Raw genomic sequence first — 54,049 nt, forward strand, 5'->3', positions numbered from 1 at the left:
GGGCCGGGGCGGCGCGGTGCGTTTTCGTGCGTTTGCAGACCTTCGCCGCGCCGCTGCCCTGCCCCGCCGCAGCAAACGAATTTTTGCTATCAAAAGACTTGGCAAGCGGCGGAGCGTCCGCTATATAGCCGCCCACGCCGGTCGCTGCACCTCGCAAGACCGGCCAGACTGATCCCGGTTAGCTCAGTCGGTAGAGCAGCGGACTGTTAATCCGCGTGTCGCTGGTTCGAGTCCAGCACCGGGAGCCACTTCAAGAAAAGGCCGAGTCCTCCAAGGGCTCGGCCTTTTCTCATATCGGCTCTCCACCCCACCGCTTCCGGCATCACCCGAAGGAATGCGCGTTCCGACCAAAGGTCCGATGCCGCCTCCGCGATCCCGGCGCTAGAGTTCCAGAGCATCTCTTGCGAGTCGGGATTGCGCCTGTTAAGCGGTGGAGGCGGCCAATGGCCATGCAGCCCATACCCAATCAGGAAGACCCGTCGCGGTCCGATGGGCCGGAGAGGGGCGGCGGTTGGCTCGGGGCCTTGGCGGTCATCGCCCTGTCCATGGCGCTGGCGGTCGCGCTGCTGGGCATCGACTGGCACCGGATGCTTGTCCGGGGGGACGTGGCGCTGCCGGAAAACCAGCGGTCCATGGTGGTCACTCCGATGCCGCGATGACCACGCGGCCCCTCTTCAACGGCTCCTAACGGGCCTCTGGATCGTCGTAGATCAGGCGGTTGTCCGCCGCTTCGACGGCGGGGTCGCCGATGTCGCGTTTCCATTCGCCGCACCAGTCCGTGGAAAGGGTGATGGGAAAGCGCCCCTCCGTGTCGCGCGGAGTCACCTGCGGCGGATAGCGGCGGCACACGCCCTTCGGTCCCCTCTGGCGGATGCCCTGCCCTTCCCAGAACAGGCAGGTGTAGCAGTTGTCGATTCGCTTCATCGTGGGGACGCGCTCCTTCCTTCAACGGCAGCGTCCCGGGACGGAGACCCGGCCCGGGAGCGGCGGCAGTGTCGGTCAGGCGCCCCCTCCGCGTCGATGAAGAAATGCGCGGCCGTCGGTGCGCTTCCGCCGGATCACTCGTGGCGCGGCTTGCCCTTGCGCATGTCGTCGGAGTGCTGGACGTAGAAGGCCTTGATCTCCGCGTCCAGTTCGAGCTTCCGGCGCTCCTCGGACGAGCCCGCGGGCGCCTCCGCGAGGCGCTGGAACTCCGCCACCGCCTGTTCGAGTTCGCGTTCGCTGTTGATCGGCATCGTTCCCGTTCCTTGTGGTGTCGTTGACCCGGGTAACGCTGCCCGGCGGGCGGAGGTTTCACGCCGCCGACACGCCGCCGGTCGTCGAATCGCGAAGCCCCCTTGATGGCGGCCCTTGATGGCGGCGCGCCGGCGCTCATGTTTACTTCCGGGAATCGAGCGATGCGGCATCCGGCCCGGCCCGATTCCGGCAAGGGAGGGAAGCATGACGGGTCGCTGGCGCCGCATCCCCTGGACCATGGCTTTCCTCGCCCTCTTTATCCCGCTTACGGGCTCGCGCGCGGACCAGCTCGACGCGGCCAAACTGGCGGGCGCCCTGGTCCGCATCTCGGCCACCGTCCTTCCGGACAGTCAGAGCGCCCGCTCGCTCGGCACGGAGCGCGAGGGGACCGGGGTCGTCATCGACGGGTCGGGCCTGATCCTGACCATCGGCTACACGATTCTGGAAGCGTCGCAGCTTCAGGTCACCACCGGCGAAGGGCGCGGCTACCCTGCGGAGTTCGTGGCCTACGATCAGGCCAGCGGTTTCGGCCTGTTGCGCGCGGGCATGGGGTTCAGCGCCGACCCGGTCCGGCTCGGCGACTCCGATTCCCTGAAGGAAGGGGAGCGCGCCATGGTGCTCACCCGGCACGGCTCCACCGGCGTGCAGCCGGTGCTGATCGCCGCGAAGCGCGAGTTCGCCGGCTATTGGGAGTATCTGCTGGACGAGGCGATCTTCACCACGCCGCCGATCACCGGGTTCAACGGCGCCGCCCTGATCGACCGCAAGGGCGAGCTGGTCGGGATCGGCTCGCTGATCGTGCGCGACGCGGTGCCGGCCCACGGCGGCATTCCCGGCAACATGTTCGTTCCGGTGTCCGCCCTGAAGCCGATCCTGGCCGACCTGCTGGCCTTCGGGCGGCGGCAGGAGCCGGCGCGCCCCTGGCTGGGCGTCACGCTGCGCGAGGAGCAGGGCCGCCTGCTGGTCGAGCGGGTCACCCCGCAGGGTCCCGCCGCGGGCGCCGGCATACGGCCGGGGGACATGATCGTCGGAGTCGGCGGCCAGAGGCTGAAGGGGCTGGCGGATTTCTACCGGAAGGTCTGGGACCTCGGCCCCGCGGGCGTCACCGTGCCCTTGGAACTTCTGCGCGGCCCGAAACTGGAGCCGGTGGCCGTCCCGTCCGCCGACCGCTACAGCACGCTGAAGCTGAACCCGACCTTCTGATGCGCTACATCCTTGGTCCGTGCATCCCCGCAAGCCAAGGAGCCGCGCCGTGGAACACCCGGACATCGAGGTTCAAGACAGGAAGACCGCCTACGACGGCTATCTGAAGGTCGACGTCTACCGCCTGCGCCACAAGAAGTTCGACGGCTCCTGGACCGGCGTGCTGCCGCCGCGCGAGGTCTGCGTGCGCGGACAGGCCGTGGGGGTGCTGCTCTACGATCCCGACCGGGACAGCGTCGTTCTGATCGAGCAGTTCCGGGTGGGCTCCGCCTCCGCGGGTGGCCCGGCCTGGCTGACGGAAATCGTCGCCGGTCTGCTGGACGACGGCGAGACCCCCGAGCAGGTGGCGCGGCGCGAGGCCGGGGAGGAGGCTGGCTGCACCATCCAGGAGATCGAAACGATCTGCGACTACTACCCCAGCCCCGGCGCCTACGACGAGCACGTCACCGTCTTCTGCGGCCGGGTGGACAGCCAGGGACTCGCCGCGACCGGCGGCTGCGCGGACGAGCACGAGGACATCCGCATCATGACCGTCCCGTCCGACGAGGCCATCCGGCTGCTGGACGAGAATCGGCTGAACAATTCCATCGCCATCATTGCGCTGGGCTGGTTCGCGCGGAACCGCGAGCGGCTGCGGACCCAATGGAGCCGGACCTAAAGAACATTCAGAAAATGTTCAATACTGAATTTCACAAGCCCGCCTTGAATTCCCTGGTGCGGACCCCGATAGTGTTGCCCGGTTCATCAATCGTTTCGGGAGACACTCCGTGGACATCCGCACCGGCTTCATCGGCTCCATCGGCAACACGCCGCTGATTCGGCTGGAAGGGCCTTCGAAGGCCACGGGATGCGAGATCCTGGGCAAGGCGGAGTTCCTGAACCCCGGCGGATCGGTGAAGGACCGCGCGGCGCTGGCCATCGTCCGCGACGCCGAGCGCCGGGGGCTGCTGCGTCCCGGCGGGACCATCGTGGAAGGCACGGCGGGCAACACCGGCATCGGGCTGGCTCTGGTCGGCAACGCGCTCGGCTACCGCACCGTGATCGTGATGCCGGAGACGCAGAGCCAGGAGAAGAAGGACATGCTGCGCCTGATCGGCGCCGACCTTCGCCTCGTCCCGGCGGTGCCCTACTCCAACCCCGACAATTATGTCCGCTACTCGGGCCGTCTGGCGGAGGAACTTGCGAAGACCGAGCCGAACGGCGCCGTCTGGGCCAACCAGTTCGACAATGTGGCGAACCGCGAAGGCCACCGCCTGACCACCGGGCCGGAAATCTGGGACCAGACCGAGGGGCGGATCGACGCCTTCACCTGCGCGGTGGGCAGCGGCGGCACGTTGGCCGGCGTCGGGCTGGCGCTGAAGGAGCGGAACCCGGACGTCCGCATCGTGCTGGCCGACCCGATGGGCGCCGCGCTCTACCACCACTACGCCCATGGGACGTTGAAGGCGGAGGGCAGCTCCATCACCGAAGGCATCGGCCAGGGCCGGATCACCGCCAACCTGGAAGGCGCTCCCGTCGATCAGGCGATGCAGATCCCCGACGAGGAAGCCCTGCCGATCATCTTCGACCTCATCAAGACTCAGGGGTTGGTGTTGGGCGGCTCAAGCGGAATCAACGTGGCGGCGGCCATCCGAATCGCGAAGGAGATGGGGCCGGGGCACACCATCGTGACGATTCTCTGCGACGGAGGGCAGCGGTACCAATCGAAGCTCTTTAATCCCGAGTTCCTGCGTGAGAAGAATCTGCCTGTGCCCGACTGGCTGGATTCGTAAACGCACCCGAGGTTCCATGGAACTGATCTTCCGCGAGGACGCCTACGCCGTCTCCTGCACCGCCACCGTGACCGCCGTGGACGAGCGGGGCATCCGGCTGGACCGGACGGTCTTCTACCCCAACGGCGGCGGTCAGCCGGGCGACACCGGCCTGTTGCGCTTCGATGGCGCAACGCTGCGCATCGTGGACACGGTGAAGGGCGACGGGCCGGACGACGTGGTCCATGTGCCCGAATCCGGCGCCCGCCTGCCCGCTCCCGGCACGCCGGTGGAGGCGGAGATCGATTGGGATCGGCGGCACCGCCACATGCGGATGCACACGGCGCTTCACCTCGTCTGCGCGGTCCTGCCCGGGGCGTCGATCACCGGCGCCCAGGTGGGGGCGGAGCGCAGCCGCGTGGACTTCAACGTTCCGACCGAAGGGCTGGACAAGGAGGCCATCGCGGCGGCTCTGAACCGGCTCGTCGCCGCGGACACGCCCGTCGGCTCCCTCTGGATCACCGACGAGGAGCTTGACGCCAACCCCGACCTGATCCGCACCCTGACGGTGAAGCCGCCGCGCGGCCATGGCCGCGTCCGGCTGGTGGACATCGCCGGGGTGGACCGTCAGCCTTGCGGCGGCACCCATGTGAAGCGGCTGGGCGAGATCGGCGGCTTGGACGTCGTGAAGATCGAGAACAAGGGCAAGCAGAACCGGCGCGTGATCGTCGCGCTCCGGGATTGAACGGGGAGGACAGTCCATGACCGAATCGCAGAACACCCTCACCCTCCCCGGCCCCATCGTCCCGACGGGATGGCTGGCGGAGCGCCTGAACCAGCCGGGCCTGCGCGTCCTTGACGCTTCATGGTTCATGCCCGGCTCGGACCGCGACCCGGACGCCGAGTTCCTGGAGCGGCACATCCCCGGCGCGGTGCGCATCGACATCGACGACGTGGCGCAGCCGGACACGCACCCGCTTCCGCACATGGTGCCGGACGAGGCGACCTTCGCCGCCAAGGTGGGGGCGCTGGGGGTCGGCAGCGGGGATACGGTGGTCGTCTACGACAGCGCCGGCATGGCGACCGCCGCGGCGCGCGTCTGGTGGATGTTCCGCCTGTTCGGGCACAACCGCGTCGCCGTCCTGGACGGCGGTCTGCCGAAATGGATCGCGGAGGGGCGGCCCAACGAATCCGGACCGGCCAGTCCCGCCCCGGCGGACTTCACGGCGTCGCTGCAACCCGGCCTGCTGCGCCGGGCCGACGATGTGCTCACCAACATCGACTCGCATGCGGATCAGGTGGTGGATGCCCGCGCCGCCAACCGGTACGAGGGCGCCGTCGCCGAACCCTGGCCGGGCCGCCGCAGCGGACGCATCCCCGGCAGCTTCAACCTGCCCTTCACCGACCTGATCGATCCGGAGAGCAAGACCTTGCTGCCGCCCGAAACCATCGCGGAGCGGGCGAAGGGGGCCGGTCTCGATCTGGAGCGTCCCGTCGTCGCCTCCTGCGGCAGCGGCGTGACCGCCTGCGTCATCGCGCTCGGGCTGGCCGCCGCCGGCAAGGAGGACGTGGCCGTCTATGACGGGTCTTGGGCGGAGTGGGGCCTGCGCGCCGACCTGCCTCTGGAAGCTGGACCGGTGACGCGGTGAGCGGCGCGCTGAGCATCCGCTCCTATGAGGCGGCGGACCGCGACGACGTGGTGGCGCTGTGGACCGCCTGCAACCTCGTGGTGCCGTGGAACGACCCGGTGGCCGACATCGCGCTCGCCGTGTCGAAGCCGAACGCGACGATCCTGATCGGCAGCGAGGAAGGCCGGACCGTCGCGTCCGTCATGGTGGGGCACGACGGGCACCGGGGCTGGTTCTACTATCTGGCGGTCGACCCCGCCCGACGCGGCTGCGGGTACGGGCGGGCGCTCGTCGCGGCGGCGGAGGGCTGGCTGCGCGAGGCAGGTATGCCCAAGGCGCAACTCATGGTACGCGCGACGAACCACGCCGTGGTGGCGTTCTATGAGCGGCTGGGCTATGCCACCGGTCCCGTTACCGTGATGCAGAAATGGCTGAAGACCGATTCTCCCTGACGCCGCCCCTCCGGTCGTCCCCGTCATCGTCCCTGCCGTCCTCCCGGAGCGCGGCGCCGGTTCCGCCCGGCTGCCTGTCCGTCATCGTCACCTATCTGGAGATGACGGCGCCGCCGGCCCATGCGCCCCTGCCCCGCCCGGCGGGCGACGTGGCGGTGGTGCGGGCCAACCCGCCGACCGCCTCCTATTACCGCTATCTCTACGACACGGTGGGCGAGCCCTGGTTGTGGCATGAGCGGCGGCGCATGCCGATGCCGGAATTGGGACGCATCGTCACCGACCCGCGGGTGGAGATCTGGGTCCTCCATGTGAACGGCACGCCTGCCGGCTATGCCGAGATCGACCGGCGGGACGAGGACACCGATCTGGCCTATTTCGGGCTGATCCCGGACTTCATCGGTCTGCGCCTCGGCCCCTGGCTGCTCGACACCGCGATCCGGCTGGCTTGGCAGGGCGGGACGGCCCGGCTTCTCGTCAACACCTGCACCTTCGACCATCCGAAGGCGCTGCCGCTCTACCAGTCCATGGGGTTCGTGCCCTACCGCCATGTGACCCGCGAGATCCGCGATCCCCGTGTCCAGGGATGGCTGCCGCGGACCTCGGCGCCGCACATTCCGATCATCGAGTAGGCCGATCATCGAGTAGGCCGATCATCGAATAATCCCCCTCACGGGTCCTCCCACGGCCAGGAATCCGACGCCATGATGAAGGGCATCCTGTTCGCGTTCCTGGCCTTCGCCTTCTTCGCCTGGGGCGATGCGCTGGTGAAGGCAATCGGGCATGGGCTGGACCCGTTCGAAGTCACCTTCTTCGCCTACATTTTGCCGCTGCTGCTCTCCCCCGTCTTCATGACGAAGGGGGACCGGATCGGCGACCTGCTGCGCTGGAACCGGCCCTGGCTGATGACGGTGCGGCTGATCTTCGTGGCGGCCTCCACCCCGCTCAGCGTCATGTCGTTCCGAAGCCTTCCCTTCGCGGAAGCCTTCGCGATGATCTTCCTGATGCCCAGCCTCGTCACGCTTCTGTCGATCCTGGTGCTGAAGGAGCCGGTGCGCTGGCGCCGCCGGCTGGCCATCGGAGCGGCCTTCATCGGCGTGCTGATCGTCGCCCGCCCCGGCTTCCGCGAGCTTCTGCCCGGCCATTTCGCGGCGCTGGGCTGCGCCCTCAGCTCCGCCGTGGTGGTGGTCACCGGACGCATGATCGGGCATTCGGAGAAGCGCTTCACCCTGATCGGGACGGTCTTCCTGTCCACTGCCCTGGCATCCGGCCTCCTGATGATCCCCGGCTTCGAATGGCCGACGCGCGATCAATGGATTCTGACCATCGGCTTCGCGACGACGACGTTCGCCGCCCAGGCGCTGTTCACCCTGGCCGCCGCCTACGCTCCCGCCGACCGCGTGGGGGCGGCCCAATACAGCCAGATCCTCTGGGCGCTGGCCATCGGGGCGATCTTCTTCGACGAGTGGCCGGACCTGCTCTCTCTGCTCGGCATCGTCATCGTCGTCGGCTCCGGGCTGTTCATCTTCGCCCGCGAACACGCCCGGCACCCGGACCCGGTTCCCGAGCCCCCGGAGGACGAGGTCAGCTCAGAATCTCTCCCAGAGCGGCCACCAGAGCCCGGTTTTCCTCCTCCAGCCCAACGGTGATCCGCAGGCAGTCGGCCAATCCGTAATCCTGGGTCGGCTTCACCAGGATGCCCCGGCGGGCCAGATGGTCCAGCACCGCCTGCACGCCCAGCGACGGGTCGGTCGGGATGCGCGCCAGGATGAAGTTGCAGACGCTGGGATAGACGCGCACGCCGAGTTGCTCCAGCTCGTGGCTCAGCCAGGGCAACCACGCGCTGTTGTGGGCGAAGGTCGCCTCCTCATGCTCGGTGTCCCCGATGGCGGCTTCCGCCGCGGCCTGGGCGGCGATGCCGACGTTGAAGGGGCCGCGCGTCTGGTTGATCGCCTCGATCACGCCCGCCGGACCATAGGCCCAGCCGACGCGCAGCCCGGCCAGCCCGTGCAGCTTGGAAAAGGTGCGCACCATCAGCACGTTGTCGGAGTGCTCGACGATCTCCGTCCCGTCGCTGTAGTTGTCGCGGCGGCAATAGTCGGCGTAGGCGGAATCCAGAACCAGAAGCGTGTGCGGCGGCAGGCCGGCGCGCAGCCGGTGAACCAGATCGGACGGGATGTAGGTGCCGGTGGGGTTGTTCGGGTTGGCGAGGAAACAGAGCTTCGTCCTCTCGTTGGCCCGGTCGATCATGGCCTCCACATCCACGACCAGATCCCGCTCCGCCGTGACCACCGGGGTCGCGCCCGCCGCGCGGATGGCCTTCATGAAGCCACGGTAGCCATGCTCGTGGCACAGAACCTCGTCCCCCGGCCCGGCGAAGGCCTGGGTCACGAGATGGATCATCTCGTCGGAGCCGCTGGAGCAGGTGATGTGGTTGGCGTCCAGATCGTAGCGGCGCGCGATGGCGTGGCGCAGCCGGTCCTGCGACCAGTCCGGATAGCGGTGGATCTGCGTCGCCATGTGGCGGTAGGCGGTGAGCGCCTTCCGCCCCGGCCCCAGCGGGTTGACCGTCAGCGACAGATCGACCCAGGCGCCGCCATCCTCGGGAGGACGGTTGGGCCGGTAGGGCTTGATCTGACCGATTCCGGGACGGGGACTCAGCAGCTCCATCAGGCAGACTCCGTTGTGCAGGATGGCAACAGCACGAACGGGCAGCATTGAACCTGAAACCGGCACAACCCGCCAGCGTCGCGTGGGGGTTGCGTTGGTTTACCGCGCCGGAACAATCCATTCCGGCCCATTCCGGCGCGGTGACGACGCGTCAGTGGTTCAGGATCTGGCTGAGGAACAGCCGCGTCCGTTCCGACTGCGGGTTGTTGAAGAACTCGTTGGGCGTGTTCTGCTCGACGATCTCACCGCGGTCCATGAAGATCACGCGGTCGGCGACCGACTTGGCGAAGCCCATCTCGTGCGTGACGCAGAGCATGGTCATGCCGTCCTCGGCCAGCCCGATCATGACGTCCAGCACCTCCTTCACCATCTCGGGGTCGAGGGCGGAGGTCGGCTCGTCGAACAGCATCACCTTCGGGCTCATGCACAGCGAGCGGGCGATAGCGACGCGCTGCTGCTGCCCACCGGACAACTGGCCGGGATACTTGTGCGCCTGCTCCGCGATGCGCACCCGGTTCAGGTAACGCATCGCCAGCTCTTCCGCCTCGGCCTTCGGCTTCTTGCGGACCCAGATGGGGGCGAGCGTGCAATTCTCCAGCACCGTCAGGTGCGGGAACAGGTTGAAGTGCTGGAACACCATGCCGACTTCGCGGCGGACCAGCTCGATGTTCTTCAGGTTGCCGGTCAGCTCGATGCCGTCGACGACGATGGAGCCTTTCTGATGCTCCTCAAGCCGGTTCAGGCAGCGGATCATGGTCGATTTGCCGGAGCCGGAGGGACCGCAGATCACGATCCGCTCCCCCTTGGACACCGACAGGTCGATGTTCTTCAGGACGTGGAACTCGCCGTACCACTTGTGCACGCCGCGGCACTGGATGATTTCGTCGCCCTTGGCGAAGCTGCGTGCGGCGCCGGCGGTCTGGGCCATGGTCATCTCTTTTCCCCTTTCCCTCAACGACGGTGTCCGCGACGCAGGTCGCGTTCGAGCTTTTGGCTGTATTTGGACATCGAGTAGCAGAACACCCAGTAGATGACGCCGATGAACAGGTACGCCTCGCGGTAGAAGCCGCGCCACGCCGGGTCGGACAGCGCCGCCTTGGCGGTGCCCAGCAGGTCGTAGAGGCCGATGATGATGACCAGCGACGTGTCCTTGAAGAAGCTGATGAAGGTGTTCACCAGCGGCGGGATGGAAATGGCGAGCGCCTGCGGCAGGATGATCTTGCGCATCGCCTGCCAATAGTTCAGGCCCAGCGCGTCCGCCGCCTCGTACTGGCCCTTGGGAATCGCCTGGAGACCGCCGCGGATCGCTTCCGCCATATAGGCGGCGGCGAACATGATGAAGGCGATCTGGGCGCGCAGCAGCTTGTCGAAGTTCACGCCGGTCGGCAGGAACAGCGGGAACATCACCGACGCCATGAAAAGCAGGCTGATCAGCGGCACGCCGCGGATCAGCTCGATGTAGGTCACCGAGATCACGCGGATCGCCGGAAGCTGCGACCGCCGCCCCAGCGCCAGCAGGACCGACACCGGGAAGGCCACGGACAGGCCGATCACCGACAGCATCAGCGTCAGCGGCAGGCCGCCCCACAGCGTGTTCTCGACGTAGGTCAGCCCCAGCACGCCGCCCCACATCAGGACGCCGACCGCGGTCAGGCCGGCGACCCACAGAAGGCCCAGCCAGGGCTTCCAGAAGCGCCGGTCACAACTGACCAGCACCAGCGCGATGATGATCACGATGGTGACCAGGGGCCGCCACTGCTCGTCGTACGGGAAGGTTCCGAACATGACGAAGCGCAGCTTCTCGCTGACGAAGGTCCAGCAGGCGCCGCCCTCCTGCCGGCACACCTGCGGCGGCGTGCCGAAGCTGTTGGCGCTGAAGATCAGCCAGTCGAGAAGCGGCGGGATCGCCTTGAACAGCAGCCAGGCGATCAGGATCGTCAGGAGAGCGTTGTACCAGGTGTTGAACAGGTTGTTGCGAAGCCACGCCACGGGACCGACGGTGTTGGCCGGCGGACGCTCGTCGGGGATGCTTCCGGTATGGACGTTGCCGGTATGGACGTTGTCTGTCATGTCCGTCAGCGCTCCACCAGCGCGATGCGCTTGTTGTACCAGTTCATGAAGAGCGAGATGCCCAGGCTGATGACCAGATAGGTGCCCATGATCATCGCCACGCCCTCGATCGCCTGACCGGTCTGGTTCAGCGTCGTGTTGGCGATCGACACCAGATCCGGGTAGCCGATGGCGAGCGCCAGAGAACTGTTCTTGGTCAGGTTCAGATACTGGCTGGTCAGCGGCGGCACGATCACCCGCAGCGCCTGCGGCAGCACGACCAGCCGCAGCGTCTTGCCGCTGTCGAGCCCGAGAGCGCGCGATGCCTCCGTCTGGCCCCAGTTGACCGCCAGGATGCCGCTGCGCACCACCTCGGCGATGAAGGCGGAGGTGTAGACGACCAGACCGACCAGGATCGCGAAGAACTCCGGCGTGATGACCACGCCGCCAACGAAGTTGAAGCCCTGCAGTTTCGGAACGTCCATCGCCGTCGGTGCGCCGCCGGCGATGTAGGCGATCAGCGGAAGCCCGACCAGAAGGCCGAGCGTCGCCCAGCCGGTCGGGAAGGGCTGGCCCGTCCGCTCCTGCCGGGTCTTGGCCCAACGCCGCAGGAAGATCACGGCGATCACCGCGATGGCGAGCGCGAAGCCCATGTGCGCCCACACCGGGTCGGCGGCGGGCACCGGCATGAACAGGCCGCGTTGCGACAGGAAGACGCCGGGGATCGGGTTCAGCGCCTGCCGCACCGGCGGCATGCTCTCCGAGACCAGCGCGTACCAGAAGAAGAGCTGGAGCAGCGGCGGGATGTTTCGGACGATCTCCACGTAGGTGGAGGCCAGCTTGGCGATCAGCCAGTTGCTCGACAGGCGGGCGACGCCGATCAGCGTGCCCAGCACGGTTGCCAGGACGACGCCGATGATCGACACCTTCAGCGTGTTCAGAACGCCGACCAGGAAGGCCCGGCCATAGCTGTCCCGCGGGTGGTAGTCGATCAGGCTCTCACCGATGCCGAATGAGGCCTCGCGCTCCAGGAATCCAAATCCCGTCGCGATGGACCGCTTCGACAGGTTGTCGAGCGTGTTGTGAATCAGGAACCAGCCGACCGCGACGACGATGCCGACCACCAGAATCTGGTAGAACACGGCACGGACCGTCGGGTCGCTGAGGGAAAATGAAACACCGCCGTGCGCGCTTGGGCGCGCGGTGTCCCGGGTCTTGCTGGCCACGGTTCTCTCCCCTCACCAGCATGGCATAAGGGCGCCGGCCGCCTCCCGAACGTCCGCCGCACGCTTGCGCCACGTAAATCGTCTCCCAAACGGGCCTGCGGCACGGGCCTTGATTCTTGTCGCCCTGGAGCCGCCTTGCCCGCCGTCATGAAGCCGTAAAAAGGAAGGACCGCGGGCCTCCCTGTGGTCCGCGGTCCCCCTTTCCCGCCTTAGCGGATCGGCATCGAGTACTGCAGACCGCCGTTGGTCCACAGGGCGTTCAGACCGCGCTCGAGTTTCAGCGGGGTCTTGAGGCCGACGTTGCGCTCGAAGATCTCGCCGTAGTTGCCCACGGTCTTGATGATGTTGTAGGCCCACTTCTCATCGAGGCCGAGCGCCTTGCCCATGCCCGGCGAGCTGCCCAGGAGACGCTGGATCTCCGGGTTCTTGCTGTTCACGAACTCGTCGACGTTCTTGGAGGTGATGCCCATCTCCTCCGCCTGGATGGTGGCGTAGACGGTCCACTTCACCACGTCGAACCACTGGTCGTCACCGTGGCGGACGGCGGGGGCCAGCGGCTCCTTGGAGATGATTTCCGGCAGGATGACGTGGTCGTCCGGAACCGGCGCCACGCCGGCGCGGGTGCCGGCCAGGCCGGAGGCGTCGGTCGTCAGCACGTCGCAGCGGCCGGCGAAGTAGGCGGCGTTCACCTCGTCGTTCGACTCGATGACGACCGGGTTGTAGGACATGTTGTTGGTGCGGAAATAGTCCGCCAGATTCAGCTCGGTCGTGGTCCCGGCCTGGACGCAGACGGTGGCGCCGTTCAGCTCCTTGGCGCTCTTCACGCCGAGCTTCTTGTTCACCATGAAGCCCTGGCCGTCATAGTAAGTGACCGGGGCGAAGTTCAGGCCGACCGAGGTGTCGCGGGTCAGGGTCACGGTGGTGTTGCGCGACAGCAGATCGACTTCGCCCGACTGGATGGCGGGGAAGCGCTGCTGGGCCGACAGCGGGGTGAACTTGACCTTGTTCGGATCGTTGAACAGCGCAACCGCGACCGCGCGGCAGTAATCAACGTCGAGGCCGGTCCAGTTGCCCGCGCTGTCGGGGTTGCCGAAGCCCGGAAGCCCGGCGTTCACGCCGCACTGAACGAAGCCGCGGCCCTTGACGGCGTCCAGAGTCGGACCAGCCTGGGCACCGCTGGCGGCGCCGAACACCACGGCTGCGACGGCAGCGGCGAGGATTCCCGATTTCATCTTATGCTCCACCCTGTTCTTGCGTTTTTACGCTTAGGTTCATGCAATGCACGCTCCGCATGGCGGCCACGCGCATGTGACAAGAGTGCACCAACAGCATCCGGCTTGTCGAATCATCCTTAAGCCGTGCATTTGGATTGGTTATCCCTTACAGAGGCTTAGGTAAAAGAATCTTCCTTGGCCGGGACAATCTCGGACTGTCAGGATACGGCCAACGTCGCTGTTGTTGCGGAAAGACCCATGAAAGACGCACGAAAAGATACGGTCCTCGGTCACACCGGGCGCAGCCCGCGCGACAATCACGGAATCGTGAATCCGCCGGTCTACCACTGCTCGACCGTGCTGTTCCCGACTCTGGCGGCGCTTGAGGCGAGCGACCGGACGCCCTTCGACACCGTCAACTACGGGCGCGTCGGAACCCCCACGACGGCGGCTTTCGAACAGGCGGTGGCGGAACTCGAAGGCGCCTATCGGGCGGTCAACACGGGGTCCGGCCTGAACGCCATCGCCACCGCTCTGCTGGCCTTCACCAAGGCCGGCGACCATGTGCTGATCACCGACAGCGCCTATGGTCCGACCCGCCGGTTCGCCAACGACACGCTGGTCCCCTACGGCGTGGAGGTCGAGTATTTCGACCCCACCGTCGGTGCCGGAATCGCCGCCCTTCTCAGGCCGAACACCAGCGTCGTGTTCCTCGAATCGCCGGGCTCCCTGACCTTCGAGGTGCAGGACGTTCCGGCCATCGCCGCCGCTGCCAAGGCCGGGGGCGCCACGGTGATGATCGACAACACCTGGGCGACCCCCCTCTTCTTCCAGCCGTTGCGGCATGGGGTGGACATCTCCATCCACGCGGCCACCAAATACATGGTCGGCCACGCCGACGCGATGCTGGGCGTGATCGCCTGCGCCGACGAGGGAAGCTGGCTGGCCGTGAAGAAGGCCGCCACCCGCACGGGCACCTGCGCCGGACCCGACGACCTCTATCTGGGGTTGCGCGGCCTGCGCACCCTGTCCGTCCGCCTGAAACGGCACGAGGAAAGCGCGCTCGCCCTGGCCGACTGGCTGTCGAAGCGGCCCGAGGTGACGCGCGTCCTGCATCCGGCCTTCCCGGACTGCCCGGGCCACGACATCTGGAAGCGGGACATCGGGCGCAGTTCCGGCCTGTTTTCCGTGGTCATGAACCCGGTGCCCAAGCCGGCCCTGTCGGCGATGCTGGATTCCATGGAGCTGTTCGGTTTGGGCTATAGCTGGGGCGGGTTCGAAAGCCTGATCCTGCCGGTACGCCCCGCCGCCGTCCGCACCGCCACCCGCTGGACCGATCCCGGCACCGTGCTGCGCCTCCATGCCGGGTTGGAGGATGTGGACGATCTCATCAGGGATCTCGATGGCGCCTTCACCCGCCTGAACAACGCCCTGTGACGGGCTTCCCGGCGATACGCCGCACAAGCACGAGGATCGGACCATGACGGACGCCACCGCGTTCGAGGATGTGATCGCCGCCATCTCTTTCAACACCGATGGGTTGGTTCCGGCCATTGCCCAGGCGGACGGAACCGGCGAAATCCTGATGATGGCCTGGATGAACCGCGAAGCCGTTCTGGAGACCTTGCGCACGGGCCGCGTCTGCTATTGGTCGCGGTCGCGCAAGGGGCTGTGGCGCAAAGGCGAAACCTCCGGCCAGATGCAACGGCTGAAGGATTTCCGGGTCGATTGCGACGGCGATACCCTGCTGCTGATCGTGGAGCAGGACGGCGTGGCTTGTCACACCGGTCGGCGCAGTTGTTTCTACCGAGCGGTGCGTGACGGAAAACTTGAAGTTATTCAGGATGTTGAAACCGACCCTTCCATTCTCTACGGGCATGGACATCGGTAAGACGCTAAACCTTCGCTGCAATGCGAAAAGCTTTTGATCTATGTCAACGTGCAGGGGGGCGGGAAGAGGTACAACGCTCTTGTCTCTAACCCTCCCTGTATTCGCCTATGCCGGGGGTTCCATTGGAACCCTCGGCTATTTTTTTGTGCGCAGATAAATCGTGTCCTGTACAAGCCGCATCCGGTTGAAGCGAATCGAGAAAATTAGCGTAGGTTGATGTAGATCAACGAAGCGGATATGCCGAACGGATAAACACTCCTTGTCTCTAACCCTCCCTGTATTCACTTAGCCGGAGATTCGATGGAATCTCCGGTTTTTTCTTGTCCGGGTAGAGAAGCGAACCGCCTGTTTCATGGGCGGTGCCGCGTGCGCGTCCAGCGCATGACCGCCGCCAGTATGGACAGCGGCACGACGATCACCGCACCGATGAGAATGTAGGGCAGCGCCCAATGGAACAGATCCGCGGCCAGCCGCGCGATCTCCTGGATGGTGCTCCAACTGTTGGTCAGGATATTTGCGGGATCGATGTCCAGGAAGGACAGGACCAACCCGACCACGAAGCACAGCAACAGCGTTTTGACGACCCAACCCACCAAGACATCACCTCGCACGTTCGGCGGACGGCATGGGACTGCCGAAGCGTTCCATGAAACGCAGTCGACGAGGACGCGGTTCCTTGCGCCGCCAATGCAATGGAGGAGCGGAAAGGAACGTCTTTGGATGGCCTGTCGCCGCCGCTTTCGGGCTATCCCCAAAATCTGTGGATAACTTTGTGAATGAGTCTGAAAGCCAATTGGAGAGGCAGTGCTGAAATTGCATACCCCCGATTTGAGCGTGCCCGCCGTGCGGGGAAGCCGTTGGATGTTCAGGACATCCAATCCATAAGGCTGTGATGGCAGCCTTTTGACGACATTGAATACGCCAAAAGAGATATGGGGATAACTTTGTTGAACATTTGGGTGTACGAACGCATCCCGATGCCGGAAGCGATCGGAACGCCGCAACACGCGTGAGCGGAATTTCACCCCATGAGAGCGGCGCGGACGCGTGCGCGGCTCGAGGCAAATGCCGGATTGGGAGGTGGCGACCCCAGCAGGATTCGAACCTGCGACCTATCGCTTAGAAGGCGATTGCTCTATCCAACTGAGCTATGGGGCCTCGGTCCGGCTCAGAAGCGCGGACGGTCCATGCGGAAGTTGTCGGCGTAGTTGCGCGGGCGGACGCGGCGCACCGGCGCATCCTGCACCGTGTATTCCCACCCCTTGCGCTTGGCGAAGGCGACGGCCTCCTCCGAGGTTTCGAAGCCGATGCGCACCTGGTTCAGGGTGTCGCCGGAGCTGATCCAGCCCATCAGCGGCTCCGGACGGCGCGGGGTTTCGATTTCGTACTCGAGCAGCCAACGATGCGTCTTGGCACGCCCGGACTGAGTGGCCGCTTTGCTCGGCTGGTAGATCCGGACTTTCATGACGCGGCATCTCCTCTGATACGTGCGTGTTGCATCGTTCTGATTTCGTTGGTCGGGGCGCCCGGATTCGAACCGGGGGCCTCCAGTACCCAAAACTGGCGCGCTGACCAGACTGCGCTACGCCCCGACGTCGCGGAGTGAAATACACGAACCCCGCGCGGACGGCAAGGAGCAGGAGCATCTATCCCGCAGGGTGGACCTTCCGTATGATGCGCCCCCTTTCGACCGTGCCGAACGCCGCCCCCGTGAACGCTCCCGCCCCACCGGAATCCCGCATCGCCGTCTTCGTTTCCGGACTGGACGACATCCCCTCCGGGCGCGCCGCCGTCGCCCTGGCGAACGCGCTGCATCGGCGGGGCCATGGACTCGACGTCGTGGCGCCGATGGGGGGTGGGCCGCTGCGAACGGCGCTGCTTCCCGGCATCGGGCAGATCGACCTTGCCAGGCGTCACACCGCCACCTCCGTCCTGGCGCTGGCCCGGATCGTCGCGGAGCGGCGTCCCCTAGGGCTGATCGGATCGGGGTCGGACGCCGGTCTGGTCGCTCTGGCCGCCGCCCGTCTGTCCTGCTGCGGCACGCCCGTGGCGGTGCTGGAGGATGCGCCTTCGCCGTTGGAGCAAAGGCTGCGGCGCTTCCTGCGGAGCCGGCTGCAACCCTGCGCCGCCGTGCCGGCGAGAAGCGTCGATGATGATCCGGAGGAGGCCGCTCGGATCGTCCTGACCGCCTTCGGCCTCCCGGACGTGGCCTAACGCCGCAGGGGCGTCACTTCGCGGTGCCGAAGGCCGAATGCACCACGCGGTCGCCCGGACGGATGCCCAGACGCGCGCTCATCCCTCCGTTGATCTCCAGAATGCCCTTCACCGGCCCGGTGGAGTTCACGGCGTCCAACGAATGGGGCACGGCGTTGGCATGGATGTTCACGATGCGCCCGTCCGCCCCGATGAAGATCATGTCCAGCGGGATCAGCGTGTTCTTCATCCAGAAGCTGGCCGGCTGCGGGCGATCGTAGGTGAACAGCATTCCGGCATCGGCGGCCATTCTCTCGCGGTGCATCAGCCCCTGCGCCTGCTGGGCCGGCGTTTCCGCCAGTTCGACGTCGAAGCGGTACTTGCCGCCGCCCGCCGTCTCGATGGTCAGTGTGGACCGCGCGAAGCTCTCCAGTGCCGCCGCCGGCAGGGCGGACAGCAGAATCATCACACCCAGCAGAATCCCGCCCAGAATCCCACCACGCACAGCCCGTCCGATCATCGCGTTCAACCCATTCCTTTGACGTTCCGGGCCGGACGATGCCGTTGGAGGGGGCGCCTGTCCAGCGGCGTTACGCGGCCGTCCGGTCGGTCGAGGTGCTGTAGATGTCCTTGGTCACCGGCTTGACCTCCTTGATCTGATAGCCCGGCCGGGCGCTGAAGCGGCGGTTGGCCCGCTCGGCGGCTTCCCGTTCGCTCTCGGCCCAGACCAGATAGTCGCGCCCGCGCGCCCATTCGACGGCCAGAGGGTGCAGGGCGTCGATCTCGCCGATCTGCTGGTTGACGACGGTGACCAACCATTCCTTGTCGTTCGGGTTCCGCCGGTCGGTAAGGATCAGCAACTGGGGGCGCTGTCTGGCCTGCGCCTCGGACAGGCGGCGTTGGATGTCGGACTGCTTGCGGCGCGCCTCGACCGTGTCGGCCAAACACTCCTCGATCTCCTTGGCGACGTTCTCCTCCTCGTGCTGGAGCCGGCGGATCGTCGCTTCCAGCTTGCCGACGGTGTCCTTGGCCGCGCGCATCCGGCTGCGGCTCTGCGCCACCTCCGAATCGACCGCCAGCAGCACGTTGCCGAGCCACGCCCCGATGGCGATGATCCCAAGGATGATGAGGAAGTTGACCATCATGACGGGGGCGCCTTGGCCTTGATCCGGACGGGGTTGGGGCGCCCTTGCGTCTTCTGGAAGTTCTTGGTGAAGCCCATCTTGAAGGGAAAGGCCAGTTCGACGAGTTGCCTGGCCTCCTCCATTCCGGATGCCCAGACCTCGGCCACGTTGGCGCAGCGCCAAATCGGGTTGACCTGGGACTTGTCGCCGCTGTTCCTTGATGTCGAGGACGCCTTCTCCTGGGCGATGTTCACCAGGAACTTCGACATGCCGGCCTGGGGATCGCCCACCTCGTGCACGAACAGGGGCGGTTGCAGCGCGATCTCTGCGATGGCCCGCTCCATCTTCCGGTTCTCGGACTCGATGCGGTGCTTGTCGGCGGACACCTGGTTGCGCCGTTGAACCTTCACGTTGACCCGGTCCTGAAGCTCGTGAATCTCCGAATGCAGGACGTAGATGCGGTTCTCAAGCTGACTGATTCCCGCCGCACGGTGCAGGTATTCGGGCAGGAACCGCTTGAGCATCATGGCGACGGGGATCGCGGCCAGCATCATCGCGGCGATGGTCAGCAGGAGCAAGGTCGTGTTGGACATCGGCGGCCTGCCCCTCTCCCTCTTCTCCGGCACGGCGTGCAATCGCGGAACGGTCTGCAGACGGCGCGAGTCGCGCGAATCAGGCTGGCCGATTCGCATCGCTCCGTCAACAGAGTGTCATTCCATCTGGAAAACCTTTCCAAAGATTATCCAAAGAGTTCCATCTTCGTTTTTGCCGCAGCGGCAACCCGACGCACCTCCTCCCGGACAGGACCGGGACGCGGGGCATCTACCAAGGTGGTGAACCAATGCTCGGGCGGGTTCCGTCCGGCGGCGCGCGACCAGGACAGCGCCCGCAGCACGCCTTCGGCCTCCGGCGTGGGCGGCACCGCCGGGTCGATCCCGTTCAGAACCGCCCAGATTCCGGCCCAGCAGCGACCGACGGACCAGGGATTGTATCCCCCTCCCCCAACCACCAGCACGCGCGGCGCAAGCCCCATCAGGGCACGCACCGCCCGCCACAACGCGCCGTTCGACAGTTCCAGACGGCTCAAGGGGTCTTCGGCCAGCGCGTCGGCGCCGGTCTGGATCACCAGCGCCTGCGGTCGGAACGCCAGTCCCAGCGGCAGGATCACCGTCTCCAGAAGATAGTCCATCTCCGTATCGTTGAACTCCGGCGGCACCGGCAGATTGCAAGCCAGTGCACCGGGCCGGTCCTCTGCCTTTCCCGTGAAAGGCCAGCGCCCGTCCTCGTGGACGGAGAGGGTCAGGACCCGGTCGTCGTCGGCGAAGGCGTCCTCCACCCCGTCGCCGTGATGGGCGTCCAGATCGACATAGAGGACCCGTTCGACTCCCGAATCGAGCAACGCCAGGATGCCCAGCACCGGCGCGTTGAAATAGCAGAAGCCGCTGGCCCGCCCCGGACGGGCGTGGTGGGTGCCGCTGGCCGGGCTGTAGACGATGCCGGCGGGCGCCCCGGCCAGCAGGCGCCCAGCCAGGATGGCCGCCCCCGTGCTGATGGCGGGGCGCCGGTACATCTCCGGAAAGACGGGGTTCTCCAACCGGCCCAGATTGTAGCGCTCTCCGGTCCCGGCATCCACGCGCTGCTCCGCCTCCGCGCGGTGTAGGGCGGCGATGTAGTCCGGGGCGTGAAAGCGGGCCAGTTCGTGAGGAGTCGCCATCGGGCTGTCGCGATAGACCGTGTCGGGCAGCCACCCCATGGCACGGCTGAGGTCGATGGCGGTCGATACCCGCGGGATGGCCAGCGGATGCTTCGCACCGTAGCTGGAGCCCCGGTAGATCTCGCTGCCCAGGAACAGCGGGCGGATGGTGACGTCGCTCGGACAATCGGCGGTCGGAACATCGGCGGTCGGAAAATCGGTCGGCATGGGGTGGAGAGGTGGCGCGGGGAAGCCCGTCCGTCAACGCCTCGCGCAGAACGCCCCTTGTCCCGGCGCCGCGGCGACCTCTTTTCTTGAGTGGGCTTGGGGAGACATCCGCGGGGGAGGCACGGCATGGACGGTGCGTGGCGTCTGGCGGGGGTGGCCGTCGCGGTCTTGCTGGCGGGAGGAGCGGACGAGGCGGCCAAGGCCGACACGCCGGTCGATCTGGAATTGGTGCTGGCGGTGGACGTGTCCGGCAGCGTGGACGCGGAGGAAGGCCGCCTCCAGCGGGAGGGCTATGTCGCCGCCCTTACCGACCCGAAGGTCCAGGCGGCGATCCGCGGCGGCCCCTATGGGCGCATCGCCGTCACCTATGTGGAGTGGGCCGGGGACGGCTTCCAGCGGGTCACGGTGCCCTGGACCCTGCTGAGCGACCGGAACAGCGTCGAGTCCTTCGCCTCCTCCATCGCCGAGTCGCCCTACCTCACCGCGCAATGGACCTCGATCAGCGCCGCCATCGACTTCAGCGCCCGCCTGTTCAACGACAACGGGTTCGAAGGGGTGCGGCGGGTGATCGACGTCTCGGGCGACGGGGTCAACAACCGTGGGCGCCCGGTGCAATGGGCGCGCGACGAGGCGGTCGCCGCGGGGATCACCATCAACGGCCTGCCGATCCTGAACGACCGCCCAAATCCCTGGGGCGGGGCGGCGCCGACCAACCTGGACGGCTATTACCAGGACCATGTGATCGGCGGTCCCGGCGCCTTCCTGGTCCCCGCCGTCAGCTTCGAAGCCTTTGCCGACGCGATCCTCAGCAAGCTGCTTCTGGAGATTTCAGGCCTGCCGCCGGACCCCGGTACGGGCGCCCCAACCGGGTTGGCCAGCCGCTAGCCGGGCCGTTGCCAGACCGGCCCGTCAGACGTTACCTATTGTACGTTGGGTCAACCGGTTCGAAACCTGCGAGCGAGACCATGCCGATCAAGACAATCCTGCTTCATATGTCGAACGACGACCGCCATGCCCAGCGGTTGGAGGTCGCGGTCGGTCTCGCCAAGCGCTTCTCGGCCTTCGTGGAGGTGCTGTTCGTCGCCTCGCCGGTGTCCATGCCCGCCGCGGTGACCGGACGCGCCGCCTCATACGCCTACATCGCGGAGGCCACGGCCATCGCCCACGAGAAGGCCGAGCGGATCGAACAGGTGGTGCGGCAGGCGCTGAAGGACTGTTCCTATTCCTGGACGATCGAGGAAGGCGACCATGTGGAGCTGCTGGCGGCCCGCGCCGCCTACGCCGACCTCGCCATCGTGACGCAGAGCCATGGCGACGATCTCGACGACCGGGTGATGCTGCATCTTCCGGACCGGCTGCCGCTGGTGAGCCCCTGCCCCACGCTGGTGCTGCCTTACGGCGTCCCCGCGCCGGCGGTGATCGGCCGTCATGTGGTGGTGGCCTGGAAGAACACGCGGGAGGCCGGGCGGGCGGTGCGCAACGCCATGCCCTTCCTCAAGGCGGCGGAAAAGGTGACCGTGCTGACCGTCGACCCGCCGGGGCACAGCCTGGACCGCGGGCGCGACCTGATGATCTGGCTCGAACGCCACGGCGTCCGCAGCGGCCACCAGTCGAACATCCACCAGGGCGGCGACGTGGGCGACGTCGTCATCGCCAGCAACCGCGATCTGGGCGGCGATCTGCTGGTGATGGGGTCCTACGGCCACTCCCGCCTGCGGGAACTGGTCCTGGGCGGGACGACCCGCACGATCCTCTCGGATCTCGAAGTCCCGGTGCTGATGTCGCACTGATCTACAGGAAGAACACCCAGGTCACGACGACGAACAGCGGAACCAGGAAGCCGAAGGACCACAGCATGTAGCCGAAGAAGCTCGGCATCGCCACGCCGCGCTCCTCCGCGATGGCCTTGACCATGAAATTCGGGGCGTTGCCGATGTAGGTGACGGCCCCCATGAACACCGCGCCCGCCGAGATGGCCGCCAGCGTCAGCGCCAGATCGGTCATCAGCACCTGCGCGTCGCCCCCCGCGGTGTTGAAGAAGATCAGATAGGTCGGGGCGTTGTCGAGGAAGCTGGACAGCACGCCCGTCGCCCAGAAATAGGCCGCCGGAACCGGTTCCCCACCCTGGTTCACCGCGGCGATGATGGCGCCCAGCGCCCCGTCCGTGCCCGCGCGCAGGATGGCGATGGCCGGGATGATGGTCAGGAAGATCGCGGCGAACAGCTTCGCCACCTCCAGGATCGGCCCCCAGGTGAAGGCGTTGAGGCGGCGGCTGTGCGCGCTGGTCAGCTTCAGCGACAGGCCGGTGATCGCCAGCAGCAGCAGGTTGCTGACGATGGTCTCCAGCGGTACGTGGATGTGATAGATATCCACCCCAACCCCCGGATGCCAGACGCCGCTGAGCAGGACGGCGCCGACGATGGCGACGAGCAGGAGCAGATTCACCGCCCCCTCGATCCGCACCGGCTCCCGCTCATGCACGCCCTCGATCAGCGGGTGCTTGCCGGGGTCCTTGGTGTGGAGATAGAGGTCCAGCACGAAATAGATCGCCAGCAGGCTGCCGGACACCAGCATCATCGGCCAGAACAGATGCACCGTCGGCCAGAAGAAGCCGACCCCCTTCAGGAAGCCCAGGAACAGCGGCGGGTCGCCCAGCGGCGTCAGCGAGCCGCCGACGTTCGACACCAGGAAGATGAAGAAGACGATCGTGTGGACCTTGTGCCGTCGATGCTCGTTCGCGCGGATCAGCGGACGGATCAGCAGCATCGAGGCGCCCGTCGTTCCCATCAGGCTCGCCAGCAATGTGCCCAGCCCAAGCCCAAACGTGTTCGCCACCGGCGTGCCCACCAGGGTGCCGGCGATGCGCACGCCGCCGGCCACCGTGAACAGCGCGGTCAGCAGAACGATGAAGGGAATGTATTCGAGAAGCAGGGTGTGCAGCAGCTCGTAGGTGGCGAGCCCGGCACCGAAGGTCAGCGCGAAGGGCAGCAGGAAGGCGATGGCCCAGCCGGCGGCGACCTTGCCGAAATGATGGTGCCAGAAGGACGGCATCAGCAAAGGCATCAGCGCGATGGACAGCAGAATCCCGACGAAGGGAATGACCCAGACGACGCTCAGGCTGCCGCCGTCCAGGTGAGGGGCGCCCGCCCCCTCCGCCGCCAGGGCCAGCCCCGGAATTCCGGCGGCGGCGAGCCCCGTCAGGGCGGCCAGAGAGCGGAGAAGGCGATTTCGGGTGGGGCTGGCGTCGGTCATCGCACGCATTCGGCTGTCTGTCATATCAGTTGACGAGTATGCGCCCCCGAACGGGTTAAGCCAATATGGATCGACCAGTCGGAAATCCTTTAACCGACGTGCACGAACGGGATGGCTTCAGCGGCACGGCTTCAGTTCCAGCGGGCCCGGGAGGGTGCCGCCGGTCCAGCCCCGGAGCGGACGGCATTCGCCGCCCGCGCACAGGGTATGGTCCGGCGTGAAGGACGACGCGGCAAGGACGACACGCTCCTGCGGCGGAAGGGCCGGAGCCCAGACCCACCAGCCGCCGGCCAGCCGCGCGCCTTCGGGCGGTTCCATCCCGGCGCCGCCGCCCTTCACGCGGGCTTCGGTCAGGACGAGCCGCCCCTGCTCGATGCGCCAGTCCTCGCGCCATTCGGTCTTTTCCACCGAATGGGTCCAGGACAGGGTGAAGGCGGGACCCGGCAGGGCGGCCAGAACCGCCCCACCGAGCGCCGAGAGGCACAAAGCGGCGCTCATACCGGGTTCATGCCGGCGCGCCGGACCGCCCCAGACTGCGCAGGCGGTAGCGCTGCCACAGCAGGAATACCGCCGTCATGACGAACCCGATCTCGTCCGTCACCGGCAGGGCCAGAACGAACAGGAAGGCCGCCGCCGCCCCGAACGCCCGTTCCGCCCAATTCAGCGGCGTCCAGAAGAAGCCGATGGCCGCCGCGCCCCACAGGCCGATGGCGATCAGCGCCTTCAACAGGATGTAGGCCACCGCCAGCGGGTCGGTGGTCTGGAGCATCAGCGCGGGGGAGTACACCGCCATGAAGGGCACGACATAGCCCGCCATGGCGATGCGCGTGGCGATGAAGCCGACCTGCATGTGCCCCGCCCGGCAGATGGACGAGGCGGCCAGCGCCGCCAACGCCACCGGCGGCGTCAGGTCCGCCATGATGCCGAAGTAGAACACGAACATGTGCGACACGATCAGCGGCACGCCCATCTGCAACAGGGCCGGCGCCGCGATGGCCGCCGTGACGATGTAGTTGGCGGTCGTCGGCAGTCCTGTGCCCAACACGATGCAGGCCAGCATGGTGAGGATCAGGGCGACCAGCAGGTTGCCGCCCGACAGCTCGAAGATCGTCGCCGCAAGGCTAGAAGCCAGCCCGGTCAGGGTCAGGATGCCGATCAGCACACCCACCAGCGCGCAGGCGACACCCACGCCCACGGCGTTCTTGGCACCGTCGGCAAGGCTCTGCACCAGCATGGCCAGCGTTTCCCGACCGCCCTTCACGATCAGGCAGGGAATGACCAGAAGCCCGACGAGGGCGAAGGCCAGATGCTCCGTCCGCCACCCCATGCGCCACAGCGCCGCGGCGATCAGGCCGAGAACGACCCAGAAGGCGACGCGCAGGGCCATCGGGCCGATAGCGCCGACGATCCGCGTGCCGAGAATCAGGGCGATGGTGGCGGCAATGCCGATCACCCCCGCGAACAGCGGCGTGAAGCCGGAGAACAGCAGATAGACCAGCGCGGCCAGCGGCAGGATCAGGTACCAGCCCTCGATCAGCGCGCGGGACACGCTGGGGCACTGGTCCTTCGGCAGGCCGACGAGGTTGCGCTTGCCGGCTTCCAGATGCACCATCCAGAAGGCGCTGCCGAAATAGAGAATTGCCGGAATGGCGGCGGCGATGGCGATGTCGCTGAAGGGAACGCCGATGGTCTCCGCCATGATGAAGGCCGCGGCCCCCATGACCGGCGGCATGAGCTGCCCGCCCATGCTGGCGGTGGCCTCCACCGCCCCCGCGAAGGCCGGGCGGTAGCCGAAGCGCATCATCAGGGGAATGGTGAACTGGCCGGTGGTCAGCACGTTCGCCACGCCCGATCCGTTGATCGTCCCCATGAAGCCGGAGGAGATCACCGCCACCTTCGCCGGCCCGCCCTTGGCGTGGCCGACGAGCCCCAGCGACACGTCGTTGAACAGCTTGATCATGCCGGCGCGCTCCAGGAAGGCGCCGAACAGGATGAACAGGAAGATGAAGGTCGACGACACGAAGACGGGCGTGCCGTAGATGCCTTCGGTGGACAGGAACAGGGTGTCGATGACCTGATCGATGTCGTAGCCACGGTGGGCCAGTCCGAAGGGGAGATGGCGACCGAACAGCGCATAAGGGATGAACACGCCGCAGATGATCGGCAGCGCCAATCCCATGATCCGCCGGGCGGCTTCGAACACCAGCGCGATGGTGACCGCGCCGACGACGAGGTCCGTCATGGTCGGATCGCCCGACCGCTGGATCAGGTCGGCCTCGAACACATAATGGTAAAAGGCCAGCACGAATCCGGTCAGGCCCAGAAGCCAATCGTGCCAAGGCACGCTGCGCCGTTCCCCATGCGACCGGAAGCCGAACAGGGCGAAGGTCATCAGCAGCAGAAATCCGACATGGACCGAGCGGACGACCAGGCTGGACAGCGGGTTGAACGCCGCCGTCCAGATCTGGAACACCGAGAAGGCCACGGCGATGGCGAAGACGGCCTTGCCCGACACCCCTTCGAAGGCCACGACCGTCGAGGGATTCTCGCGGTCGATGGCCTGACGGATTTTGTCGTCTGCCGTTTTGGGGGCCGCCGCTTGGGAGGATGCGTTCATCGCTTTGGATGTCCCGGACGACGCGGCGCGCTTACATCAGCCCCTTTTCCTTGTAGAACTTCTCCGCCCCCGGGTGCAGCGGGACCGGCGACTGGATCGCGCCGGCGTCCAGCTTGATCTGCTTGGCGGCGGCGTGGGCCGCGGCCATCGCCTCCAGATTCTCGAACATCGCCTTGGTCATGGCGTAGACCGCGTCGTCCGACACGCCGGAATGGGTGACCAGCAGGTTGCGCACCGCGGCCGTCGGCACCGGCTCGCTCTGTCCGCTGTAGCTGTTGGCCGGGATGGTCTCCGCGATGTAGGCGGAATCGCCAACCTTCTGCACCACGTCCGCCGGGATCGACACGATGGTGATCTCCTGCGAGGTCGCCAGATCCTTGATCGCCGCGACGCCGAGGCCGGCGGAGATCAGGGTCGCGTCGAGCTGCCGGTTCTTGATGAGGTCCACCGATTCGGCGAATGGCAGATACTCGGTCTTGGAGAAGTCCTTGTAGCCCAGCCCGGCGGCGGCGAAGATGGCGCGGGCGTTCAGCTCCGTCCCCGACTTCGGAGCGCCCACCGACACGCGCTTGCCCTTCAGGTCGGCCAGCGTCTTGACGCCGGAATCCTTGCTGGCGACGATCTGGATGTAGTTGGGATAGATGGCGGCGACGGTGCGCAGCTTGGTCAGCTTGCTCTTGAAGCCGGCCTCCTCGTCGCCCTTCCAGGCGCCGCTCAGCGAATCGCCGAGGGTGAAGGCGATCTCGCCGCGCTCCGACTGAAGCAGGTTCAGGTTCTCCACCGACGCCTTGGTCGCCTGGACCGTGACCTTCGCCCCCGGAATGGCCTTGCCGTAGATGCCGGACAGCGCCACGCCCAGCGGGTAGTAGACGCCGCTGGTGCCGCCGGTGAGAACGGTGACGAACTGCTCGGCCTGGGCGGGCAGTGCGGTGAGCATGCAGACGCCGACCGCGGCCAGGAAACGCTTCATTCTTCTATCCTCCCGAAAGACTGTCCGTAGCGGATCATTCGTAAGACGCGTTGGTTTGCGTCGGATTGTTGGCTATCCTAACTTGCGGACAGGAGGTTCGCCAGTACGTAGGAACCGAAAGAAACCCGGCGGTTCGGCGCGATCCCACTCCCTTCGGAGGAGGCCGAACGGCGTCTTGACCGGAAAGGACGAGACCCCCCTATCCTTGTTCCGGTTGGTCTTGCGCCACACTTTATCCCGCAGAGTTGGAAGAACCGTCGAAAGAAGCGTCGCGAAGGTCGGGGCAACAGAACGTCACCAACAATGGGAGGACAGCGGATGCCGTGTACCGTTTCCATGACCGTCAACGGAAAAACGGTCTCGCGCGAGGTGGAGGAGCGGACCCTGCTGGTCACCTTCCTTCGCGACCAGATCGGCCTGACCGGCACGCATGTGGGGTGCGACACCAGCCAGTGCGGCGCCTGCGTCGTGCATGTGGATGGGCGTTCGGTGAAGTCCTGCACCATGCTGGCCGCCCAGGCGGACGGCGCTTCGATCACCACCATCGAAGGGCTGGCGGCGGCGGACGGCACGCTGCACCCGATGCAGGCGGCCTTCCGCGAGCATCACGGCCTGCAATGCGGCTTCTGCACGCCGGGCATGGTGATGAGCGCCGTCGATCTGGTGACGGCCAACCCCTCCCCCACCGAGCAGGACGTCCGCGAGGGGCTGGAGGGCAACATCTGCCGCTGCACCGGCTATCACAACATCGTGAAGGCCGTGATGGCGGGCGCGGAAGCGATGCAGGGCGGCACGATGAAGGCCGCCGCCGAATAAACCGGAAGAAAAAGGCTCTCATGGGAGGAACACGAAGATGGCGAACCCCAACGGCATCGGCGCCCCCGTGCGCCGGCGCGAGGACGCGCGCTTTCTGACCGGGCGCGGCACCTACACCGACGACATCAACCGGCCCGGCCAGACCCACGCGGTCTTCGTCCGGTCCCCCTACGCCCATGCCCGCATCCGCGGCATCGACGCCGCCGAGGCCATGCAGGCCCCCGGCGTGATCGCCGTGCTGACCGGCGCCGACATGGAGGCGGACAAGGTCGGCAGCCTGCCCTGCGGCTGGCAGATCCATTCCAAGGACGGCTCCCCGATGAAGGAACCGCCGCACTTCCCCATCGCCCGCGACCGCGCACGCTACGTCGGCGATGCCGTCGCCGTGGTGATCGCCGAAACCCGCGAACAGGCGAGGGACGCCGCCGAACTGGTCATGGTCGATTACGACGAGTTGCCGGCGGCGGTGACCTCGCGGAAGGCGCTGGAGGGTGGCGCTCCGCTGGTGCACGACGATGTCGGCGGCAATCTCTGCTTCGACTGGCATCTGGGTGACGCGGCGGCGGTGGACGCGGCCTTCGCGCAGGCGGCGCATGTGGCGAAGCTCGACCTCGTCAACCAGCGGCTCATTCCCAACGCGATGGAGCCGCGGGCGGCGCTGGGCGAGTATGACCGGGCGACCGGCGAGCACACGCTGACCACCACCAGCCAGAACCCGCACGTTATCCGCCTGCTGATGGGCGCCTTCGTGCTGGGCATTCCGGAGCACAAGCTGCGCGTCGTCGCCCCGGATGTCGGCGGCGGCTTCGGTTCCAAGATCTTCCATTACGGGGAGGAGGCGGTCGTTACCTGGGCGGCGAGGAAGGTCGGGCGCCCGGTGAAATGGACCGCGGAGCGTTCCGAGAGTTTCCTGACCGACGCCCATGGCCGCGACCACGTCAGCCACGCGGAACTGGCGCTGGACCAGGACGGCAACTTCCTGGCTTTGCGCGTCTCCACCATCGCCAACATGGGCGCCTATCTGTCCACCTTCGCGCCGTCGATCCCGACCTACCTCTACGCCACGCTGCTGGCCGGGCAGTACAAGACCCCGGCGATCTACGCGGAGGTGAAGGCGGTCTTCACCAACACCGTTCCGGTGGATGCCTACCGCGGCGCCGGGCGTCCGGAGGCCTGCTACCTGATCGAGCGGCTGGTCGAGGTCGCCGCCGCCGAGACGGGCATCGACAAGACGGAGATCCGCCGCCGCAACTTCGTGCCGGCCAGCGCCATGCCCTACCAGACCCCTGTGGCGCTGCAATACGACACCGGCGACTTCGCCAAGAATCTGGACATCGCCCTTCCCCTGGTCGATTACGACGGCTTCGCGGCGCGCAAGGCCGAGTCCGCCCGGCGCGGCAAGCTGCGCGGCATCGGCTTCGCCACCTACATCGAGGCCTGCGGCATCGCCCCCAGCAACATCGCGGGCGCTCTCGGCGCGCGGGCGGGCCTGTACGAGTCGGCCGAGGTGCGCTTCCACCCCACCGGTTCCGTGACGGTCTTCACCGGTTCCCACAGCCACGGGCAGGGGCACGAGACGACCTTCGCGCAGCTCGTCTCCGAACGCTTCGGCGTGCCGATCGAGAATGTGGAGATCGTCCACGGCGACACCAGCAAGATTCCCTTCGGCATGGGCACCTACGGCTCCCGCTCGCTGGCGGTCGGCGGGTCGGCCATCGTCAAGGCGATGGACAAGGTGGAGCGCAAGGCCAAGAAGATTGCCGCCCACATGCTGGAGGCCGCCGAGGCCGACATCGAGGCGAAGGACGGACGCTTCGTCGTGGCCGGAACCGACAAGGCTCTGACCATCGGCGACATCGCCCTGCAGGCCTACGTCCCGCACAACTTCCCGCTCGACGAGTTGGAGCCGGGGCTGGACGAGCAGGCCTTCTACGACCCGAAGAATTTCACATACCCCAACGGCTGCCACGTCTGCGAGGTGGAGATCGACCCCGACACCGGCGTGGTTCAGGTGGTGAGCTTCGCCGCCGTGGACGATTTCGGGCGCGTCATCAACCCGCTGATCGTAGAGGGGCAGGTTCATGGCGGTCTGGTCCAGGGCATCGGGCAGGCGCTGTACGAGAACTGCGTCTATGACGAGGAGTCCGGGCAGCTCATCACCGGCTCCTACATGGACTACTGCATGCCGCGGGCGGACGACGTGCCGTCCTTCACGGTGCGCTACCACGAGGACCAGCCCTGCACGCACAACCCGCTGGGCGTGAAGGGCTGCGGCGAGGCCGGGACCATCGGCGCCTCCGCCGCCGTGATGAACGCGGTGGTGCACGCCCTGTCCGACTACGGCGTCACGCATCTCGACATGCCGGCGACCCCGGAACGGGTCTGGCAGGCGATCCGGAGCCACAGCACCGCCCAGGCGGCCGAGTAAGGGAGGAAACCGCATGTATGCCTTCACCTATCACCGGCCCAAGACTCTTGCCGACGCGGCGGCCTTGCTCGGCCAGTTCGAGGAGCCGAAACTGCTGGGCGGCGGGCAGACGCTTCTGCCGACTCTCAAGCAGCGCCTTGCCCGCCCGAGCGACCTGATCGATCTCGGCCAGATCCCGGAGCTTCAAGGCATCTGCGAGGAGGCCGGCGGGCTGACCGTGGGCGCCTTCACCCGCCATGCGGCGGTCGCCCATTCCGACGCGGTGCAGCGCGTCATCCCGGCGCTTGCCAGCCTCGCGGAGGGCATCGGCGACCGGCAGGTGCGCAACATGGGCACGCTCGGCGGGTCCATCTGCAACGCCGATCCCTCCGCCGACTACCCCGCCGCGGTCGTCGCGCTGAAGGCCACGGTGCGCACCGACCGGAGGGAGATCGCGGGAGACGACTTCTTCACCGGCATGTTCGAAACGGCGCTGGAGCCCGGCGAGATCGTCACCGCCGTGCATTTCCAGAAGCCGGACAAGGCCGCCTACACCAAGTTCCGCAACCCGGCCAGCCGCTACGCCATCGTCGGCGTGTTCGTGGCCGTCTTCGGAAACGAGGTGCGCGTGGCCGTGACCGGCGCCGGCCCGTCCGTCTTCCGGGCGGACGACATGGAGGCGGCGCTGGCCCAGGACTTCCGGGCGGACGCGCTGAACGGCGCCTCCGTGTCGGCGGACGGGCTGAACGCCGACATCCACGCCAGCGCCGACTACCGCGCCCATCTGGTTCGGGTGATGGCCCGGCGCGCGGTGGAGGCGTGTGGGTGAAGCCGGTTTGACACCGGACGACGATCGGCCTTAGGCTTCGCCTATGCCGATCGTCGTCCGCATTGGAAACGCACGGGTCTACATTTATGCGGACGACCATAACCCGCCGCATTTCCATATCGTTGGCCCGGACTTCAACGCCTTGGTCCGCATCAACGATCTTGTGGTGATCAAGGGTTCGGCACCGCCTGATATTCTGCGCAAGGTGTTGGACTGGGCAGCGGACAACCGGCCCCTTCTGGCCCTCCGCTGGATCGAGATCAACGGAGAGGAGTGACGCATGGACCAGCCACGCATTGCCGCCGTTGAGGCCATCGCCGGGACCCAGTGCGTCCGGCTCACCTGGATCGATGGGACCAGGGACGTGGTCGATCTGTCGGAGCCGATCCGCCGCTTTTCGGTGCTGCGTCCCTTGTCGAACCCCGCCCTGTTCGCGGCGGTCAGGGTTGCCTCCTGGGGCTGGGCCATCGGCTGGGGAGGAGACGAGGACGAACCGGAGATCGACTACGCCGCGGATACCCTGTGGCAGCGGGCTCGGTAGCAGCGGTCTGCCGCCGCCTGAGGCCGTTCGTCCTAAAAATTGCGGATCATCCGGAAGGCAACATGCCCAACACCCTCCCCGCGTCCGTCCCCGCCTCCGTCGATGACACGCTGGACCTGCTGCGGCGGGGGAACTACGTCGGCGACCGGTCGCTGGCGACGGCGCTGTACCTCGCGCTGAAGCTGCGGCGCCCGCTGTTCCTGGAGGGCGAGGCCGGGGTCGGCAAGACCGAAATCGCCAAGGTGCTGTCCGCCACGCTGGGCCGGCGCCTGCTGCGGCTGCAATGCTACGAGGGGCTCGACATCGCCGCTGCGGTTTACGAGTGGAACTACGCCCGCCAGATGATGGAAATCCGGCTGGCCGAGGCGTCGGGCGACCGTGACCGGGAGGCGCTCGGCGCCGACCTCTTCTCCGAACGTTTCCTCATCAAGCGCCCGCTGCTCCAGGCGCTGGAACCCGACTTCGCCGGTCCTCCCGTCCTGCTGATCGACGAGCTGGACCGCACCGATGAGCCGTTCGAAGCCTATCTCCTCGAAATCCTGTCCGATTTCCAGGTCTCGATCCCGGAGTTCGGCACGGTCAAGGCGCCGGAACCGCCCATCGTCATCCTGACCTCCAACCGCACCCGCGAGATTCACGACGCGCTGAAGCGGCGCTGCTTCTACCACTGGGTCGATTACCCCAACGCGGAGCGCGAGCGCGCCATCCTGACGGTGAAGGCGCCGAACGCCGACGCGCGGCTTGCCGCCCAGGTGGTCGGCTTCGTGCAGAGCCTGCGCGGGATGGACCTCTACAAGGCGCCGGGCGTCGCGGAGACGCTGGACTGGGCGCAGGCGCTGGTGGAGCTGAACCAGTTGGAGTTGGAACCCTCGGTCATCAACGACACGCTGGGCACGCTGCTGAAGTACCAGGACGACATCGCCCGCATCCAGGGCAGCGAGGCCGCGCGCATCCTGGCACAGGTCAAGACGGAACTCGCCGCCACCACGGCCCGGTGAGCGGCCATGCAAGGCGGCCTCGCCATCAACCTGATGCATTTCGCCCGCGCGCTGCGGGCGGCGGGGCTGCCGGTCGGGCCGGGCAAGCTGCTCCAGGCCGTCGAGGCGGTGGAGGCGGTGGGGATCGCCAACCGGACGGACTTCTATTGGGCGCTGCACGCCGTCTTCGTGAACCGGCGCGACCAGCGGGAGGTCTTCGATCAGGCCTTCCACGTCTTCTGGCGCAACCCGGACATCCTGAAGCGGATGATGGGCATGATGCTGCCGACCATCCGCACGGAGTCGCCAGACACGCAGGACCCCTTGTCGCGCCGCGTCGCCGACGCGCTGCGCGGCACCGCGCCGGAAGCCGAGGGGCCGGAAAAGTCGGAGATCGAGGTGGACGCCGCCTTCACCGTCTCCGCCCAGGAACGGTTGCAGGAAAAGGACTTCGAGACGATGTCCGCGGCGGAGATGGCGGAGGCCAAGCGCATGCTCGCCCGCATCGCCCTGCCGGTGGCCGAGGTGACGACCCGCCGCCACCGACCGGACCCTCAAGGGCCACGGGTCGACCCGCGGTCGACTCTGCGGCGGATGCTGCGCTCCGGCGGGGACTTGGCCGATCTGGCGCGGCGCAGCCGCCGCACGCGCCCGCCGCCGCTGGTCGTGCTGTGCGACATCTCCGGCTCCATGACGCGCTATTCGCGGATGCTGCTTCACTTCATGCACGCGCTCAGCAACGACCGCGACCGTGTGCACAGCTTCGTTTTCGGCACCCGCCTGACCAACATCACGCGCCATCTGCGGCACAAGGACGTGGACGTGGCGCTGGACGCCGTGTCGGCGGCGGTGGCCGACTGGTCGGGCGGGACGCGCATCGGCACCGCGCTCCACGCCTTCAACCGGACCTGGGCGCGCCGGGTTCTGGGCCAGGGAGCCGTCGTGCTTCTGATCACCGACGGGCTGGACAGGGATGCGGGCGAAGGGCTTGCGGCGGAGGCCGAACGCCTGCACAAGAGCTGCCGCCGTCTGGTCTGGCTGAACCCGCTCTTGCGGTGGGAGGGATTCGCACCAAGATCCAGCGGCATCCGGGCCCTGTTGCCTCATGTGGACGACTTCCGCCCGGTCCACAACCTGAACAGTCTGGCCGGGCTCGCCGACGCGCTGAACCGCGACGGGCCGCGACGGGCCGAAAGCCTGCGCAAGTGGCTGAAGGAGGCCGCATGAGGGACGATATTCTGGAGCAGGCCGCGGGCTGGCGCGCGGAAGGGCGGAAGGTGGCCTTGGCGACGGTGGTCGCCACCTGGGGGTCCTCTCCCCGCCCGGTGGGCAGCCAGATGGCGATGGACGACGCCGGGTCGATGATCGGTTCCGTTTCCGGTGGCTGCATCGAAGGCGCGGTGGTGCACGAGGCCCGCAAGACCATGGAGGACGGCGAGCCGCGCCTGATCTCCTTCGGCGTCAGCAACGAAATGGCCTGGGAAGTCGGTCTCGCCTGCGGCGGCCGTGTGCAGGTCTATGTCGAGGCCATGGAATGAAGCGCGACATCACCGAACGGCTGCTGGCCGCCCGCGAGGCCGGGCGTCCCGTGGCGCTGGTCACCGACCTGAGCACCGGCCTCCAGACCCTGGTCTATGAGGACGCCGTGCACGGCGGCTTCGGCCTGGAGGACGATCTTCTGGCGGAGGTGCGGGAGCGGCTGCGCCAGGATCGTTCCGGCCTCATCACCGATGCGGAGGACGACGAGGATGGGCTGCGGCTGTTCGTGCAGACCCACAACCCGCCGCTGCGGCTGCTGGTGGTCGGTGCCGTTCACATCGCCCAGGCGCTGGCCCCCCTCGCCGCGCTGACCGGCTACGCCGTCACGGTGATCGACCCACGCGGCGCCTTCGCCACGGAGTCGCGTTTCCCCGGCGTCTCCTTGCACGACGCCTGGCCGGACGAGGCGCTGTCCGCCCTGAAGATCGACCGCCGCACCGCCGTGGTGACGCTGACCCACGACCCGAAGCTGGACGACCCGGCCCTGTTGGTGGCTCTGCGCTCCCCCGCCTTCTATGTCGGCTCGCTCGGCAGCAAGCGGACCCACGCCAAGCGGCTGGACCGGCTGAAGGAGCAGGGCGTGACCGATACGGAGCTGGCGCGCATCCACGCCCCGGTCGGGCTGGACATCGGCGCGGTAACCCCGGCGGAAATTGCCCTGTCGGTCATGGCCCAGATCACCGCCGTGCGGCGCAAGGCCGGCGCGGCCTGAAGGAGAGCATCGGCATGTTTTTCGGCCCGTTGCCCCTGCGGGACCTGGAAGGCGCCATCCTGGCGCATTCGGTCCGGCGCGGCTCCGTCAGTTTCAAGAAGGGCCGCATCCTCAGCGCCGAGGACGTGACGGCGCTGCGCGACGCCGGCTTCACCACCGTAACCGCCGCCAAGCTCGGCGACGACGACGTGGGCGAGGACGCCGCCGCGGCCCGCATCGCCGCCGCGCTGAAGGGACAGGACATCAGCACGGGCGCGGCTTTCACGGGGCGGGTGAACCTGTTTGCCGAATCGCGCGGCCTGTTCGTTCCGGACGTCGAACGGATCACCGCGCTGAACCTCATCGACGAAAGCGTAACGGTCGCCACCCTGCCCGCCTTCGCGCCGGTCGAACCCGGCCAGATGGTCGCGACGGTGAAAATCATCCCCTTCGCCGCCCCCCGTGCCGCGGTGGAGGGGGCGGAGGTGGAGGCGTCCGCCGGCACGCCGGCTCTGCGCGTCGCTCCCTTCCGCCCCCTGACCGCCGCGCTGATCCAGACCCGCCTGCCCGGCGTGAAGGACAGCGTTCTGGACAAGACCGTGACCGTGACGCGGGAACGGCTGGAGGCGATGGGCGGGCGGCTGGTCCGCGATTCGCGCTGCTACCATGGGGAAGCGGCTCTGGCCGACGCCATCGCGGCGGCGGGGCGCGTCGATCTGCTGCTGATCGCCGGGGCGTCGGCCATCACCGACCGGCGCGACGTGCTTCCCGCCGGCATCGAGCGGGCGGGCGGCGTGATCGAGCATTTCGGGATGCCGGTCGATCCGGGCAACCTGCTGCTGATCGCCCGCATCGGTGAGACGCCGGTGCTCGGCCTTCCCGGCTGCGCGCGGTCGCCAAAGCTGAACGGATTCGATTGGGTGCTTCAGCGCGTCGCCGCGGGCCTTCCGGTGACGCGGGCCGACGTGATGCGCATGGGGGTCGGCGGTCTGCTCGCCGAGATCCCCAGCCGCCCCCTGCCCCGTGCCGGCGCCACCGTCGTGGAGCCGCCACGCGCGCCGCGCATCGCCGCTCTGGTGCTGGCCGCCGGGCGGTCGAGCCGGATGGGCGGAAGCAACAAGCTGCTGGCCGATGTCGGCGGGGAGCCGCTGGTCGTCCGCACGGTCGAATCGGTCCTGGCGTCCCAAGCCAAGCCGGTGGTGGTGGTGACCGGTCATATGGCGGAGGCGGTGTCCGCCCCGCTGGCCGGGCGCCCGCTGACCATCGTGCACAACCCGGCCTTCGCCGACGGGCTCAGCGCCTCTCTGCGCGCCGGGTTGGCGGCCCTGCCGGCGGATGTCGATGGGGTGGTGGTTTGCCTCGGCGACATGCCGCTCGTCACGCCGCAGGCCATCGACCGGCTGATCGCCGCCTACAACCCGCTGGAAGGCCGGACCGTCTGCGTCCCGACCGTCCATGGCAAGCGGGGCAACCCCGTCCTCTGGGATCGCGGCTTCTTCGCGGAGATGGCGAAGTTGACGGGCGATTCCGGGGCCAAGTCCCTGCTGGCCACCCACGCCGATCAGGTGGTGGAGGTGCCGGTGGAGGACGGCGGCATCCTCTACGACGTGGATACGCCGGACCTTCTGGCGGAACTCCGCGGATAGGGCGTCACGCCGCCCGTTCGATCACCAAATCCAGCCAGCGGCGGGAGATCGTCCGGGCGACCGCGTCGGCGGCGGGCAGATGCCGCTCCAGCGCCGCGTCCAGTCCGTCCAGGATGGCGCGGTTGCGCTCCCGCGATTCCACACCGAATTTCTCCGCCCAGCCGCGGACGATGGCGGCGTCGGCCTCCGGATGGAACTGGAAGGCGTAGAGGTTGCGGCCCAGCCGGAAGGCCTGCCGTTCGCACGCCTCGTTCCAGGCCAGCGGCACGGCGCCTTCGGGAAACTCAAAGGTGTCGTAGTGCCACTGCACCATGTGCAGTTCCGGGGCCAGCCCGCCCAGCACCGGATCGTCCGCCGCCGCGTCGGACAGCCGGACGGCGGACACGCCGATCTCCGCCACCGAATGGCGGTAGACCCGGGCGCCGAAGGCGCGGGCGGCAAGCTGCGCGCCCAGGCAGATGCCCATCACCGGACGCTTCTCCGCCGCGAAGGCGCGGATCAGCTCCATCACCCGCGGGAAATGCGGTCCCTGCGCGTCGTTCCAGGCGTCCTGCGGCCCGCCCAGAACCAGCAGCCCGTCGTAACCGTCCGCCGCGCCGGGCAGCGCCTCCCCCTCATCCGCGGCGACGGTGACCAGCGTCGCTCCGAAATCGGACAGAGCCTGTCCCACGATGCCGGCGGGGGCGTTTCGGTTGTTCTGAACGACCAGGATGCGGATGGGGGGCCACGTTGGTTGAGGCGGTTTCCGCGAAGCGGACGGTTCACCGTTAATGAGCGGCGGTCACAGTGAAATCAAGCGATGCAAGGCGGCTATGCGCTGCAACGCGGCAGGGCGTACAGTGTTGTCGGACTTCCCCAGGGAGACGAAACCAATGCTGACCCGGATTCGCAGGCTTGCGGTGGCCGCCGCCGTTGCCGGTACCCTGCTCCTTCCTACTCTGGCCGCGGCTCAGAACGGCACGCTGACCTTCCTGCATTTCAACGACATCTACGAGATCAGCCCGGTGAAGGGCCGCGGCGGCTTCGCTCCCCTGATGACGGTGCTGAAGGCGGAGCGGGAGCGCAGCGCCGGTGCGGTGACGACGGTCGGCGGAGACTTCCTGTCCCCGTCCCTGCTGTCCGGCACGACGCGGGGGGAGCAGATGACCGCCCTGTTCAACGCCATGGGCGTGGATGTGGTGGGCTTCGGCAACCACGAATTCGACTTCGGCGTCGAGGTGCTGAAGGCCCGCATCGCCGAATCGGCGTTCCCTTGGGTCGGAACCAACATCACCGGGCCGGACGGAAAGCCGCTCCCCGGATCGGTCGCCACCTGGACGAAGACGGTCGGCGACATCAAGGTCGGCTTCCTGGGCATTCTGACCCCGGAGGCCGCGCAACTCTCCAGCGGCGGGGCGGAGGCGACCTTCACCGACGTGCAGGCCGCCGCGGCCCTGGCGGTGAAGGCCCTGCGCGGCGAGGGCGCGCACGTCGTCGTGGCGCTGACCCACCAAACCATCACGGAAGACCGCGATCTGGCCGCCAAGGTGAAGGGGATCGACCTCATGCTGGGCGGTCACGACCACGACCCCATCAGCTTTTACGAAGGATCGACCTTGATCCTGAAGGCGGGGGCCGACGGCCATTATCTCGGCGTCATCGATCTGGCGGTCAGCACCAAGGCGACCGACAAGGGGCCGGCGACCAGCGTGCTTCCCACCGGCTGGCGCTTCGTCACCACCGCCGGGGCGGCGCCCGATCCCGAGATCGCGGCCCTGGTCAAGCGATACACCGACCAGCTCGACACCGCGCTGGCCGGGGTGATCGGGCGGGCGGAAACCGACCTGGACAGCCGCAAGGACGTCATCCGTTCCCAGGAAACGACGATGGGCAACCTCATCGCCGACGCGCTGCGCGAGGGGCTGAAGGCCGATGCCGCCATCACCAACGGCGGCGGCATCCGCGCCGACGCGCTGCGCCCGGCGGGCAGTCCGCTGACCCGCAAGGACATCTTCGCGGAGATGCCGTTCGGGAACGTCGCCGTGCTGACCGTCCTGTCCGGGGCCGACCTGCTGGCCGCTCTGGAGCACGGCGTGTCGAAGGTGGAGGAGAAAGCCGGGCGCTTCCCCCAGGTGTCGGGCCTCAGCTTCACCTATGACCCGAAGCTGCCTTCCGGCACGCGCGTGACGAACGTGACGGTGGGCGGCCAGCCACTCGATCCGGGCAAGAGCTACCGGGTGGCGACCAACGACTACATGCTGAAGGGTGGCGACGGTTACACCGCGCTGACCCGTGGACGGACCGTGGTGGACGCCTCCGGCGCCGTTCTGATGGCGACCATGGTCATGGATTACGTGGAGGCGAAGAAGACCGTCGCGCCAAAGGTCGAAGGCCGCATCGTGGCGAAATGACGGGCTACCGAATTGATTGGCTGCCGAATTGATTGGCTGCCGAAAAAAGACGCCCCCGGACCAGCCGGTCCAGGGGCGCAAGGCCAGGATGGATCTTTGTTGGAGCGTCAGGCGCTGCGGCGCGTCTGGCGCGCGGCCCCTTCGGCCCGCGCGTTCAGCCGCCGCACCGCGTCGTTCGCGGTTTTCGCCGACATCTCCGACACCTTGACGCTGCGGCTCAGCAGCAATTCCACTTCGTCTTTGACCATGCTGCTCTGCGCCGCGTAGAAGTCCTGGACGGACCGGCTGCGCATCATCGCGTTGACGCCTTCCACATTGCGGGCCATGGCCTCCTGCGCGAAGCCCATCCATTCGCGCATGATGGACTGCATTCCTTCCATCAGCACGGACCCGCATTGGGCCATGACGTCGATGTTCTCGCGGGCCTGCTGGGCGACCTCGCCCTGGGCTTCCGCCGACAGCCCCATCATGCGGTTGAACTGTTCGGAGGTCTGGCCGGCGATCTGAGTCGCCTTTCCCATCACGTCGTTGGCCGTGTCGGCGCCACGCTGTGTCGTTTCCGCGGCGGTTTCCGCCATGCGCCGGGTGGTGTCCTCGGCAACGTTTCGGCCCTTGGCGGCGTTTTCGCGCGCGATGGTCTGCGCGTCCTTCTCTGATGCCATCTGCCTTGCTCCTGGTTTCATTCCGTCCGAATCGGACGCTCCCCCCGTTTTATTATTGGGTTCTTCCAGTTTTGTGCGCTGCGGCACAAGCATCCGTATATCATGGTGGCAAAGAGTCGTTCCACAACTCTAAAAACTAACCTTCCATACTTTTTTGCAGATACCATGAAATTTCTCGAAATCCCTTCCTCAATGGATTTCTCAACAAATTTTCGAGAATGTTGCTTTTGAGGCGATGAATTTCACTCAATCACGCCATAAGAGAGGTGCAGGCCGCACCAACACTCCCCAAATTCCGGAGTAGCAATCAGAAGACCGGTGCGGTGCGTCCGTCTTTCCGGCACCGGCTCCACCCGCGGAGGATGCCCATGCTCATTGGTGTGCCGAGGGAAATCAAAAACCACGAATACCGCGTCGGGCTGATCCCGGCATCGGTCCGTGAACTCGCTCATCACGGGCACACGGTGCTGCTGCAAAGGGGAGCCGGCGCGGCCATCGGCCTGGAGGACGAGCAGTACGAGGCCGCCGGGGCGGAGATCGTGCCGGATGCAGCCACCGTCTTCGCCCGCGCCGAGATGGTGGTGAAGGTGAAGGAGCCCCAGCCGCAGGAATGCGCGATGCTGCGCAAGGGGCAGATTCTGTTCACCTATCTGCACCTCGCCCCCGATCCGAAGCAGACCCGTTTGCTGCTGGAGTCCGGCGTGGTCGCCATCGCCTACGAGACGGTGACCGACCCGCGCGGGGGCCTGCCGCTTCTGGCGCCGATGAGCGAGGTCGCGGGCCGCATGTCGGTGCAGGCCGGCGCCCATTGCCTGGAGAAGGCGCAGGGCGGGCGCGGCGTCCTGCTGGGCGGGGTGCCCGGCGTTCCGGCGGCCAAGGTGGTGGTTCTGGGCGGCGGCGTGGTCGGCACCAACGCCGCGCGCATGGCCATGGGGCTGGAGGCAAAGGTCGTGGTGATCGACAAATCCTTGCCCCGCCTGAAGGAACTGGACCTGCAATTCGGCGCGAAGCTCCAGACTCTCTATTCGACCGTGGACACGATCGAGGAGCATGTGCTCGACGCCGACCTCGTGATCGGGGCCGTTCTGGTGCCGGGGGCGGAGGCGCCGAAGCTGGTGACCAGGGACATGGTGTCGCGCATGAAGCGGGGGGCGGTGGTGGTGGACGTCGCCATCGATCAGGGCGGCTGCTTCGAAACGTCGCACCCCACGACCCACGCGGAGCCCACCTATCTGGTGGACGGGGTGGTCCATTATTGCGTCGCCAACATGCCGGGGGCGGTCGCGCGCACCTCGACCTTTGCGCTGAACAACGCCACCCTGCCCTTCACGCTGGCCCTCGCCGATCAGGGCTACCGCGCCGCTCTGGCGCGCGATCCGCATCTGCGGGCCGGGTTGAACATCCACGCGGGTGCCGTCGCCTGCAAGGCGGTGGCCGATGCCCAGGGGCTGCCCTACCAGTCGGCGGAGGAGGCGCTGCGGCTGTAGCCGCAACGCCCTTTTCCGCCTACCGGCGATTGCCGCCGAACCGGGCGGCGATCTCGCCGACGATGCCGCGGCGGAACAGCAGCACGCAGGCGACGAAGATCACGCCGATCACCACCGGCACCGGCAGGTTGGTCGCCGCCAGATAATTCTCCAGAGTCACCACCAGCGCCGCCCCGACGACCGGCCCGAACAGCGTTCCGATGCCCCCCAGCAGAGTCATCAGCACCACCGAGCCGGACATCTGCCATTGCACGTCGGTCAGGGTGGCGAGCTGGAAGACGATGGCCTTCGTGCCGCCGGCCAGACCGGCCAGAGCGGCGGACAGGACGAAGGCCATCAGCTTGTAATGGTCGGTCCGGTAGCCGAGCGAGACGGCGCGCGGCTCATTCTCGCGGATCGCCTTCAGCACCTGACCGAAGGGCGAATGCACGGTGCGCCAGATCACCACGAAGCCGAACAGGAAAACCGCCAGCACCGTGTAGTACATGCCGAGCGGGTTGTTCAGGTCGATCACGCCAAACAGATGCCCGCGCGGCACCGCCTGGATGCCGTCCTCACCGCCCGTGAACTTGAGCTGCAGCGCCATGAAGAAGACCATCTGCGACAGCGCCAGAGTGATCATGGCGAAGTAGATGCCCTGCCGCCGGATCGCCAGTGCTCCGAAGGCCAGCCCCAGCGTGGCGGAAAAGGCCGTGCCCAGCAGGATGCCGAGTTCCGGCGAAAGCCCCCAGACCTTCACCGTGTGGGCGGTGATGTAGGCCGCCCCGCCGAAGAAAGCGGCGTGCCCGAAGCTCAAAAGCCCCGCGAAGCCGATCAGCAGGTTGAAGGCGCAGGCGAACAGCGCGAAGCACAGCACCTTCATCACGAAGACCGGATACAGCACGTAAGGCGCCGCGATCAGGACCGCCAACAGAACGGCCAGCGCCACAAGTCCCGGCGTCGCCGGCCTTCCGGTGGCGGGAGCCGCGGCTTCGCGGCGGACGGCTTGCGTTTCGGTCGCCATGGGTCACCTCTCCCGCCCGAACAGGCCGGCGGGCTTGATCATCAGCACCACGGCCATGATGACGAAGACGACGATGTTGGACGCCTCCGGGTAGAACACCTTCGTCAGACCTTCCAACAGGCCAAGCCCGTATCCGGTCAGCACCGCCCCGAGAATCGACCCCATGCCGCCGATCACCACCACCGCGAAGACGACGATGATGAGGTTGGAGCCCATCAGCGGCGACACCTGATAGATCGGCGCCGCCAGAACCCCGGCCAGCCCGGCCAGCGCCACGCCGAATCCGTAGGTCAGGGTGATCATCACCGGCACGTTGATGCCGAAGGCCTGGACCAGCACCGGATTCTCCGTCGCCGCCCGCAGATAGGCGCCAAGCTTCGTCCGCTCGATGGCGTACCAGGTGGCGAGGCAGACGACCAGCGAGGCGACGACGACCCAGCCGCGGTAATTGGGCAGGAACATGAAGCCCAGATTCTGCCCGCCGCGCAGCGCGTCCGGGATCGGATAGGGCTGGCCCGAGACGCCGTACTGGTGGCGGAAGACTCCTTCGATGATCAACGCGATTCCGAAGGTCAGCAGCAATCCGTAGAGATGGTCCAGCTTGTAGAGCCGGCTGAGCAGGGTCTTTTCCAGGACCACGCCGAAGGCGCCGACGATCAGCGGGGCCAGGAGCAGCGCCCACCAATAGCCGATCCCCGCCGTGGTCAGCAGCAGCCACGCCACGAAGGCGCCCAGCATGTAGAGCGCGCCGTGGGCGAAGTTGATGACGTTCAGCATTCCGAAGATGACCGCCAGCCCGAGGCTGAGCAGCGCGTAGAAGGAGCCGTTGATCAGCCCCAGCAGAAGCTGCCCGAACAGCGCCTGGGGCGGGATTCCGAAGATGGTGGACATGTGGTTCGCCTCCGGCCGTTCTGCGCGGCGGGTGATCGCCCCGGCGCCCGTCCCCACGCGCAGCGGGAGACGGAACGCCGGAGCGGGCGGGGATCAGCCGGGCAGCTTGCAGCCGCTTTCCGCCATGGTGGCGAAGGCCTCGTCGCCGGGGATGGTGCGGATGATCTGGTAATAATCCCACGGCCCCTTGGACTCGCTGGGCTTCTTCACGCGGGCCAGATACATGTCGTGGACCATGCGCCCGTTCGGCAGGATCTTGCCGTTCTTGGCGAACATGTCGTTGACCGGCATCTCCTTCATCTTCGCGGCGACGGTCGGGCCGTCGTCGGTGCCCGCGGCCTCGATGGCCTTCAGGTAGTGCTTCACGGAGGAGTAGCTTCCGGCCTGGACCATGGTCGGCATCTTGCCGGTCTTCGCCTTGTACTTCTCGGACCAGGCCCGCTTCTCGTCGTCCATGTCCCAGTAGAAGCCGGTGGTCAGGACGAGGTCCTGGGCAACCTGGAGCCCGAGCGCGTGCACGTCCGACAGGAAGATCAGAAGACCGGCCAGCTTCTGCTGCCCGCTCTGCGTCAGGCCGAACTCCGACGCCTGCTTGATCGAGGTGATGGTGTCGCCGCCGGCGTTGGCGAGGCCGATGACCTGCGCGCCCGACGACTGCGCCTGGAGCAGGAAGGAGGAGAAGTCCGCGGTGTTCAGCGGCGCGCGGACCGCCCCCACCACGCTGCCGCCGGCCTTCTTCACCTGCGCCGCGGTGTCGGTTTCGAGCTGGTGGCCGAAGGCGTAATCGGCGGTCAGGAAGAACCAGCTCTTCCCGCCCTCCTTCACGATGGCCTGCCCGGTGCCGACGGCCAGCGCGCGGGTGTCGTAGGCCCAATGGAAGCCGGTGGGGGAGCAGGCGTCGCCGGTCAGCCGCGACGTCGCCGGACCCTGCATCAGGAAGATCGTCTTCTTCTCGCGCGTCACCTCCTGCACGGCCAGAGCGACGCCGGAGTTCGGCACGTCCACGATGACGTCCACACCGTCGCGGTCGATCCATTGGCGGGCGACGTTCGACCCGATGTCCGGCTTGTTCTGGTGGTCCGCCGCGACGACCTCGATCGGCTTGCCCAGAATCTTGCCGCCCACCTCCTCCACCGCCATGCGGACGGCGACCGCGGAGCCTTCACCGCCCAGGTCCGCATAAAGGCCGGAGCGGTCGTTCAGGACGCCGATCTTCACGACGTCGCCCGAAACCTTGCTCTGCTGGGCCTGCGCGGAACCGACGGCCAGCGCGGCGAGCGCCGCCCCGGCAAGCAGACGTGCAATCATTCCATTCCTCCCGGTTCAAGTTCGAACGTTTCTGTTTGTTTGGTTCAGACACCCAGATACTCGTGCAGCTTCTCCATGTTGGCGGCGAGCTGGTCGTTGGGGATCATGTCCACGACATGGCCTTCCTCCATCACGTAATGGCGGTCGGCGATGGTGGCGGCGAAGCGGAAGTTCTGCTCCACCAGCAGGATGGTGAAGCCGCGTTGCTTCAGCTTGCGCACGGCCACCCCGATCTGCTCGATGATGACCGGGGCCAGCCCTTCCGTCGGCTCGTCGAGGAGGATCATGGTGGCCCCGGTGCGCAGGATGCGGGCGATGGCCAGCATCTGCTGCTCGCCGCCCGACAGGCGCGTGCCCTGGGTCGAGCCGCGGCCCTGAAGGTTCGGGAACAGCTCGTGGATCTGCTGCACCGTCATGCCGCCTTCCTTGACGACGGGCGGCAGCATCAGGTTCTCGTCCACGCTCAGCGAAGCGAAGATCCCCCGTTCCTCCGGCACATAGCCGATGCCGAGACGGGGTATCCTGTGCTGCGCCATCCCGATCAGCTCCTGTCCCTGGAAGCGGATGGAACCGGTGCGTTTGCCGACGATGCCCATGATGGAGCGCATGGTCGTCGTCTTGCCGGCACCGTTGCGGCCTAGCAGGGTCACGACCTCCCCCTGGCGCACCTCCAGGTTCACCCCGTGCAGGACGTGGCTTTCGCCGTAGAAGGCCTGAAGGTCGGAAACCTCCAGCATCGCGGTCTTCACGATCGAACCGTCAGGCATGGCCGCTCCCCATATAGGCTTCACGGACCTTCGGGTGGCGCGACACCTCGGCGTAGGGGCCTTCGGCCAGAACCTCCCCACGGGCCAGAACGGTGATCCAGTCCGACAGGTTGGAGACCACGGACAGGTTGTGCTCCACCATCAGGATGGTGCGGTTCGCCGAGACCCGCTTGATGAGCGCCGCGATGCGGTCGATGTCCTCGTGCCCCATGCCGGCCATCGGCTCGTCCAGAAGGAGCATTTCCGGCTCCAGGGCCAGCGTCGTGGCGATCTCCAGCGCGCGCTTCCGGCCATAGGGAAGCTCCGCCGCCGGCAGGTGGGCGTAGCCGGCCAAGCCGACATCCTCCAGCAGTTCCATCGCCCGCCCGTTCAGCCCGTCGAGCACCGACTCCGATTTCCAGAACTGGAAGGAGTTGCCGAGCGGCCGTTGCAGGCCGACGCGCACATTCTCCAGCACCGTCAGATGCGGGAACACCGCGGAGATCTGAAAGGAGCGGATGATGCCCAGGCGCGCGACGTCCGCCGGCTTCACCGCCGTGATGTCGCGCCCGTTGAACAGGATGTTTCCGCTGCTGGGCGGAAGGAACTTGGTGAGAAGGTTGAAAACGGTGGTTTTTCCGGCCCCGTTGGGACCGATCAGCGCGTGGATGGTGCCCCGCCGCACCCGCAGACTGACGTCGCGGACGGCGACGAAGCCCCGGAACTCCTTGGTCAGTCCGCGCGTCTCCAGAATGACGTCACTTGCCATATCCTCCCCGTTCCCTGTTTTCAGCGGCCATGTGGGGGACCGCCCGTTGTTTGGTTCAGGTTATCAGCAATCGGTCACACGTACAGCTTACGGAAAGAACTCAATCCCGTCCATCCGGAACGACCGAAGGCGTGACAATCCGTGGCCGGAAGGCGATTCAGCCGGCAAAGGTGGGAGTCGGGACGCCAAAATGCGGACATGAAAAAGGCGGCCGCGCAGGGCCGCACACCGACTCGCGGCTCGCCCCCGGATCAGGGTCCGGGAGCGAGCCTTTTTCTTTCGACGCAGGAGCCGGAAACCGCGGTACCGATCGGACTCAGGCGGCCCCGGGTCAGGGCCGCCCCGTGTCAGGCCGCGGAGGTCAGCGGAAAGCCGCTGTAATCGAGCGACGCCGACCAGAAGCGTTCGAGCTTGCGCAGGGTCTCGTTCGCCTTGACCAGTTCCTCGTCGCTGAAGCCGGCCTTTTCCAGCGCCGTCAGATGGCGCTCGAACATGCGGCTGATCTTCTCGCGGAGGTCGAGCCCCTTCTCCGACAGGCGGACGCGCACCGACCGGCGGTCGTGCGGCGAACGCTCCTGCCCGAGATAGCCGTTCTCGACCATCTTCTTCACGTTGTAGGACACGTTGGAGCCGAGATAGTAGCCGCGCGCCGTCAGTTCGCCGACGGTCATCTCGTCTTCGCCGATGTTGTACAGGATCAGGCTCTGGACGTTGTTGATGTCCTGGATACCGAGCCGATCAAGCTCGGTCTTCAGCACCTCGAGAAAGTGGCGGTGAAGCCGTTCGATCAAGAGGATGCTTTCATAATAGGGTTTGCGCACCGCGGTCTCCTTTGGCTCGAACCGGACATGGGCCGACCTGTGGCCTTTCCGGGGTCCTTAAGGGGAGATTAACCGATCATTGTCCGGCAATCACCTCAATAATGCCCCAAAAGCACAGCCCGGGTTGTAGAACAGCCTGGCCCTGCGGAATACGCCCGTCCTGCCGTACCAGGCCCCGTTGCGTGCAACGACATCCACCGAATCCGGATGTCCCGGCGGCATCTCCACCCGGCGAACCGGGAAGAGATGCCGACCCATCCCATCCGACCTTCACCGACAACGGTCAGGTTTGAGACAAGTCCCGCAAGGATTTCCCCGATACTAACGCAGAAACGCGCGGAATGTGCCCGCATCCTTGCACGTTCTGGCTGCAATAAAGGGGAGCGCGCCTCATCAATCGGTAAAGCGCAGATCCCCGCCATTGGGTTCGGCGAAGTAAAGCTCCACTTCTTCGGCCTTCACCTCTGCCAGCGTGGCGGGCGACCAGCGCGGATTCCGGTCCTTGTCCACCAGCGCCGCCCGGATGCCCTCGTAGAAATCGTGGCGGGCGAGGAAGGCGAGGCTGAGGCGGAGCTCCTGGATCATGCAGGCGTCGAAGTCGAGCCTGGCGCCGCGGCGCAGCGCCTCCAGCGTCACCTTCAGGCTGGTCGGCGACACCCGCTTCAGCGTGGCGATCTGACCGGCGGCCCAGTCCGTCCCCTCCGCCTCGAGCGCCGCGACGATGGCCTCCACGCGGTCGTGAGCGTAGCAGCGGTCGATGGCCCCGCGGTTGGCGGCGACCGGCGGGTCGCCCGCCTCTTCACGGTGGCGCGCAATGGCCTCGTCTGCGGGCACCTCTTCGGCAAGATCGGCGATCAGGGCCTCCAGCTTGGCGCTGGGGACGAAGGCGTCGGCGGCGCCGACCGCCAGCATGTCCGCCGCCTTCAGCCGGTCGCCCGTCAGGCCCAGCCACGTCCCGACCTGCCCTGGCAGGCGCGGCAGAAAGTAGGTGCCGCCGACGTCCGGATAGAGGCCGATTCCCGTCTCCGGCATCGCGAACATCGTGCGCTCCGTCACGACGCGGTGGGACCCATGCTCCGACAGGCCGACGCCGCCGCCCATGGTGATGCCGTCGATCAGCGCGACATAGGGCTTCGGGCAGTTGTGGATCAGGCGGTTGAGGACGTACTCCTCGCTGAAGAAGGCGCGGATGGACGCGCCGTCGCTCTCCCCCGCCTTGGCGGCCTTGCCCGACTCGTACAGATTCACCACGTCGCCGCCGGCGCAGAAGGCCTTCTCCCCGGCCCCCTGCACGACGATGGCCTTGATCTCCGGATCGGCCGCCCACGCCCGCAGTTGGGGATCGAATAGGCGGATCATGCCAAGGGTCAGGGCGTTCAGCGCCTTCGGGCGGTTGAGGGTCGCAAGCCCGATGGAGCCGCGGCGTTCGAAGAGAATCTCGGCGGAGTCGCTCATGGTACGGGTCGTTTCCATCTTTTCGTTGATTGGGCGGACGTGTTGATTTCGGGCGATGATACGGGCGGTGGGCGGCGTGTCAAACCGCTGTTTCGCAGCGCAGCGTCACGGAACACCGCCCCCGCCTCAACCGTTGCGGCCCCACAGTCATGAGCGGGACAATTCCATGATGGCAGCCTCAGCAGCGCAAGCGTCACGTCAGGAGGGGCCGGGCCGGAAGACGGCCATCATCCTCAACCGCTCCGCCGGATCGCTGGTCGGACAACCGATCGAGGAGACGGTGGCGGCCATCCGCAACGCCTTCGAGCGGCAGGGGGCGGAGGTCGCGCTGTCGGCGGTGGAACCGGCGGACTGCACCGGGGCGATCCGCAAGGCCATCGAGTCCGACGCCGAACTGGTCATCGTGGGCGGCGGCGACGGGACCATCCACACCGCGGTCAACATGATCCTGCCCACCGGCAAGATCCTGGGCATCCTGCCGCTGGGCACCATGAACCTGCTGGCGCGCGACCTGAAGACCCCACTGGATCTGGAGGAGGCGTTCGAGGCTCTGGCCACCGGGGAGGTGCGCAGCATCGACGTGGCGGAGGTGAACGGCAAGGTCTACCTGAACAGCTCCGTCCTCGGCTTCTACCCTCAGGTCGTGCAGGAGCGGGAGGAGAAGCGCAAGCGCCACCGCCTGCTGAAATGGCCGGCGATGGGGCTGGCGCTGGTCCGCACCATCCGCCGCCTGCCCCTGCTGGACGTGCGGATCGATTGGGGCGAGGGACCGCGCCGGGTGCGCACCCCGGTGCTGGTCGTCTCCAACAACCCCTACGACGGCGAGGCGGGCAGCATGCTCCTGCGCCGCAACAGCCTCGATTCCGGGAAGCTCGGCGTCTATGTGGCGCGGCAGCGCGACACATGGGGGCTGCTTCGGTTGATGGGGCGCACCGTGCTCGGAACCTGGCAGCATGATGAGGAGTTGGAAACCCTGACGGCCGCGCAACTGACGGTGCACAGCCGGCGGCACCGGCTGAAGATGGTCAACGACGGCGAGATTCTGCAGATGGAGCCGCCGCTGAACTACCGCATCCGTCACAAGGCGCTGAAGATTCTGGCCCCCAGGACGGACGGCGCACCCGACGGTGCCGGTGGCGGCGCGTGACCGGGAAGGCTTTTGGGGAGGTGTCGTGAAGAAGCTCGCCCACATCTCGGACCTGCATTTCGGACGCATCGACCCGGTGGTGGTCGAAGGCCTGCTGGCCGACCTGACGGCGGCGCGGCCCGACCTGATCGTCATTTCCGGCGATCTGGTCCAGCGCGCCAAGGCCCGCCACTTCCTGGAGGCCCGCGCCTTCCTGGAAAAGCTCCCCTTCCCCTATCTGGTCGTGCCGGGGAACCACGACATTCCGGTCTACAACGTGGTGCGCCGCTTCCTCGACCCGTTCGGCAACTACAAGCGTTACATCACCAAGGACCTCAGCCCCTTCCACATCGATTCGGAAATCGCCGTTCTGGGGATCAACACGGCGCGCTCCGTCATCATGGACTTCTCCGAGGGGCGCATGAACAAGGCCCAGATCAAGCGCGTGCGGGAGGTGTTCTGCGAGGTGCCGGACCGGGTGTTCAAGGTGCTGTTCACCCATCACCCCTTCCTGCCGCCGCCGGACGCGCCGAAGACGAAGCTGGTCGGGAGGCACAGGCTGGCCCTGCCCGCGCTGGAGAGCTGCGGGGTGGACCTGCTGCTGGCGGGGCATCTGCACCGCGCCTATTCCGGCGACATCATGACCCACCACACGCAGGTCGCGCGCTCCATCCTGGTGGCGCAGGCCTCGACCGCGACCTCCACCCGACTGCGCAACGAAGCCAACGCCTACAACCTCATCGCCATCGACCCGCCGCGCGTCACCTTCGAGGTGCGGTCGTGGGAAGGAGCAGCCTTCACGGGCGGGCTGGTCTCGCAATGGCGCAAGGACGGGCATCGCTGGGTCATGGAAATGCAGGACACGGGATTCAGGCCTGTGAGCGGTGCGGCTTGAGTCGTGGCGGCCATGCGGCGTAGGATCGCGCCGCAAGTTTTGAGAGAACATCAGGTCCCCGCATGTCCGCCTCGCATTTCCGGTCCCCGGCCTCCTTCCCGCGCACCCGGCTGCGCCGCAACCGCGCCGACGCCTGGACCCGCCGCCTCGTCGCCGAAAACCGCCTGACCGTGGACGACCTGATCTGGCCGGTCTTCGTCATCGAGGGCGAGAACCAGCGGGTGCCCGTGGTCTCCATGCCCGGCGTGGAGCGGCTGAGCATCGACCTGCTGACCGAGGCGGTGGCCGGGGCCGGTGAACTCGGCATCCCCTGCGTGGCGCTGTTCCCGGTCGTCGGCTCCGACGCGAAGTCGGAGGACGCGGCGGAGGCCTACCGCCCCGACAACCTGATGAACCGCGCCATCCGCGCGCTGAAGGCCGCGGTGCCGGAGGTCGGCATTCTGGGCGACGTGGCGCTGGACCCCTACACCAGCCACGGCCACGACGGCATCCTGCGCAACGGCTACATCCAGAACGACGAGACGGTCGAGGTGCTGGCCCGGCAGGCCCTCTCGCAGGCGGAAGCCGGCGTGGACATCGTCGCCCCGTCGGACATGATGGACGGGCGCATCGGCCTGATCCGCGACCGTCTGGACAGCCACGGGCACGAGCTGGTGCGGCTGTGCTCCTACGCCGCCAAATACGCCTCGGCCTTCTACGGCCCCTTCCGCGACGCGGTGAATTCCGGCGGGTTCCTGAAGGGCGACAAAAAGACCTATCAGATGAACCCGGCCAACACCGACGAGGCCCTGCACGAGGTCGCTCTCGACCTCCAGGAGGGTGCCGACATGGTGATGGTGAAGCCCGGCCTGCCCTATCTGGACGTCATCCGCCGCGTGAAGGACAGCTTCGCCGTCCCGACCTTCGCCTATCACGTGTCCGGCGAATACGCGATGCTGCGCGCCGCCGCGCAGAACGGCTGGCTGGACTATGAAAAGGCCCTGCTGGAAACCCTGACCGGCTTCAAGCGCGCCGGCTGCGACGCGATTTTGACGTATGGCGCCGTAGACGCCGCGCGGTTGCTGAAGGAAGGCTGAGCGGGGCGCGAGAGGCCGCGCTCCGGCACGGCCTCCGCCTCTCCCGTTACTTCGGCGTGCCTTTCCACACCTGGAACTGCGGCGTTTCCAACAGCAGGTCGGCGTGACCGAAAGCCGTCTTGAACAGCTTGCCCACGCCCGCCGTCCGCTGGGTCACCGCGACCAGAGAGCCGCGCAGCTTCAGATACTGCTTGGTGCCGGCGACCAGCGCCTCCAGCATCCCGAAATCCTCGTCCTTGCCGCGGTGGAGCGGCGGGTTCGAGACGATCAGCCCGAACCGCTCCCGCGCGCCGAGCCCCGCCAGACCGTCGCTCAGCACGCATTCCGCGTCCGGCACATTTTGGCGGGCGGCGTGCAGAGCCACCGCGTCGATGTCCAACAGGGTCAGCCGGGCGTCCGGCGTGCGTTCCCGCACCGCGCGGGCGATCACCCCGGCGCCGCAGCCGAAATCCAAAACGGCGGTGCCCGCCGCAATCTCCGGCAGGACCTGGAGCAGGCATTCCGTGCCGGCGTCCAGCCGCCCGTGGGCGAACAGGCCCGGATAGGACACCAGATCGAGCGCGCCGTCACGCCCCGGCAGCGGCAGGGCCAGGGTCTCCCGCCAATCCTCCAGATTGCCCTTGGTCGGAGCGCTGGTCCGGCGGGTTTCGAGGACGCGGGCGCGGCGCTTGATGGCGAGGGTCTCCACCCCGTCCACCAACCCGTCGAAGCGTTTGGGCGCCGAGGTGATCCCCTCGTCGTTGCTGCCGACGACCCACAGCGGCGCGCCGGTGGGAAGGCGCGCGGCGAGAGCGTGCAGCGCCATCTCGAAGGCGGCCCAGCCGCGCGGCAGGCGCAGAACGGCGCCGTCGAAGGCTCCATCGGCGGGCCAAGGCGTGGCCGGCTTCCCGTCCAGAGCCAGCCGGCGCCAGGACACCACCTCCGCTCCACCGTCGGCGAGCGCCTGTTCCATCGCCCCGTCCGCGTCGCCCGCGACGAGAATGCGGCCCTGGGGACGGCGTTCGGCAAAGAGGTCGGCGGCGACGCCGGCCACGGTGGCTTCCCGGTCACCGGCGCGGTTGGACAAGCGGCTCACGTTCTTTCCCGTCAATGGTCGTGTTGGTGAGGGACCCCCACCACAGAGACACGGAGACACGGAGAAGGCGCGACCTCCGTGTCTCCGTGTCTCCGTGGTGAATGTCGTCCTTCGTCTCAGCCCCGGTCGCGCATCAGCCGAGCCTTGTCGCGCTGCCACGTCCGTTCCTTCTCGGACTCGCGCTTGTCGTGCTTCTTCTTGCCGGCGGCGAGGCCCACCTCGACCTTGGCGATGCCGCGGTCGTTGAAGTAGACCGACATCGGGATCAGCGTGATCCCCTTCTGCTTGATGGCGCCCATGAGCTTGCTCAGCTCACGGCGGTGCACCAGCAACTTGCGCGGCCGTTTGGTCTCGTGCTGAAGCCAGCGGCCCGCCTGCCCGTATTCCGGGATGTAGGCGTTGAACAGGTACAGTTCCCCGTTCTTGAGGCCGGCGTACGCCTCGTTGATGCTGGCACGGCCGCCGCGCAACGACTTCACCTCGGTGCCGGTCAGGATCAGACCGGCCTCCAGGGTGTCTTCGATGAAATAGTCGAAGCGTGCGCGGCGGTTCTGTGCCGCCATGCGCCTTGGTTCGGGCTCGCGGGCGGCCACGTATCCTCCTTCCCTAAGGCGGGGTGGTGCCGTCCCTTAGGACAGCACCCCGGCCTTCTTCATCGCATCGCGGACGATGGTCCGCGTGCTCTCCGACGCGGCGACCAGCGGCAGGCGAACCTCGTCCGTGGACTTGCCGAGCAGGCTGGCGGCGTATTTCACCGGGGCCGGGCTCGTCTCCACGAACATGGAATCGTGCAGCGGGGTCAGCAGGTCGCGGTACTTGTAGGCGGTGGCGAGATCGCCCTTCCGCCAAGCGTCCTGCATCGCGGCGCACTGGGCCGGCGCGATGTTCGCCGTCACCGAGATGCAGCCGACGCCGCCCTGCGCGTTGAAAGCCAGAGCCGTCGCGTCCTCGCCCGAAAGCTGGATGAAGTCGGGGCCGACCTCCTGCAGCAGACGGACCGGACGGGCCAGATCGGCCGTGGCGTCCTTCACGCCGATGATGTTCGGCAGCTTGGCGAGGCGGGCCATCGTTGCCACCGACATATCCACGACACTGCGGCCGGGAATGTTGTAGATAACGATCGGCAAATCCGCCGCGTCATGGATCGCTTTGAAATGCTGGTACAGACCTTCTTGCGTCGGCTTGTTGTAATAGGGCGTGACCACCAGCGCCGCGGTGGCGCCGGCCTTCTTCGCGTGCTGGGTCAGCGAGATCGCCTCATCGGTGGAGTTCGATCCGGTGCCGGCGACGACCGGAACCTTCCCGCCCGCGGCCTCGATGCACAGCTCGACGACCCGGTTGTGCTCTTCGTGGGAGAGGGTGGGCGACTCGCCCGTGGTGCCGCACGGGACGAGACCGTGGGTGCCCTGCGCAACCTGCCACTCGACGAAGGACTGGAAGGCGGCCTCGTCCACTTTCCCGTTTTTAAACGGGGTCAAAAGAGCGACGATGGAACCGTACAACAT

58 protein-coding genes and 3 tRNA genes are annotated in these 54,049 nt (G+C 67.1%); 30 read left to right on the forward strand and 31 right to left on the reverse strand.

Going from position 1 to position 54,049, the window contains the following annotated elements; genetic code table 11:
* The first annotated feature begins 172 nt into the window (after positions 1-172).
* A tRNA-Asn gene (locus DS843_RS09925) sits at positions 173-248 on the forward strand.
* Between the two features lie 195 nt (positions 249-443).
* Entirely contained in the window at positions 444-659 is a 216-nt protein-coding gene (locus tag DS843_RS09930) for a hypothetical protein (protein WP_149468728.1), read from the forward strand.
* A 25-nt stretch (positions 660-684) separates the two neighbouring features.
* Here DS843_RS09930 and DS843_RS09935 read toward each other — a convergent pair whose 3' ends face one another.
* On the reverse strand, positions 685-924 hold the full coding sequence (locus tag DS843_RS09935; protein WP_149468729.1) for a hypothetical protein: 240 nt from the start codon (positions 922-924) through the stop codon (positions 685-687).
* A gap of 134 nt (positions 925-1,058) precedes the next feature.
* Positions 1,059-1,235, reverse strand: a complete 177-nt coding sequence (locus tag DS843_RS31135) for a hypothetical protein (protein WP_167525256.1) — start codon at positions 1,233-1,235, stop codon at positions 1,059-1,061.
* Positions 1,236-1,440: 205 nt separating this feature from the next.
* On the opposite strand from DS843_RS31135, the gene DS843_RS09940 reads away from it, so the two are divergent.
* The 8 genes from DS843_RS09940 (at position 1,441) to DS843_RS09975 (ending at position 7,916) form a co-directional block, all read left to right on the forward strand.
* On the forward strand, positions 1,441-2,439 hold the full coding sequence (locus DS843_RS09940) for a S1C family serine protease (protein ID WP_149468730.1): 999 nt from the start codon (positions 1,441-1,443) through the stop codon (positions 2,437-2,439).
* A gap of 49 nt (positions 2,440-2,488) precedes the next feature.
* Positions 2,489-3,097, forward strand: coding sequence for an NUDIX domain-containing protein (locus DS843_RS09945; protein WP_149468731.1), 609 nt, complete (start codon positions 2,489-2,491; stop codon positions 3,095-3,097).
* A gap of 109 nt (positions 3,098-3,206) precedes the next feature.
* Complete coding sequence (locus tag DS843_RS09950) at positions 3,207-4,211, forward strand: cysteine synthase A (RefSeq protein ID WP_149468732.1); 1,005 nt, start codon at positions 3,207-3,209, stop codon at positions 4,209-4,211.
* Between the two features lie 16 nt (positions 4,212-4,227).
* Positions 4,228-4,935, forward strand: coding sequence for an alanyl-tRNA editing protein (locus tag DS843_RS09955; protein WP_149468733.1), 708 nt, complete (start codon positions 4,228-4,230; stop codon positions 4,933-4,935).
* A 16-nt stretch (positions 4,936-4,951) separates the two neighbouring features.
* Complete coding sequence (gene sseA, locus DS843_RS09960; protein ID WP_149468734.1) at positions 4,952-5,839, forward strand: 3-mercaptopyruvate sulfurtransferase; 888 nt, start codon at positions 4,952-4,954, stop codon at positions 5,837-5,839.
* Positions 5,836-6,270, forward strand: a complete 435-nt coding sequence (locus tag DS843_RS09965) for a GNAT family acetyltransferase (protein WP_149468735.1) — start codon at positions 5,836-5,838, stop codon at positions 6,268-6,270. The genes sseA and DS843_RS09965 overlap by 4 nt, the downstream gene beginning before the upstream one ends.
* The gene (locus DS843_RS09970) at positions 6,246-6,899 is read left to right on the forward strand and encodes a GNAT family N-acetyltransferase (protein WP_149468736.1); all 654 of its coding nucleotides are present in this window, start codon (positions 6,246-6,248) and stop codon (positions 6,897-6,899) included. Before DS843_RS09965 ends, DS843_RS09970 begins: the two co-directional genes overlap by 25 nt.
* Positions 6,900-6,971: 72 nt before the next feature.
* The gene (locus DS843_RS09975; RefSeq protein WP_149468737.1) at positions 6,972-7,916 is read left to right on the forward strand and encodes a DMT family transporter; all 945 of its coding nucleotides are present in this window, start codon (positions 6,972-6,974) and stop codon (positions 7,914-7,916) included.
* On the opposite strand, the gene DS843_RS09980 is transcribed toward DS843_RS09975, so the two are convergent.
* The 5 genes from DS843_RS09980 to DS843_RS10000 all read right to left on the reverse strand — a co-directional run bounded on the left by DS843_RS09980 (position 7,852) and on the right by DS843_RS10000 (position 13,444).
* A complete protein-coding gene (locus tag DS843_RS09980; protein ID WP_149468738.1) occupies positions 7,852-8,937 on the reverse strand; it encodes a pyridoxal phosphate-dependent aminotransferase in 1,086 nt (361 codons plus the stop codon). The two genes, DS843_RS09975 and DS843_RS09980, sit on opposite strands and share 65 nt — an antisense overlap.
* Positions 8,938-9,088: 151 nt before the next feature.
* Complete coding sequence (locus DS843_RS09985; RefSeq protein ID WP_286192028.1) at positions 9,089-9,865, reverse strand: amino acid ABC transporter ATP-binding protein; 777 nt, start codon at positions 9,863-9,865, stop codon at positions 9,089-9,091.
* Between the two features lie 23 nt (positions 9,866-9,888).
* A complete protein-coding gene (locus tag DS843_RS09990) occupies positions 9,889-11,007 on the reverse strand; it encodes an amino acid ABC transporter permease (protein WP_149468739.1) in 1,119 nt (372 codons plus the stop codon).
* Positions 11,008-11,012: 5 nt separating this feature from the next.
* Positions 11,013-12,212: an amino acid ABC transporter permease gene (locus DS843_RS09995; protein WP_149468740.1), complete on the reverse strand. Its 1,200-nt coding sequence runs from the start codon at positions 12,210-12,212 to the stop codon at positions 11,013-11,015.
* A 209-nt stretch (positions 12,213-12,421) separates the two neighbouring features.
* Positions 12,422-13,444, reverse strand: a complete 1,023-nt coding sequence (locus DS843_RS10000) for an amino acid ABC transporter substrate-binding protein (RefSeq protein ID WP_149468741.1) — start codon at positions 13,442-13,444, stop codon at positions 12,422-12,424.
* A 240-nt stretch (positions 13,445-13,684) separates the two neighbouring features.
* Between DS843_RS10000 and metC the strand changes: the two genes are divergently transcribed.
* Together metC and hisI are read left to right on the forward strand one after the other, a co-directional pair.
* Positions 13,685-14,863, forward strand: a complete 1,179-nt coding sequence (gene metC, locus DS843_RS10005; protein ID WP_149468742.1) for a cystathionine beta-lyase — start codon at positions 13,685-13,687, stop codon at positions 14,861-14,863.
* Between the two features lie 43 nt (positions 14,864-14,906).
* Complete coding sequence (hisI, locus tag DS843_RS10010) at positions 14,907-15,317, forward strand: phosphoribosyl-AMP cyclohydrolase (RefSeq protein WP_149468743.1); 411 nt, start codon at positions 14,907-14,909, stop codon at positions 15,315-15,317.
* 350 nt (positions 15,318-15,667) lie between these two features.
* Here the strand turns inward: hisI and DS843_RS10015 are convergent, their stop codons facing one another.
* The 4 genes from DS843_RS10015 to DS843_RS10030 all read right to left on the reverse strand — a co-directional run bounded on the left by DS843_RS10015 (position 15,668) and on the right by DS843_RS10030 (position 16,909).
* Positions 15,668-15,910, reverse strand: a complete 243-nt coding sequence (locus tag DS843_RS10015; protein WP_286192029.1) for a DUF6460 domain-containing protein — start codon at positions 15,908-15,910, stop codon at positions 15,668-15,670.
* A gap of 488 nt (positions 15,911-16,398) precedes the next feature.
* A tRNA-Arg gene (locus tag DS843_RS10020) sits at positions 16,399-16,475 on the reverse strand.
* A 10-nt stretch (positions 16,476-16,485) separates the two neighbouring features.
* Positions 16,486-16,782, reverse strand: a complete 297-nt coding sequence (locus tag DS843_RS10025; RefSeq protein WP_149468745.1) for an ETC complex I subunit — start codon at positions 16,780-16,782, stop codon at positions 16,486-16,488.
* A 49-nt stretch (positions 16,783-16,831) separates the two neighbouring features.
* A tRNA-Pro gene (locus DS843_RS10030) sits at positions 16,832-16,909 on the reverse strand.
* 79 nt (positions 16,910-16,988) lie between these two features.
* On the opposite strand from DS843_RS10030, the gene DS843_RS10035 reads away from it, so the two are divergent.
* On the forward strand, positions 16,989-17,531 hold the full coding sequence (locus tag DS843_RS10035) for a hypothetical protein (RefSeq protein ID WP_149468746.1): 543 nt from the start codon (positions 16,989-16,991) through the stop codon (positions 17,529-17,531).
* Between the two features lie 13 nt (positions 17,532-17,544).
* Here DS843_RS10035 and DS843_RS10040 read toward each other — a convergent pair whose 3' ends face one another.
* The 4 genes from DS843_RS10040 to DS843_RS10055 form a co-directional block, all read right to left on the reverse strand.
* Positions 17,545-18,030, reverse strand: a complete 486-nt coding sequence (locus DS843_RS10040; RefSeq protein ID WP_149468747.1) for a DUF192 domain-containing protein — start codon at positions 18,028-18,030, stop codon at positions 17,545-17,547.
* A 70-nt stretch (positions 18,031-18,100) separates the two neighbouring features.
* Positions 18,101-18,655, reverse strand: coding sequence for a hypothetical protein (locus tag DS843_RS10045; RefSeq protein WP_149468748.1), 555 nt, complete (start codon positions 18,653-18,655; stop codon positions 18,101-18,103).
* Entirely contained in the window at positions 18,652-19,227 is a 576-nt protein-coding gene (locus DS843_RS10050) for a hypothetical protein (protein WP_149468749.1), read from the reverse strand. Before DS843_RS10050 ends, DS843_RS10045 begins: the two co-directional genes overlap by 4 nt.
* A 146-nt stretch (positions 19,228-19,373) precedes the next feature.
* A complete protein-coding gene (locus tag DS843_RS10055; RefSeq protein WP_149468750.1) occupies positions 19,374-20,555 on the reverse strand; it encodes an acetoin utilization protein AcuC in 1,182 nt (393 codons plus the stop codon).
* A 126-nt stretch (positions 20,556-20,681) separates the two neighbouring features.
* On the opposite strand from DS843_RS10055, the gene DS843_RS10060 reads away from it, so the two are divergent.
* Complete coding sequence (locus DS843_RS10060) at positions 20,682-21,440, forward strand: DUF1194 domain-containing protein (protein ID WP_149468751.1); 759 nt, start codon at positions 20,682-20,684, stop codon at positions 21,438-21,440.
* A gap of 80 nt (positions 21,441-21,520) precedes the next feature.
* On the forward strand, positions 21,521-22,345 hold the full coding sequence (locus tag DS843_RS10065) for a universal stress protein (protein ID WP_149468752.1): 825 nt from the start codon (positions 21,521-21,523) through the stop codon (positions 22,343-22,345).
* A 1-nt stretch (position 22,346) separates the two neighbouring features.
* On the opposite strand, the gene DS843_RS10070 is transcribed toward DS843_RS10065, so the two are convergent.
* The 4 genes from DS843_RS10070 to DS843_RS10085 form a co-directional block, all read right to left on the reverse strand.
* On the reverse strand, positions 22,347-23,807 hold the full coding sequence (locus tag DS843_RS10070; RefSeq protein WP_149468753.1) for a sodium:proton antiporter: 1,461 nt from the start codon (positions 23,805-23,807) through the stop codon (positions 22,347-22,349).
* Positions 23,808-23,924: 117 nt separating this feature from the next.
* On the reverse strand, positions 23,925-24,305 hold the full coding sequence (locus DS843_RS10075; protein WP_149468754.1) for a DUF1850 domain-containing protein: 381 nt from the start codon (positions 24,303-24,305) through the stop codon (positions 23,925-23,927).
* Between the two features lie 7 nt (positions 24,306-24,312).
* Positions 24,313-26,424, reverse strand: coding sequence for a TRAP transporter permease (locus DS843_RS10080; protein ID WP_149468755.1), 2,112 nt, complete (start codon positions 26,422-26,424; stop codon positions 24,313-24,315).
* Between the two features lie 31 nt (positions 26,425-26,455).
* Positions 26,456-27,394, reverse strand: a complete 939-nt coding sequence (locus DS843_RS10085) for a TAXI family TRAP transporter solute-binding subunit (RefSeq protein ID WP_149468756.1) — start codon at positions 27,392-27,394, stop codon at positions 26,456-26,458.
* Positions 27,395-27,712: 318 nt separating this feature from the next.
* Between DS843_RS10085 and DS843_RS10090 the strand changes: the two genes are divergently transcribed.
* From DS843_RS10090 to DS843_RS10135, 10 genes are all read left to right on the forward strand, one after another.
* Positions 27,713-28,210, forward strand: a complete 498-nt coding sequence (locus DS843_RS10090) for a (2Fe-2S)-binding protein (protein ID WP_149468757.1) — start codon at positions 27,713-27,715, stop codon at positions 28,208-28,210.
* A gap of 37 nt (positions 28,211-28,247) precedes the next feature.
* On the forward strand, positions 28,248-30,638 hold the full coding sequence (locus DS843_RS10095; protein WP_149468758.1) for a xanthine dehydrogenase family protein molybdopterin-binding subunit: 2,391 nt from the start codon (positions 28,248-28,250) through the stop codon (positions 30,636-30,638).
* Positions 30,639-30,651: 13 nt separating this feature from the next.
* Entirely contained in the window at positions 30,652-31,446 is a 795-nt protein-coding gene (locus tag DS843_RS10100) for an FAD binding domain-containing protein (protein WP_149468759.1), read from the forward strand.
* A gap of 43 nt (positions 31,447-31,489) precedes the next feature.
* The gene (locus tag DS843_RS10105; RefSeq protein ID WP_149468760.1) at positions 31,490-31,723 is read left to right on the forward strand and encodes a DUF4160 domain-containing protein; all 234 of its coding nucleotides are present in this window, start codon (positions 31,490-31,492) and stop codon (positions 31,721-31,723) included.
* A 3-nt stretch (positions 31,724-31,726) separates the two neighbouring features.
* Positions 31,727-31,987 (forward strand): DUF2442 domain-containing protein, encoded by a 261-nt coding sequence (locus DS843_RS10110; RefSeq protein WP_149468761.1) that lies wholly within the window; start codon positions 31,727-31,729, stop codon positions 31,985-31,987.
* Positions 31,988-32,049: 62 nt separating this feature from the next.
* Entirely contained in the window at positions 32,050-32,985 is a 936-nt protein-coding gene (locus DS843_RS10115; RefSeq protein WP_149468762.1) for an AAA family ATPase, read from the forward strand.
* A 6-nt stretch (positions 32,986-32,991) separates the two neighbouring features.
* A complete protein-coding gene (locus DS843_RS10120) occupies positions 32,992-34,191 on the forward strand; it encodes a vWA domain-containing protein (protein ID WP_149468763.1) in 1,200 nt (399 codons plus the stop codon).
* Positions 34,188-34,502, forward strand: coding sequence for an XdhC family protein (locus tag DS843_RS10125; protein ID WP_149468764.1), 315 nt, complete (start codon positions 34,188-34,190; stop codon positions 34,500-34,502). Before DS843_RS10120 ends, DS843_RS10125 begins: the two co-directional genes overlap by 4 nt.
* A complete protein-coding gene (locus DS843_RS10130) occupies positions 34,499-35,215 on the forward strand; it encodes an XdhC family protein (protein WP_149468765.1) in 717 nt (238 codons plus the stop codon). Before DS843_RS10125 ends, DS843_RS10130 begins: the two co-directional genes overlap by 4 nt.
* Before the next feature lie 14 nt (positions 35,216-35,229).
* Positions 35,230-36,840 carry an NTP transferase domain-containing protein gene (locus tag DS843_RS10135; protein ID WP_149468766.1) on the forward strand — a complete coding sequence of 537 codons (1,611 nt, stop codon included), beginning with the start codon at positions 35,230-35,232 and terminating at the stop codon, positions 36,838-36,840.
* Between the two features lie 4 nt (positions 36,841-36,844).
* Here the strand turns inward: DS843_RS10135 and DS843_RS10140 are convergent, their stop codons facing one another.
* Positions 36,845-37,510 carry a type 1 glutamine amidotransferase gene (locus DS843_RS10140; protein WP_286192030.1) on the reverse strand — a complete coding sequence of 222 codons (666 nt, stop codon included), beginning with the start codon at positions 37,508-37,510 and terminating at the stop codon, positions 36,845-36,847.
* A gap of 202 nt (positions 37,511-37,712) precedes the next feature.
* Between DS843_RS10140 and DS843_RS10145 the strand changes: the two genes are divergently transcribed.
* Entirely contained in the window at positions 37,713-39,230 is a 1,518-nt protein-coding gene (locus DS843_RS10145; RefSeq protein WP_149468768.1) for a bifunctional metallophosphatase/5'-nucleotidase, read from the forward strand.
* A gap of 107 nt (positions 39,231-39,337) precedes the next feature.
* Here DS843_RS10145 and DS843_RS10150 read toward each other — a convergent pair whose 3' ends face one another.
* Positions 39,338-39,892, reverse strand: coding sequence for a phasin family protein (locus DS843_RS10150; RefSeq protein ID WP_149468769.1), 555 nt, complete (start codon positions 39,890-39,892; stop codon positions 39,338-39,340).
* A gap of 368 nt (positions 39,893-40,260) precedes the next feature.
* On the opposite strand from DS843_RS10150, the gene ald reads away from it, so the two are divergent.
* Positions 40,261-41,379 (forward strand): alanine dehydrogenase, encoded by a 1,119-nt coding sequence (gene ald / locus DS843_RS10155; protein ID WP_149468770.1) that lies wholly within the window; start codon positions 40,261-40,263, stop codon positions 41,377-41,379.
* A 19-nt stretch (positions 41,380-41,398) separates the two neighbouring features.
* On the opposite strand, the gene DS843_RS10160 is transcribed toward ald, so the two are convergent.
* The 7 genes from DS843_RS10160 to DS843_RS10190 form a co-directional block, all read right to left on the reverse strand.
* Complete coding sequence (locus tag DS843_RS10160; protein ID WP_149468771.1) at positions 41,399-42,382, reverse strand: branched-chain amino acid ABC transporter permease; 984 nt, start codon at positions 42,380-42,382, stop codon at positions 41,399-41,401.
* A 3-nt stretch (positions 42,383-42,385) separates the two neighbouring features.
* Positions 42,386-43,273, reverse strand: a complete 888-nt coding sequence (locus DS843_RS10165; protein WP_149468772.1) for a branched-chain amino acid ABC transporter permease — start codon at positions 43,271-43,273, stop codon at positions 42,386-42,388.
* Between the two features lie 93 nt (positions 43,274-43,366).
* Positions 43,367-44,581 carry an ABC transporter substrate-binding protein gene (locus DS843_RS10170; RefSeq protein ID WP_149468773.1) on the reverse strand — a complete coding sequence of 405 codons (1,215 nt, stop codon included), beginning with the start codon at positions 44,579-44,581 and terminating at the stop codon, positions 43,367-43,369.
* A gap of 44 nt (positions 44,582-44,625) precedes the next feature.
* Entirely contained in the window at positions 44,626-45,348 is a 723-nt protein-coding gene (locus DS843_RS10175; protein WP_149468774.1) for an ABC transporter ATP-binding protein, read from the reverse strand.
* Positions 45,341-46,096, reverse strand: coding sequence for an ABC transporter ATP-binding protein (locus DS843_RS10180; RefSeq protein WP_149468775.1), 756 nt, complete (start codon positions 46,094-46,096; stop codon positions 45,341-45,343). Before DS843_RS10180 ends, DS843_RS10175 begins: the two co-directional genes overlap by 8 nt.
* 347 nt (positions 46,097-46,443) lie before the next feature.
* Entirely contained in the window at positions 46,444-46,917 is a 474-nt protein-coding gene (locus DS843_RS10185; protein WP_014240398.1) for a MarR family winged helix-turn-helix transcriptional regulator, read from the reverse strand.
* 393 nt (positions 46,918-47,310) lie between these two features.
* On the reverse strand, positions 47,311-48,372 hold the full coding sequence (locus tag DS843_RS10190) for an enoyl-CoA hydratase/isomerase family protein (protein ID WP_149468776.1): 1,062 nt from the start codon (positions 48,370-48,372) through the stop codon (positions 47,311-47,313).
* Positions 48,373-48,538: 166 nt separating this feature from the next.
* On the opposite strand from DS843_RS10190, the gene DS843_RS10195 reads away from it, so the two are divergent.
* From DS843_RS10195 to hemB, 3 genes are all read left to right on the forward strand, one after another.
* Positions 48,539-49,519 carry a diacylglycerol/lipid kinase family protein gene (locus DS843_RS10195; protein ID WP_149468777.1) on the forward strand — a complete coding sequence of 327 codons (981 nt, stop codon included), beginning with the start codon at positions 48,539-48,541 and terminating at the stop codon, positions 49,517-49,519.
* A 25-nt stretch (positions 49,520-49,544) separates the two neighbouring features.
* The gene (locus DS843_RS10200; protein ID WP_149468778.1) at positions 49,545-50,393 is read left to right on the forward strand and encodes a metallophosphoesterase family protein; all 849 of its coding nucleotides are present in this window, start codon (positions 49,545-49,547) and stop codon (positions 50,391-50,393) included.
* A gap of 62 nt (positions 50,394-50,455) precedes the next feature.
* The gene (hemB, locus tag DS843_RS10205; protein ID WP_149468779.1) at positions 50,456-51,469 is read left to right on the forward strand and encodes a porphobilinogen synthase; all 1,014 of its coding nucleotides are present in this window, start codon (positions 50,456-50,458) and stop codon (positions 51,467-51,469) included.
* A gap of 46 nt (positions 51,470-51,515) precedes the next feature.
* Here the strand turns inward: hemB and DS843_RS10210 are convergent, their stop codons facing one another.
* The 3 genes from DS843_RS10210 to dapA form a co-directional block, all read right to left on the reverse strand.
* Entirely contained in the window at positions 51,516-52,544 is a 1,029-nt protein-coding gene (locus tag DS843_RS10210) for a class I SAM-dependent methyltransferase (protein ID WP_149468780.1), read from the reverse strand.
* Positions 52,545-52,660: 116 nt separating this feature from the next.
* Positions 52,661-53,107, reverse strand: a complete 447-nt coding sequence (smpB, locus tag DS843_RS10215) for an SsrA-binding protein SmpB (protein WP_149468781.1) — start codon at positions 53,105-53,107, stop codon at positions 52,661-52,663.
* Between the two features lie 66 nt (positions 53,108-53,173).
* Positions 53,174-54,049: a 4-hydroxy-tetrahydrodipicolinate synthase gene (gene dapA, locus DS843_RS10220; protein WP_149468782.1), complete on the reverse strand. Its 876-nt coding sequence runs from the start codon at positions 54,047-54,049 to the stop codon at positions 53,174-53,176.

It is taken from the genome of Roseomonas genomospecies 6, from assembly GCF_008365375.1.
Lineage (GTDB): Bacteria > Pseudomonadota > Alphaproteobacteria > Azospirillales > Azospirillaceae > Azospirillum.

What these genes read in the sequence shown, in the direction of transcription:
- DS843_RS10150 (WP_149468769.1), bottom strand. Translation starts at nt 39,892, where the DNA reads ATGGCATCAGAGAAGGACGCGCAGACCATCGCGCGCGAAAACGCCGCC.
- DS843_RS10115 (WP_149468762.1), top strand. Translation starts at nt 32,050, where the DNA reads ATGCCCAACACCCTCCCCGCGTCCGTCCCCGCCTCCGTCGATGACACG.
- DS843_RS10120 (WP_149468763.1), top strand. Translation starts at nt 32,992, where the DNA reads ATGCAAGGCGGCCTCGCCATCAACCTGATGCATTTCGCCCGCGCGCTG.
- DS843_RS10050 (WP_149468749.1), bottom strand. Translation starts at nt 19,227, where the DNA reads ATGTCCAACACGACCTTGCTCCTGCTGACCATCGCCGCGATGATGCTG.
- DS843_RS10075 (WP_149468754.1), bottom strand. Translation starts at nt 24,305, where the DNA reads ATGAGCGCCGCTTTGTGCCTCTCGGCGCTCGGTGGGGCGGTTCTGGCC.
- DS843_RS10110 (WP_149468761.1), top strand. Translation starts at nt 31,727, where the DNA reads ATGGACCAGCCACGCATTGCCGCCGTTGAGGCCATCGCCGGGACCCAG.
- DS843_RS09975 (WP_149468737.1), top strand. Translation starts at nt 6,972, where the DNA reads ATGATGAAGGGCATCCTGTTCGCGTTCCTGGCCTTCGCCTTCTTCGCC.
- DS843_RS10100 (WP_149468759.1), top strand. Translation starts at nt 30,652, where the DNA reads ATGTATGCCTTCACCTATCACCGGCCCAAGACTCTTGCCGACGCGGCG.
- DS843_RS10175 (WP_149468774.1), bottom strand. Translation starts at nt 45,348, where the DNA reads ATGCCTGACGGTTCGATCGTGAAGACCGCGATGCTGGAGGTTTCCGAC.
- DS843_RS10135 (WP_149468766.1), top strand. Translation starts at nt 35,230, where the DNA reads ATGTTTTTCGGCCCGTTGCCCCTGCGGGACCTGGAAGGCGCCATCCTG.
- DS843_RS10045 (WP_149468748.1), bottom strand. Translation starts at nt 18,655, where the DNA reads ATGATGGTCAACTTCCTCATCATCCTTGGGATCATCGCCATCGGGGCG.
- DS843_RS09935 (WP_149468729.1), bottom strand. Translation starts at nt 924, where the DNA reads ATGAAGCGAATCGACAACTGCTACACCTGCCTGTTCTGGGAAGGGCAG.
- DS843_RS10060 (WP_149468751.1), top strand. Translation starts at nt 20,682, where the DNA reads ATGGACGGTGCGTGGCGTCTGGCGGGGGTGGCCGTCGCGGTCTTGCTG.
- DS843_RS10090 (WP_149468757.1), top strand. Translation starts at nt 27,713, where the DNA reads ATGCCGTGTACCGTTTCCATGACCGTCAACGGAAAAACGGTCTCGCGC.
- DS843_RS09955 (WP_149468733.1), top strand. Translation starts at nt 4,228, where the DNA reads ATGGAACTGATCTTCCGCGAGGACGCCTACGCCGTCTCCTGCACCGCC.
- DS843_RS10145 (WP_149468768.1), top strand. Translation starts at nt 37,713, where the DNA reads ATGCTGACCCGGATTCGCAGGCTTGCGGTGGCCGCCGCCGTTGCCGGT.
- DS843_RS10105 (WP_149468760.1), top strand. Translation starts at nt 31,490, where the DNA reads ATGCCGATCGTCGTCCGCATTGGAAACGCACGGGTCTACATTTATGCG.
- sseA (WP_149468734.1), top strand. Translation starts at nt 4,952, where the DNA reads ATGACCGAATCGCAGAACACCCTCACCCTCCCCGGCCCCATCGTCCCG.
- DS843_RS10040 (WP_149468747.1), bottom strand. Translation starts at nt 18,030, where the DNA reads ATGATCGGACGGGCTGTGCGTGGTGGGATTCTGGGCGGGATTCTGCTG.
- DS843_RS10035 (WP_149468746.1), top strand. Translation starts at nt 16,989, where the DNA reads ATGATGCGCCCCCTTTCGACCGTGCCGAACGCCGCCCCCGTGAACGCT.
- dapA (WP_149468782.1), bottom strand. Translation starts at nt 54,049, where the DNA reads ATGTTGTACGGTTCCATCGTCGCTCTTTTGACCCCGTTTAAAAACGGG.
- ald (WP_149468770.1), top strand. Translation starts at nt 40,261, where the DNA reads ATGCTCATTGGTGTGCCGAGGGAAATCAAAAACCACGAATACCGCGTC.
- DS843_RS10125 (WP_149468764.1), top strand. Translation starts at nt 34,188, where the DNA reads ATGAGGGACGATATTCTGGAGCAGGCCGCGGGCTGGCGCGCGGAAGGG.
- DS843_RS09940 (WP_149468730.1), top strand. Translation starts at nt 1,441, where the DNA reads ATGACGGGTCGCTGGCGCCGCATCCCCTGGACCATGGCTTTCCTCGCC.
- DS843_RS10085 (WP_149468756.1), bottom strand. Translation starts at nt 27,394, where the DNA reads ATGAAGCGTTTCCTGGCCGCGGTCGGCGTCTGCATGCTCACCGCACTG.
- DS843_RS10190 (WP_149468776.1), bottom strand. Translation starts at nt 48,372, where the DNA reads ATGAGCGACTCCGCCGAGATTCTCTTCGAACGCCGCGGCTCCATCGGG.
- DS843_RS10130 (WP_149468765.1), top strand. Translation starts at nt 34,499, where the DNA reads ATGAAGCGCGACATCACCGAACGGCTGCTGGCCGCCCGCGAGGCCGGG.
- DS843_RS09985 (WP_286192028.1), bottom strand. Translation starts at nt 9,865, where the DNA reads ATGGCCCAGACCGCCGGCGCCGCACGCAGCTTCGCCAAGGGCGACGAA.
- DS843_RS10165 (WP_149468772.1), bottom strand. Translation starts at nt 43,273, where the DNA reads ATGTCCACCATCTTCGGAATCCCGCCCCAGGCGCTGTTCGGGCAGCTT.
- DS843_RS09990 (WP_149468739.1), bottom strand. Translation starts at nt 11,007, where the DNA reads ATGACAGACAACGTCCATACCGGCAACGTCCATACCGGAAGCATCCCC.
- metC (WP_149468742.1), top strand. Translation starts at nt 13,685, where the DNA reads ATGAAAGACGCACGAAAAGATACGGTCCTCGGTCACACCGGGCGCAGC.
- hemB (WP_149468779.1), top strand. Translation starts at nt 50,456, where the DNA reads ATGTCCGCCTCGCATTTCCGGTCCCCGGCCTCCTTCCCGCGCACCCGG.
- DS843_RS09930 (WP_149468728.1), top strand. Translation starts at nt 444, where the DNA reads ATGGCCATGCAGCCCATACCCAATCAGGAAGACCCGTCGCGGTCCGAT.
- DS843_RS10070 (WP_149468753.1), bottom strand. Translation starts at nt 23,807, where the DNA reads ATGACCGACGCCAGCCCCACCCGAAATCGCCTTCTCCGCTCTCTGGCC.
- DS843_RS09970 (WP_149468736.1), top strand. Translation starts at nt 6,246, where the DNA reads ATGGCTGAAGACCGATTCTCCCTGACGCCGCCCCTCCGGTCGTCCCCG.
- DS843_RS10080 (WP_149468755.1), bottom strand. Translation starts at nt 26,424, where the DNA reads ATGAACGCATCCTCCCAAGCGGCGGCCCCCAAAACGGCAGACGACAAA.
- DS843_RS10195 (WP_149468777.1), top strand. Translation starts at nt 48,539, where the DNA reads ATGATGGCAGCCTCAGCAGCGCAAGCGTCACGTCAGGAGGGGCCGGGC.
- DS843_RS10025 (WP_149468745.1), bottom strand. Translation starts at nt 16,782, where the DNA reads ATGAAAGTCCGGATCTACCAGCCGAGCAAAGCGGCCACTCAGTCCGGG.
- smpB (WP_149468781.1), bottom strand. Translation starts at nt 53,107, where the DNA reads ATGGCGGCACAGAACCGCCGCGCACGCTTCGACTATTTCATCGAAGAC.
- DS843_RS10180 (WP_149468775.1), bottom strand. Translation starts at nt 46,096, where the DNA reads ATGGCAAGTGACGTCATTCTGGAGACGCGCGGACTGACCAAGGAGTTC.
- DS843_RS10065 (WP_149468752.1), top strand. Translation starts at nt 21,521, where the DNA reads ATGCCGATCAAGACAATCCTGCTTCATATGTCGAACGACGACCGCCAT.
- DS843_RS10000 (WP_149468741.1), bottom strand. Translation starts at nt 13,444, where the DNA reads ATGAAATCGGGAATCCTCGCCGCTGCCGTCGCAGCCGTGGTGTTCGGC.
- DS843_RS09980 (WP_149468738.1), bottom strand. Translation starts at nt 8,937, where the DNA reads ATGGAGCTGCTGAGTCCCCGTCCCGGAATCGGTCAGATCAAGCCCTAC.
- DS843_RS10160 (WP_149468771.1), bottom strand. Translation starts at nt 42,382, where the DNA reads ATGGCGACCGAAACGCAAGCCGTCCGCCGCGAAGCCGCGGCTCCCGCC.
- DS843_RS10055 (WP_149468750.1), bottom strand. Translation starts at nt 20,555, where the DNA reads ATGCCGACCGATTTTCCGACCGCCGATGTTCCGACCGCCGATTGTCCG.
- DS843_RS10170 (WP_149468773.1), bottom strand. Translation starts at nt 44,581, where the DNA reads ATGATTGCACGTCTGCTTGCCGGGGCGGCGCTCGCCGCGCTGGCCGTC.
- hisI (WP_149468743.1), top strand. Translation starts at nt 14,907, where the DNA reads ATGACGGACGCCACCGCGTTCGAGGATGTGATCGCCGCCATCTCTTTC.
- DS843_RS31135 (WP_167525256.1), bottom strand. Translation starts at nt 1,235, where the DNA reads ATGCCGATCAACAGCGAACGCGAACTCGAACAGGCGGTGGCGGAGTTC.
- DS843_RS10095 (WP_149468758.1), top strand. Translation starts at nt 28,248, where the DNA reads ATGGCGAACCCCAACGGCATCGGCGCCCCCGTGCGCCGGCGCGAGGAC.